Genomic DNA, 46,497 nt, shown 5'->3' with positions numbered 1-46,497 from the left:
GGAGCGCGCGGTGGCGACCGCCGCACGGGCGGCCTGCAACCCGGAACGCGGCCCGTCGAGCGCGGCCTTGGCCTCCTCGGCCGCCGCCCTGGCCGCGTCGGCGACCGCTCGGGCCTCCTCGACCAGGGCCTGCGCCGTGGCCAGCTCCTCGGCCAGCGCGGGATCGACCGCGGGCTCCTCCAGCCGCTGGGTCTCCAGGTCCTCGCCGGCCTGCCTGGCGCGCTCGGCGGCCTCGGCCACGGCCTGCTGGAGCCGGCCGATCTCCTCCTCGGCGGCGCGGGCCCTGCTGCGTACGGAGTCGACCTGACCGCGCAGCTTGGCCAGGCCCTCGCGGCGGTCGGCGGCGGCCCTGGCGGCCAGCGCGAGCCGCCGCTCCTCGGCGCTCAGCTCGGCCTCGTGCCCGGCCCGCGCCTCGACGGCCTCCTCCAGCAGCTCGCGTGCCTGCTCCAGCTCGGCCCGCAGCACGAGCTCGCGCTCGCGCGCCTCGGCCGCCTCGCGTTCGAGGTCTTCCGGGTCGCGGCCGCGCCGCTCGATGGAGGCGGCGTCGAGCGCGTGGCGGTGCCGTTCGGCGGCGAGCTGCTCCAGGCCGGTGGTGCGCTCGCGGAGCGAGGACAGCCGGAAGTAGGTCTCCTGGGCGGCGGCCAGCCGGGGCTGGGCCTCGGCCTCGGCGGCCTCCAGCGCGGCCTCGCGCTGCTGGGCCTCGGACAGCTCGGCCTCGACCTGGGCCCGCCTGGCCATGATCGCGGCCTCGTCGGCGGCCTCGCGCTCCAGGGTGGCGCGCAGCGTGCCGACGTCGTCGGCGAGCAGCCGCAGCCGGGCGTCGCGCAGGTCGGCCTGGATGACGGCGGCCTTGCGGGCGATCTCGGCCTGCCTGCCGAGCGGCTTGAGCTGGCGGCGCAGCTCGGTCGCGAGGTCCTGGACGCGGGTCAGGTTGGCCTGCATGGCGTCCAGCTTGCGCAGCGCCTTCTCCTTGCGCTTGCGGTGCTTGAGCACGCCGGCGGCCTCTTCGATGAAGGCCCTGCGGTCCTCGGGACCCGCGTGCAGCACGGCGTCGAGCTGGCCCTGGCCGACGATGACGTGCATCTCGCGGCCGATGCCCGAGTCGGACAGCAGCTCCTGGATGTCGAGCAGGCGGCAGGTGTCGCCGTTGATCGCGTATTCGCTCTGCCCGGACCGGAACATCAGCCGGCTGATGGTGACCTCGGTGTAGTCGATCGGCAGCGCGCCGTCGGTGTTGTCGATGGTCAGCGTGACCTCGGCGCGGCCGAGCGGCGGCCGGGAGGAGGTGCCGGCGAAGATGACGTCCTCCATCTTGCCGCCGCGCAGCGACTTGGCGCTGTGCTCGCCCATGACCCAGGCGAGGGCGTCCACCACGTTGGACTTGCCCGAGCCGTTGGGGCCGACCACGCAGGTGATGCCCGGCTCGAAGCGCAGGGCGGTGGCGGAGGCGAAGGACTTGAATCCGCGCAGGGTGAGGGTCTTCAGGTACAAAAGCACGACCCCCTTCTCCCTGACCCGGACCTTCGGAAAAGCCTACTGGTCCTGGCCACCCGGCGCAGGCTGCACCGGGTGGGACAAGGGCAAATAGCAAGGGACGCCTCGTCGAGACGTCCCTGGGTCTTGCGCTCCGATCACTCTCAGGTGAGTGCCGGCTCGCGCTCTTGCATGCGGCTGAGCGCCTCGTCGCGGGTTTGCGCCGCAAGAGCGTCGTTCGTGGCCTGAAGTCGGATGAGTTCTGCCTCCAGGTCACGGATGCGCTGCTGCAGGCGGCGCATCTCCGAGACCATACGAGGGTCAGGACCGCCGACGTGGCCGAGTAGAGCCTTCGCCATGGTAAAGGGTCCTCCACGCTGAGTGACCAGACTGGTTCGCGCACTTCTTATTCCGCGGGAGGGGTGCGCGTGGTACCTAACAAGAGTCGCACCGGCAGTGTGGGCGGTCAAGTCGAACAAACCGCTGCGCCCTACTGATGGGCACTCCCGACATACAACTATACCCTATTTGGGCGGTTAGACAAAAGCGGCTACCTCTCTACAAAACCGCCCAAACTACCTCGGGGTTCGCTCCAACGTTCCACTACTCCATCGACCCTGCCCGGCGTGTCGCAACCTCTGAGCAGCTCCAGCAGCTTGACGCAGCTCGCGCGAGGGCCCTCCGCAACGACCTCGACCCGGCCGTCGTCGGTGTTGCGCGCCCATCCGATGAGGCCCAGCTCCAGTGCTCTGGCACGGGTCCACCAACGGAAGCCGACACCCTGCACCCTCCCCCGGACCCAAGCCGTCAACCTGGCGTTTTCCTGATTTTCCGTCATCTTTCCCCTCCCCCTCAGGCCGTTCTCAGGCGGTCCGAGCGCCCTTCCCCGAGGGACGCCCAATCGTCAGCCGCCGTCACGAACGCCCTGACCGCGGCGCTCTCCGCCGTCCTCACCCAGGCCAGTCCCAAGATCGACGGCATCAGCCCGCTGACCGGGACGAAGCTTACGTCGGCCCGCTCGGCGACCTCCGCGGTGGGGGCGCACAAAAGCATTCCTCCCCGCCCCAGGGCCACCTGTGTCAAGCCCTCCTGAAGGGTGGCTACCGCGCCGGCCCGGGGTATCGGACGACCGGAAGGCGTCACGGAGGGTGCCGTCCGCTCGCTCCACCAGCGCGGCGCCGGCCCCGCCAGGCCGAGCAGCGGCACCCCGGCCAGCTCCTCCGCCGTGACGGCCGCCCGCGCCGCCAGCGGGTGGCCAGCGGGGAGCCCGAGCCGATAGGGGACCCTGTTGAGCGCCGGCCCCGTGGCGAGGTCGGGCTCGTCCACCGGCAGCAGGGTGAAGACGACGTCCACCTCGCCGGAGCGCAGCCGGGTGAAGGGGTCGGCGAGCGGGATCTCCACCAGCTCGGCCGCGCTGCCGGGATTGCGGCGCTCGAAAGCCCGTACGCTGCCCGTCACGACCTCCGTGGGCGTCGCGAGGAAGCCGACCCGCAGCACTTCCGTCACCGCCCGCGCGGCGGCCCTGGCGCGGCCCACGGCGCCCGTCACGCCCTCGTAGGCGGGCCTCAGGTCGGCCAGGAAGCGCTCGCCGAGCGGCGTCAGGCGCACCCGCCGGCTCGTCCGCTCGACCAGCCGGCCGCCGATCCTGGTCTCCAGCGCGCGCAGGAGCTGGCTGACCCGGGCGGGTGACAGGTAGAGGCGTTCGGCCGTACGGGCGAAGTGCAACTCCTCGCTGAGCGCCAGGAAGCACTCCAGCTCCCTGAAATCCATGTCCGCCTCCCGTGGATCACCGAGCCTGACTGAACCAAGCCTCCGGACTTCGCCGTTGTTCCCGATCCGCCGGCCGGCTCGCTGATCAGGCCATCTCGTACGACCATCCGAAGGCGAGGTCCGAGGACACGGAGACCTCGTCGCCGGAGCGGGTGACCGTGAAGCGGGCCGGCAGGCCGGTCGCCTGGTCGGTGACGGTGATCGTCTTCTCGCCGTCCGGTCCCGGGTAGACGCGCAGCGTGAGCCCGTCCAGGTAGTCGTAGTCCGGCCGGTCGTCGCGCGCGCCGACCGGCAGCACGGCGCCCTCGCGCACGTAGATCGGCATCGAGGTGAAGCCGTGCCGCTCGGTGCGCCAGCGCCCGCCCTCGGCCCGCTCGCCCGTCAGGTAGTTCGTCCACGTGCCTTCTGGCAGGTAGAACTCCACCGTGCCGTCCGCCGTGAAGACCGGCGCGACCAGCAGGTCGGGGCCCAGCATGTACTGGGTGTCGAGGTGGGCGGCGTTGCGGTCGCCGGGGAACTCCATCGCCATCGGCCGCATCACCGGCGTCCCGCTCTCGTGCGCCCGCAGGCCCGCCTGGTACAGGTACGGCATCAGGCGCAGCTTGAGCTTGGTGAACAACCGCGTGACCGTCACGGCCTCCTCGTCGAACGCCCACGGCACCCGGTACGACGACGAGCCGTGCAGCCGCGAGTGCGACGACAACAGCCCGAAGGCCACCCACCGCTTGAACACGCCCGGGTCCGGGGTGCCCTCGAAGCCGCCGATGTCGTGGCTCCAGAAGGAGAACCCGGAGAACGCGAGCGACAGGCCGCCGCGCAGGGTCTCCGCCATCGACTCGTACGTCGAGCCCGTGTCGCCGCCCCAGTGCACCGGCATCCGCTGCCCGCCGGCGGTCGCCGACCGGGCGAACACCACGGCCTCGCCCCGCCCGCGCCGCTCCTCCAGCACCTCGAACACGGCCTGGTTGTACAGGTGCGTGTAGAGGTTGTGCAGGCGCTCGGGGTCGCCGCCGTCGAAGTAGGCGACGTCGAGCGGCACGCGCTCGCCGAAGTCGGTCTTGAACGCGTCCACGCCCTGGTCCAGCAGCGCGCGCAGCTTCGACTGGAACCACGCGGTGGCATCGGGGTTGGTGAAGTCGACCAGCCCCATGCCGGCCTGCCAGAGGTCCCACTGCCAGACCGTGCCGTCCGGCCGCCTGAGCAGGAAGCCGCGCGCGGCCGCCTCGGCGAACAGCGGCGAGCGCTGCGCGATGTAGGGGTTGATCCACACGCAGACGCGCAGGCCCTTCGCGCGCAGCCGGGCCAGCATGCCCTCGGGGTCGGGGAAGACGCGCGGGTCCCACTCGAAGTCGCACCAGTTGAACTCGCGCATCCAGAAGCAGTCGAAGTGGAACACCGACAGCGGCAGGTCGCGTTCGGCCATGCCGTCGATGAACGACGTCACGGTCCGCTCGTCGTAGTCGGTGGTGAACGAGGTGGACAGCCACAGGCCGTAGGACCAGGCGGGCAGCCGCGCGGGGCGGCCGGTCAGCGCCGTGTACCGTTCCAGGATCTGCTTCGGCTCGGGCCCGTAGATCACCAGGTACTCCAGGCTCTCGTCCTCGACCGAGAACTGCACCCGCTGCACGGCCTCCGACCCCACCTCGAACGAGACGTGCCCGGGATGGTTGACGAGCACCCCGTAGCCCCGGTTGGTCAGGTAGAACGGCACGTTCTTGTACGCCTGCTCGGAGGACGTGCCGCCGTCGGCGTTCCAGATCTCGACCGTCTGGCCGTTCTTGGCCAGCGGGCCGAAGCGCTCGCCCAGCCCGTAGACCACCTCGCCCACGCCGAGCGAGAGCTGCTGCGCGAGGTACGCGGCCGGGCCCGTCCTGGGCTTGCCGACCGGTCCGGGGTCGGTCTGCGCGTCGGCGGCGAGCCGGAAGTAGCCGACCGACTTGTGGCCGCTGGAGGTCAGCGTCCGGCCGCCGGCGTGGAAGCTCAGCTCCCACGGCGCTCCCGGCGCCATGGTCGCGGCGAGCGCGCCGCTGGTCAGCGTCGCGCCGCCGCCGGCCGCGGTCTTGACCACGCCGTGCCCGTCCTCGGCGCCGGGCAGGTCGAAGCCGCGACCGACGCGCGCGTGGTGCTCCACGCGGACGCGGATCACGTTCTCCAGGGGCGACGACAGCCGCAGCGTGAGGACCGGCCGGTTGAGCGTGTCGCCGCGGCGGCCGATCACGGTGGTGGGCGCGGTGACGGTCAGCTCGCCCTCGGCGGCGTCGAGGTCGTACGCCTCGGCCGCGTACAGCGCGGTCACGCCGGGCCGGAGCTGCCAGAGCCCGTCGGTGAACTTCACTGCGGAGTCATCCCTTCAGTCCGCCGGCCAGCAGGTCGGCACGCCAGAAACGCTGCAGCACCAGGACGAGCGCGATGAGCGGGATCACCGACACGGCCGAGCCCATGATGACCAGCGGGTAGAGGTCGCTGTCGCCCGCGCCCTTCGACAGGAACGTGTACAGGCCCAGGGTGATCGGATACTTCTCCTGGTCGGAGAGCATGATGAAGGGCAGCAGGAAGTTGTTCCAGATGCCGACGAACTGCAGCAGGAACACCGTGACCAGCCCCTGCACCATCATCGGCAGCACGATCGTGACGAAGATGCGCAGCTCGCCCGCGCCGTCCAGGCGGGCCGCCTCCAGCGTGCTCTCCGGGATCGCGGCGGTGGCGAAGACCCGGCACAGGAAGATGCCGAACGGGTTGATGATCACCGGCAGCAGCACCGACCAGTGCGTCCCGGCCAGGCCGACGCTCGCCAGCAGCAGGTACTGCGGGACGGCCAGCACGATGCCGGGCACCAGCACGCCGGCCAGGATCACCGAGAACAGCACCTCGCGCCCGCGGAAGCGGAACTTGGCCAGCGCGTACCCGGCCATGGCCGACACCAGCGTGGACAGCACCGCGCCGAGCCCGGCGTACAGCAGCGAGTTGAGCCCCCACCGCCAGAACTGGCCGTCGCCGTACGCGCTGAGGCTCGCCAGGTTGTCCAGCAGGCCGCTGCCCGGCGCGAAGGAGAAGGTGGTGAACAGCTCGCGCGGCGTCTTCGACGCGGCCAGCACCACCCACGCCACCGGCGTCAGGCAGTACAGCGCGCCGAGCAGCAGCACGACCAGCGGCAGCCGCGGCCGCCGCCCGGCGCGCGGCCGGCGGCGCACCTGGCGGAACTGGCGGTCGCCGGTGCGCGTGACGGCGGTCATGCGTTGTCCCCGAACGTGCGGCGCTGGAAGAAACGCAGCAGGAGCAGCGACAGGGCGAGGATGCCGACCGCCAGCACGACGGAGGCGGCGGCCGCCCCGCCCAGGTTGTCGTTCACGAATGCCTCTTGGTAGATCTTCATCAGCGGCACCCAGGTGAAGCTGATGGTGGTGGTCATCGGCCGCAGCGTGGCCGGCTCGCTGTAGAGCTGCAGGGTGCCGATCACGGAGAACAGCCCGGTCAGCACCAGCGCGGGCGCGACCAGCGGGATCTTGATGCGCCAGGCGATCTGCAGCTCGCTCGCGCCGTCGATGCGGGCGGCCTCGTACACGCTGGTCGGGATCGCGCGCAGCGACGTGAAGATGATGATCATGTTGAAGCCGACGCCCGACCACAGCGCGATGTTGGCCAGCGAGAAGTACAGCGCGGGGAAGGAGAAGAAGTCCAGCGGCCCCGCGTTCAGCTCGCGGGCCACGTAGCTGATCGGGCTGGTGCTCGGCAGGTACAGAAAGCCCCACAGCAGGCTGGCGATCACGCCGGGCACCGCGTACGGCAGGAAGATCGCGGTGCGGGAGAAGCCGCGCGCCCGCACCCGCGGGGTGTCGAGCAGCAGCGCGAACAGCAGCGCCAGGCCGAGCACGCTGGGGATGGCGATGACGCCGTAGAGCAGCACCCGGCCGAGCCCGGCGACGTACTCCGGGTCGGTCAGCGCGGCCGTGTAGTTGTCGAGGCCGACGAAGGTCTGCGTCCGCCGCCCGAACGCGCCGCCGCCCTCGATGCGGAAGCCGCGGAAGCTCAGGTAGACGGCGTAGCCGATCGGGATGATCAGGAACAGGGCGAAGAACACGATCGCGGGCGTGGCGAACAGCCACGGGGTGGCGGCGGCGCGCAGGCGCGGCCGCCGTCCTGCGGATGCAGCGGGCATGAGGACGTCCAGGGTGGGTCGGAGCCGGGGGCCCGCGCGGGGCCCCCGGCGGCTACTTGGTGACGGTGTAGCCGGTCTTCTGCAGGTCGGCGACGACGGCCTGCTGCGTGGCCTGGTACACGGCGCGGAAGGAGGTCTTGTCGAGGGCGGCCTTGTTGAGCGCGTCACCGAAGGCGGTCTGCGCGACGTTCACGTTGGGCCCCCAGGTGACCGGGATCGTGGTGTTCCTGATCACCTGGTCGGTGACCTGGTAGAAGTCCTTCTGCTGCGGCATCAACTTCGGCGGCTCGTGGCTCAGCGTCGCCTGGCGGCCGGCGTTCGCGCCGGGGAAGAGGTCGAGGCCGAGCAGCAGCTTCGAGCCCTCCTCCGACGCGCCCAGCCACGCGGCGAAGGCCGCCGCCTCCTTCGCGTGCTTCGACTTCTCCGGCACGAGGTACGCCGACCCGCCCAGGAACGGCACGGCCGCCTGGCCCGCCGTCCACTGCGGCAGCGGCGCCGACTCCCACTTGCCGGCCGTGTCCGGCGCCACCGAGTAGATCACGCTGGGCGCCCAGGCCGCGGCGGCCCAGCTCAGGATCTTGCCGTCGTTGACCTTCGCGTTCCACTCCGGGGTGAGCAGCGGCTCGACCTTGACCAGGTCGCGCTCCACGAGGTCCTGCCAGAAGTCGGCGGTCTTGAGCGAGGGCTCGCTGTCGATGCCGACCTTCCACGCGTTGCCGTCGGTGCTCCACCACTGCGCGCCGGCCTGTGCGGCCTGCGCGGCGAAGAACTCGAGCTGGTTGGCGGCGAAGCTGGCGATGTAGGCGTCCTTGTCCTTCTTGCGGATCTGCTCGGCGGCCTTCGCGTACTCGTCCCAGGTGGTCGGCACCTTGATGCCGAACTTGTCGAACAGGTCCTTGCGGTAGGTGAGCACCATCGGGCCGATGTCCTGCGGGACGCCGTACACCTGGTTGTTGAAGGTGGTCTGGGCCCAGATGTTGGGGTCGACGTTCGCCTTCACGCCGGCCAGGTCGGCGGTGATGTCCTTGACCGCGCCGGCCACCACCAGGGCGGGCAGGCCGCGGTACTCGATCTGCACCACGTCGGGGGTGCCGCCGGCCTGGTCGGCGGCCAGCAGCTTGGAGGCGGTCTCGGTGGTGCCGCCGACCTCCGACAGCTTGACGGTGACGTTCGGGTGCTCCTGGTGGTACTTGTCGACGATCGCCTTGGCCGCCGGGTCGCTGCCCTTGAGGCTCCAGGTCCAGAACTCCAGCGTGACGGGCCCGCTCTCGCTCGCGCTCTGCGAGGGGGAGGGCGCGTCGGCGGACGAGCAGGCGGCCAGCGAGCCCGTCAGGGCGAGCGCGAGCGCGGCGCCCAGCAGGACGCGGCGGCGTCCCCCTCGTTGGGGCTGGGGGAGGGTGGGTGAGGTCATGACGAGCTCCTCGGCAAGGTGATGCGTCCCGCGGCGGATACCGGGTCGTGCGTTGGGATCTAACCTGATGTTAACGTTGTCATGCTGTCAAGCCCCCCGCTCGTAACAGAGCCGCAAAACGTTTCGGAGCCCGTCCCCGTGCCCACCTTCCGCAACCCCGTCCTGCCCGGCTGCCATCCCGACCCATCCGTCTGCCGGGTCGGCGCGGACTTCTACCTGGTGACCTCCTCCTTCGCGTACTATCCGGGGCTTCCCCTCTTCCACAGCCGTGACCTGGTGCGATGGCGGCAGCTCACGCACGTGCTGAACCGGCCGGGACAGCTCCCGCTACACGGGCTCGACGTCTCCGACGGGGTGTGGGCGCCGACCATCCGCCACCACGAGGGCACCTTCTACGTCGTCTCCACACTGGCGGTGAACAGGCGGGGCAGCCGCACGTTCGTCGTCACCGCCACCGACCCGGCCGGGCCGTGGTCCGACCCCGTGCCGCTGGAGGCCGAGGGCATCGACCCGTCGCTGTTCTTCGACGACGACGGCCGCTGCTGGTTCACCGCCTGCCGCGACGCGCCGGGCGAGGGCGGCCCCGGCGAGCTGTGGATGCGCGAGCTGGACCTCGAACGGCTCAAGCTCGTCGGGCCCACCCACGTGCTCTGGAACGGCGCGGTACGCGGCGCCTGGGTGGAGGCGCCGCACCTGTACAAGCGCGACGGCGTCTACCACCTGATCGCCGCCGAGGGCGGCACCGAGCGCAACCACAGCGTCACCGCCGCCCGCGCCGCCCACGTCACCGGCCCGTACGTCACCGACCCGCGCAGTCCCCTGCTGACCCACCGGCACCGCGGCCCGGACGAGCCCGTCCACAACGTCGGCCACGTCGACCTGGTCGACACGCCGGGCGGCGAGACGTGGGCCGTGGCGCTCGGCGTGCGTCCCGTCGACGGCACCCACACGCTGGGCCGCGAGGTCTTCCTCGTGCCCGTCGCCTGGACCCCCGCCGGGCCCGTGTTCGCGCCCGAGACGGGCGGCGTCCGGCTGAGCGAGCGGCTGCCCGCGCTCCCCGCCGCGCCGCACGACCCGCCGGCGCCCGCCCTGACGTCCTTCGAGGGCGCCGGGCCCGGCCTGGAGTGGAGCAGCCTGCGCGGGCCCGTCGACCACCTCGTCCGCCCGGGCGCCGACGGCCTGGAGATCGAGGCGGCCCCCGAGCCGCTGAGCGGCACCGGCGTGCCGGCCTTCGTCGGGCGGCGGCAGCAGCACGTCCGCTTCCACGCCGCCGCGCGCGTCCGATTCGCGGCGTCCGGCCCGGACGAGGAGGCCGGGCTCGCCGTCTTCCAGAGCCAGGACCAGCACGCCGGCCTCGCCCTCACCGCGGACGCCGCCGGTGCGCCGCACGCCGTGCTGACCGTCCGCGAGGCCGGGGCCGGCACCCGCCTGGCGGCCGTCCCGCTGCCTCCAGGGGAGGAGGTGGTGCTCGCCGTCGAGGGCGACGAGCGCGCGTACGCCTTCCGCGTCCGGATCGGCGATCAGTGGACCCGGCTCGGCGACGTCGAACGGGCCCTGCTCAGCACCGAGCGGGCGGGCGGGTTCGTCGGCGTCCACCTCGGCCTCTACGCGCAAGGGCGGGGCGACGGCCGCCGCGCCCTGGTGCGCTGGTTCGACTACCGGCCGCTCCAGCACTAGGAGGTCGGTCTCGGCGGGGCGGTGCTGCGGCGGACGACCAGCTCCGGCGGGATCCGCTCCGAGGAGGCCGGCTCGCCGCGCATCATCCGCAGCACCTGCTCGATCGAGCGCTCCCCCAGCGTGAAGAAGTCCTGCCGGACGGTCGTCAGCGCGGGCACCAGGTAGGCCGCCCCCGCGATGTCGTCGAACCCGACCAGCGACACGTCACCAGGCACCTTGACGCCCAGCTCGGCGAAGGCCGCGAGCACGCCCATCGCCATCTGGTCGTTGCCCGCGAAGATCGCGGTCGGCCGCTCGCCGCCGGGCCTGGTGACCAGGTAGTGGGCCAGCCGGTAGCCGCTGTTGCCGGTGAAGTCGCCCTCCAGCAGCTCCCCCTGAGCCTCGGGCGCGTCCTTCAGCGCGGCCCGCCAGCCCTCCACGCGGGCCCGGGCGTCGAACGTCCGCAGCGACCCCGTCAGGTGCACGATGCGGCGGTGCCCCAGCTCCAGCAGGTGCCGGACGGCCAGCCGCGCGCCCAGCTCCTGGTCCAGCTCGACGAAGCCGATGTCCGGGTTGGGCACGTTGCCGGACATGATCACCGAGATCGGGACGCCCGTGACGACGCCGGTCAGCGCGTCCATCACCATCGGCCGGTCGGCGATGACGGCGATCGCCTCGACCGCCTGGTCGGTGAGCCGCTGCAGCGTCTCGGCCAGGTCTGTGGTGGTGCCGCCCTGCCAGCTCGCCAGGTTGACCCAGTAGCCGGCGCGCTGCGCCGCCGTCTGCACGCCGCGCAGGATGCGGGGCAGCTCGTACAGCTCGGTGCCGGCCAGCACCACGCCGACCGTCGAGGAGCGGCGGCTCTTCAGCGCGCGGGCGACGCTGTTGCGGCGGTAGCCGAGCTTCTCGATCGCGGCCTCGACCCTGGCGCGCGTCTCGGGGCGCACGGACGGGTGGTTGTTGAGCACGCGGGACACGGTGACGTGCGACACGCCCGCCTCGCGTGCCACGTCGACCATGCCTGGCGCCCGGTTCATGTCCTCCGCTTCCCCCGCTGCGTCGCGATCATATCCGCCTGGTGGTGACGGCCTCGTCCACGATATTCGTCCGCGTACGGCAGGTTGGTCCGCCTCCTGTGGATCATTAAGCCTGGCTGAACGAAGCCTTCGGACTTCGCCGTTGTTCCCGACGCGGGGCCGGAAGAAGGCTGAGGGGCATGACGACAACCCTTGACGCGGGCCCCGTACGGGCGCGCCCGCTCGCCGTGGCCTCGGTCGCCCTCGGCACCTTCACCATCGTGACCAGCGAGATGCTTCCCGTCGGCCTGCTCACCTCGATCGCCGCGGACCTCGGGATCTCGCCGGGGACGGCGGGCCTCACCATGTCCGCGCCGGGGCTGGTGGCCGCCGTGGTCGCGCCGGCGCTGGCCTTGGCCGCCCGCCGGGCCGACCGCAGGACCCTGCTGATGGGGCTGATGGCGCTGCTGGCGGTGGCCAATCTCGCGGCGGCGCTCGCGCCCGGCTACGCGGTCATGCTGGCGGCCCGGGTGGCGACCGGGGTGAGCATCGGCGGGTTCTGGGCGTTCGCGGCCGGGCTCGGGGCGCGGCTGGTGCCCGAGCGGCAGGTCGGGCGGGCCACGTCGGTCATTCTGGGCGGGGTGTCCGTGGCGTCGGTGCTGGGGGTGCCCGCGGCGGCGCTGGTGTCCTCCTCGGCCGGGTGGCGGGCGGCCTTCGCGGCCCTGGGCGTCGTGGCCCTGGCCCTGCTCGCGCTGCTCGCCGCCACCCTCCCGGCCCTGCCCGGCGCCGCGCCGGAGGCCGGCGCGAAGGCGGGGTTCCGGATGTCGCGGGCGCTCGTCCTCGTGGTCGTGCTGACCGTGCTGATCATCAGCGGCCACTTCGCCGCCTACACCTACCTGCGGCCGTTCATGGAGCAGGTCGGGCAGGCCGGTCCCGGCCTGGTCAGCGCCGCCCTCCTGCTGTACGGCGCCGCCGGCGTGGCCGGCCACTTCGCGGCGGGGGCCCGCGCGGCCAGGAGCCCCAGGGCCGTCCTCGTCGTGCTGGCCGTCCTCATCGCCCTGGCCACGGCCGCCCTGGCGCTTGCCGCCCCTCCCCTGGCCGCGGTCGTCGTGTGGGGGCTCGGCTACGGCGGCGTCGGCGTGACGCTGCAACTGTGGATCATGCGCTCCGGCGGCGGCGAGCTGGGGACGGCGCTGTTCGTGAGCGCGTTCAACCTGTCGATCGCGCTCGGCGCCCTGGCCGGCGGCCGGGTGGTGGACGGGGTGTCGATCACCGCGGCGATGTGGCCGGCCGCCGCACTCAGCCTGCTGGCCGCTGCCGCCGCTGGCATCTGGGGCAGGAGTAGGACGAGCGGTTCATGAACGCCTCCCGCCGGATCGCCGCGCCGCACCGGGAGCAGGGCAGGTCGCGCCGCCCGTAGACCTCCAGTGAGCGCTCGAAGTAGCCGCTCTCGCCGTTGACGTTGACGTACAGGCTGTCGAACGACGTGCCGCCCTGCCGCAGCGCGGCGGCCATGACCGTGCGGACCGCCGCCAGCAGCTCGGCGATCTTCGGCTTGCTCAGCGTCTGCGTCGGGCGGGCCCAGTGCAGCCGGGAGATCCAGAGGGCCTCGTCGGCGTAGATGTTGCCGACGCCGCTGATCAGCGACTGGTCCAGCAGGGCCCGCTTGACCTCGGTGCGCCTGGCCCGCAGCCGCCTGGCGAACTCCTCGTCGTCGAAGGCCGGCTCGAACGGGTCGGGCGCGATGTGCGCGATCGGCTCGGGCACCCCGTCCACCAGGGCGGTGAGCATGACGTGCCCGAACGTGCGCTGGTCGACGAAGCGCAGGTCGGGACCGCCGTCCTCGAAGCGGAGGCGGACCCGCAGGTGCTTCTCCGGCGGCGCCTGCGGATCGACGACCAGAAGCTGGCCGCTCATCCCCAGATGCGCCAGCAGCGCCTCCTGGGCGCCCGACAGCGGCAGCCACAGGTATTTGCCGCGGCGCTCGGCCGACAGGACCGTGCGGCCCTTCAGCCGGGCCGCGAACTCGTCGGCGCCGGGCGCGTGCCGCCGGACGGCGCGCGGGTGCAGCACCTCGGCGTCGGCGATCTCACGGCCGACGACCCACTGGGCGAGGCCGCGCCTGACGACCTCGACCTCCGGCAACTCCGGCACAGGGGACTCCGCTCCTCGCGCGGGTCAGCCCGCGGCGGGCTGGCTCTCGCGCTGCTTCTCGCGCTCGTCGCGGCGGGCCCTGATGCGGGTCCACGCCGCCTCGGCGGCCTGCTGCTCGGCCTCCTTCTTGCTGCGGCCGGTGCCCGATCCGTAGGACTCGCCGCCGACCCGCACCATGGCGGTGAACGACTTGGCGTGATCGGGCCCGCTCTCCTCGACGTGGTATTCGGGCACGCCGAGCGCCTCGGAGGCGGTGAGCTCCTGCAGCGAGGTCTTCCAGTCGAGCCCGGCGCCCAGCGACGCCGAGCGCACGATCAGCGGGTCGAACAGCAGGTGGACCACGCGGAACGCCTCGCCGAGCCCTTTGTCGACGTAGATCGCGCCGATCAGGGCCTCCAGCGTGTCGGCCAGGATCGAGGACTTGTCGCGCCCGCCGGTGCCCTCCTCGCCCCTGCCGAGCCGCAGGAAGCGGCCGAGGCCGAGGTTGCGGGCCACGTCGGCCAGCGCACGCATGTTGACCACGGCCGCGCGCAGTTTGGCGAGCTGCCCTTCGGGCAGGTCAGGGTGGTTGCGGTAGAGGGTGTCGGTGACCACCAGGCCGAGCACCGAGTCGCCGAGGAACTCCAGGCGCTCGTTGGTCGGCAGGCCGCCGTTCTCGTACGCGTAGGAGCGGTGCGTCAGCGCCCGCTCAAGAATGTCGTGGTCGAGCCCGACCGACAGAACCCGCTCCAGCTCGTCCCTGGCTACTTCGACGGCCACGGGCTTAGGACCTGCGCCCACGTGCTTCCTCCTCGGACATCTTCCTATGGCGATGGCGCGCCGACTGGCGGGAAGATGCCCGAAAACGTGGTGGGCGTCGGGGTGATCGCGTTGGCCCCGGCGTCCACCACGGCCGCGGGCGAACCGCCGCCGCACGCATCTGAGACGGTAACGCCGACCGAGGCACAATGGCACTCGGTCGGCATCACGTCAACTGCTGACGAGAAACCTGCCGTGTGACTGCCGCCACGCTTTCAACCAAGCACGAAAGGCGGCGGCGGTCCATCCGGCAGAGGTCCGGTCGTGCCGGCGGATCAGGCGGACGGCTCGATGACCTGACGGCGGTTGTAGGTGCCGCAGGTGGGGCACGCGATGTGCGGCTGCTTCGGCGAACGGCACTGCGGGCAGCTCACCAGGGCGACGGCAGTCGTCTTCCACTGGGAGCGACGGGCGCGGGTGTTGCTCCGCGACATCTTTCGCTTCGGGACGGCCACGTCACTTCTCCTGATCGTTATCTTTGTCGGAAATCAGACCTTGCAACGACGCCCAGCGGGCATCGATCACCTCGTGCCGGTGGTCGTCGCCGGCCTCGGCCAGCTTGACCCCGCACTCCGCGCAGAGCCCTTCGCAGTCCTCGCGGCACACGGGGCTCAGCGGCAGTGCGAGCACCACCGCGTCGCGGAACGTCGGCTCGAGGTCGAGCAGCTCGCCGTCGAGCAGCGAGTCGTCCTCCGAGGCGTCCTCGTCGGAGTAGAAGAACAGCTCCTGCAGATCGACCTCGATGTCCGAGGACATCGGGTCGAGGCAGCGGGCGCACTCCCCGGCGAGCGGGGCGCGCGCCGTGCCGGACACGAGCACGCCTTCCATCACTGCTTCGAACCGGAGATCCAGCTCGACTTCGGCGTCCTTGGGGACACCGATCATGTCGACGCCGAGGTCTGCCGGTGCCGGGAGCGTCAGGGTCATCTGCCGCATCGTGCCCGGCCGCTTGCCCAGGTCATGAGTGGAGATCACCCACGGGGAGCGGGGGTCGAGGTGCTGAGTCATCCTGATCTCGCTAGGCATGGCGAAGATGCTCGCCGTCGTACAAGGCCGAAATGAAAGGATAGCAGGTCGCGTTCAGCCCCTGAGCCGCTCGACGAGGAGCTTGTGCACGAGGTCGGGCACCAGGCCCGACACGTCTCCACCATAGCGGGCGATCTCCTTGACCCTGCTGGAGGACAGGAACGAGTATTCGGGGTTGGTCGGCATGAACAGCGTCTCCACCCCCGACAGGCGGTAGTTGAGCTGGGCCATCTGCAGTTCGTAGTCGAAGTCGCTGACCACCCTGATGCCCTTGACGATGGCGGGGATGTCGTTCTGCTTGCAGAAGTCCACGAGCAGGCCGTGGAACTTCCTGACGGTGACGTTCGCGAAATCCTTCGTGACCGTCTGCAGGATCTCGATGCGTTCGTCGACGGTGAACAGGCTGCTCTTCTCGACGTTGATGAGGACCGCCACGGTCACCTCGTCGTACAGGCGGGCCGCACGTCCGATGATGTCGAGATGGCCATTGGTGATGGGGTCGAACGACCCCGGGCAGACTACGCGGCGCAAGACGCCTCCCAGGTCTACGGGTTCCCGGCGGCGCGACCGTACCAAACGGACGCTTCGCCATAACGACGGACCCTCTCCTCAACGTACCCGTCAGGCCACACAAGGGCTTTTCCCCTGCTTTCCCGCTCGAAAGCCACCAGCCCGTCGTCAACCAGCCAGCCGTGGTCCCGCAGCAGCTCAAGCACGGTCGTCACTTCCGCGTCCGGCACCGCGTAAGGGGGATCGGCGAAGACGACGTCGAACGGGCCGCCCTCGGGCGGCTTGGCGAGCAGCCGGGTGACCTTGTCCGCGACCACCCGCGCGCCCTCCAGGCCCAGCGTGCGGACGTTGTCCTTGATCGTCCGCACCGCCTTCGGGTCGGACTCGACCAGCACCGCCTCGGCGGCCCCGCGCGACAGCGCCTCCAGGCCGATCGCGCCGGAGCCCGCATAGAGGTCGAGGAAACGGACCTCGTCGAGGCCGTACAGGGAGCCGAGCGTCAAGAAGATGCCTTCTCTGGCCCTGTCGCTGGTCGGCCTCGTGCCGCGCCCCGGCGGCACCGCCAGCCGCCTGCCACCTGCGCTCCCCGCGATGATCCGAGTCATGTGCCCCATTCTTTCGCATGTTCCCGCAGGTCAAGAGTGGACAAGTGTCGGCCTCGGCTGAGCAAGGGTCGTTGGCTTCGGCCGGGACGGCACGCATGATGAGTCTGCGGCCTTCAAGATGACCCACATGAAGGCCGACCGGCGTGATCGTGAGCCCTTCCGCACGCCGGTTCCCTCGGCACCTGACCCGAGGGTGGGCCCAGCCGGGGACGGCATTCGGGGGGAGGCCGTCCCCGCGGCTGGGTTTCTTCTTTCTCCCCCGCTGCTGCTCCCGCGCTGTCGCTTCTTCTGCTTCCGCGCTGTTGCTCCCGCGCTCTCTTCCAGCGCTGTTGCTCCCGTGCTCTCTCCCAGCGCTCTTGCTCCAGCTCTCCTGCGCCGCCCGCTCAGGTCTTCTCCAGGTATTCGGCCCGTTCGTCCTGCAGCAGCCGGTCGATCTCGGCCCGCAGGGCCGGGTGGCCGGCGAGGTCGGCGTCCTCGGCGAGCAGCGCGGCGGCCTCCTCACGGGCCGCGGCGATCACGTCCTCGTCGCGCAGGAGCTGCAGCAGCTTCAGCGAGCTGCGCTTGCCCGACTGGGCGGCCCCCAGGACGTCGCCCTCGCGGCGCTGCTCCAGGTCGACCCGGGACAGCTCGAAACCGTCGAGCGTGGCGGCCACCGCGTCGAGCCTGGCGCGGGCGGGGGTGCCCGCGGGGAAGTCGGAGACCAGCAGGCACAGGCCGGGCAGGCCACCCCGGCCCACCCGGCCGCGCAGCTGGTGGAGCTGGGAGACGCCGAAGCGGTCGGCGTCCATGATGATCATCACGGAGGAGTTGGGGACGTCGACGCCGACCTCGATCACCGTGGTCGCGATCAGCACGTCGAGCTCGCCGCGCGAGAACGAGCGCATGATCGCATCCTTCTCCTCCGGCGGCAGCTTGCCGTGCAGGACGCCCACCCGCAGGTCGTGGAAGGGCCCCTGGGTCAGCAGCTCGGCCACGTCGAGCACGGCCAGCGGCGGGCGCCGCTCGTCGTCGCCCGAGGCCGCCGCCACCTGCAGGTCGCCCTCGTCGCCCTCCAGGTCGCCGATGCGCGGGCACACGATGTAGGCCTGCCGGCCCAGCGCCACCTCCTCCCGCACCCGCTCCCAGGTGCGCTCCAGGTAGTGGGGCTTCTCGGCGGCCGGGACGACGTGCGTGGTGATCGGCGCCCGCCCGGACGGGAGCTGCGACAGCGTGGAGACCTCCAGGTCGCCGAAGACCGTCATCGCGACCGTGCGCGGGATCGGCGTGGCCGTCATGACCAGCACGTGCGGCCGGGCGTCACCGGCCTTCTCGCGCAGCGCGTCACGCTGCTCCACCCCGAACCGGTGCTGCTCGTCCACCACCACCAGCCCGAGATCGGCGAACTGCACGTGCTCCTGGAGCAGCGCGTGCGTGCCGACCACGATCCCGGCGTTGCCCGAGGCGGCGTCGAGCAGCGCCGCGCGGCGGGCGGGCGCGCCCATCGAGCCGGTCAGCAGCGTGACCGCCGTGCCGCCGAACATGCCGCCCTGCGCGAGGTCGCCCAGCATGGCCGTGATCGAGCGGTGGTGCTGCTGGGCCAGCACCTCGGTGGGCGCCAGCAGCGCGGCCTGGCCGCCCGCGTCGACGACCTGGAGCATCGCGCGCAGCGCCACCACGGTCTTGCCCGCGCCCACCTCGCCCTGGAGCAGGCGGTGCATCGGGTGCTCCAGGGCGAGGTCGTCGGCGATCTCCTCGCCGACCGCGGCCTGCCCCTCCGTCAGCGCGAACGGCAGCCGCTCGTCGAACGAGGCCAGCAGGCCGTCCGGGCGCCTCGGCCGGGGCCGCGCGGGCCAGGCGGTGGCCGCCTGGCGGCGCTGGAGCAGCACCGACTGGAGCACGAACGCCTCGTCGAACTTCAGCCGCTGCCGTGCCCGCCCCATCTCGGCGAAGTCCTTCGGCCGGTGGATGCCCGCCAGTGCCTCGGCCAGCGGCTGCAGCTTGTGACGGGCCCGCAGCTCGGCGGGCAGCGGATCGTCGAGCGGACCGAGGGTGTCGAGCACGACGCCGATCGCCCGCCGGATGGCCCACGGCGTGAGGTCCTTGCCCGCCGGGTAGATCGGCACCGGCGCGGCCGCGAACTCCGCCGCGCCGCCCTCGTCCTCCTCCTCGAACAGCTCGAACTCCGGATGCGCGAGCTGCCAGCGCGGCCGGCCGCGCGCCCCGAACAGCCCCACCTTGCCGGCGAACATGCCGCGCCGCCCCGGCTTGAGCCGCGACTCGGCCGCGTGGGAGCCCTTGCCGAAGAACGACAGGTAGATCTTGTCGCCGCTGCCGTCGGCGACCTCGACCTCCAGCCAGGTGCCGCCCCGGTTGCGCATCGGCTTGCGCATCAGCCGGGTGACCTCGCCCACCACCGTGACGTGCTCGTCCACCTCCAGGTCGGCGAGCGAGGTCAGCTCGCCGCGCTCGGCGTAGCGGCGTGGATAGTGGCGCAGCAGGTCGCCGACCGTCTCCAGGCCGAGCACGCTGTGCAGCAGCTTGGCGGTCTTCGGGTCGAGCGCCTTCGTCAGAGGCTCGTCGAAACGGCTCACGGCATTAAGTTCTACCGCCTGCGGCCGACAGGAATCCCGCCATCGCCCGGCGCGTCACTCGACGCCGATCAGCAGGGGGTAGCCGCCCTGGCCGCCCGCGTACACGGCGAGGTCGACGTCCGGGCGGGTGAGCCGCAGGTGCTCCTCCACGCCCTCGGCGAGGCCCGGCGGGGCGCCGGCGCCCGTGATCAGGGTGACCAGCTCGCCGCCGGCCGCCACCAGGCGGTCCACGACCAGCGCCGCCACCTGATCGAGCCCGCCGCCGATCACCGCCACGTCGCCCTCGATGAGGCCGAGCACGTCGCCGGGGCGGCACACCCCGGCGCTGGTGAACGCCTCCTCGCCGGCCACCGTCACGTGGCCGCAGCGGGTCTGGCCGGCCGCGTCCGCCATCGCCACCACGTCGTCGGCGAAGCGGCGCAGCGGATCGTGCACGGCCAGCGCGGCGAGGCCCTGCACGGTCGCCCGCGTGGGCAGCACGCTGACCGCCTGCCCGTCCTGACGGGCGATCTCGGCCGCCGCGGCGGCCACGTCGCCGACGCCCTCGTCGTTGGGCAGGACCACGACCTCGCTGCCCGCCTGGCGGATCGCCGCCAGCAGGGCGGGCAGCGGCGGCCGCGAGCCGGGCTCGCGGCGCACCACGACGGCTCCGCACTCCTCGAACAGCGCGGCGATGCCGTCGCCCGCGGCCACGGCCACCACGCCCCGGCCCGCCTCGGCGTGGCGGGCACGCTCGGCCAGATAGGTGATCCGGATCCGGTGCGGCCGCCCCGCCCGCACCCCCGCCTCCACGGCGGGGCCGGCCTCCGGCACGTGGACGTGCACGTTCCAGAGGCCGTCGCCGCCGACCACGACCAGCGAGTCGCCCATCGCGTCCAGCTCCGCGCGCAGCGCCGCCACGGCGTCGTCGTCGGCGTCCAGCAGGTACATCACCTCGTAGCCTCCCCCGGCCTCGGTCATCGGCTTGAGCCGGGCTGCGGGGGCGGGCACGTCGTAGTGGCCGTCGTAGGAGCCGGTGACGACCGCGGCCAGGGTCTCCAGGACGATCGCCGCACCGGCGCCGCCCGCGTCCACGACGCCGCTGCGGGCCAGCACGTCGAGCTGGCGCGTGGTGCGCCCGAGCGCCGCCCTGGCCTCGCCCGCCGCGCGCCGCGCCACCTCGGCCAGGTCGCCGTCCAGCTCCTGTACGGCCAGCGCGGCCGACTCCAGCACGCTCAGCACCGTGCCCTCCACGGGCCTGGCCACGGCCTCCCTGGCCAGCGCGGCGGCCCGGTGCAGCGCGGCCCGCAGGTCGTGGCCGTCCTTCAGCACCTCGGCCAGGCCGCGCAGGGCCTGGCTGACGATCACGCCGGAGTTGCCCCGCGCGCCCACCAGGGCGCCGTACGACAGCGTCTGCCACACCACGGCCACGTCCACGTCGTCGGGCAGGGACTCGACGGCCTCGGCCGCGGACAGCAGGGTCAGGTGCAGGTTGGTGCCGGTGTCGCCGTCGGCCACCGGGAACACGTTGAGCGCGTCGATGTCCGTCCTGGCCCGGCCGAGCGCGTCGGCCGCCAGCCGCGCCCAGCGGCGCACCGCGGGCGGGTCGAGGATCTCCATCCGGCGCCTCCGTGCTCCCGCGTGCGCTACCGTTGTCGATGGAGAATATCTCCGTGCCGGGTTGATCGAGTCTCCCGGCCAGTGCTCCAGTTCGCGCCCAGCGGTATGGATCGGATATTCTCGTCTGGCTGGCCGGTTGTCCCGGCATGCCCTCCGCCCGGAAAGCATCAGCGGACAGGGCTACATCGACTGTTTTAAGGAGCGATACCGTGGCTTCCGTCTGCGATGTCTGCCGCAAGGGGCCGACCTTCGGTAACAACGTGTCCCACTCCCACCGCCGCACCCGCCGTCGTTGGAACCCCAACATCCAGACGGTGCGCGCGGTCGTCGGCGGCACGCCGAAGAAGCTGAACGTGTGCACCTCGTGCATCAAGGCGGGCAAGGTCACCCGCTAAGTTCTTTCACCGCGCGAAGGCCCGCCGCCCTTTCGGGAGCAGCGGGCCTTTGTCATGCCCACGGGCCCTTGGCCGGACCCTTGGCCGGGCCCGACGTCCGGGCCCACGCCGCCGGACCCGCCGTCAGGCGCGCGCAGGCGTCCCCGTCGTTGTGCCCGTCGTTAGGCCCGTCGTCCGGGCCCGCGCGGCCAGACCCGCCGTCAGGCGCGCGCAGGCGTCCCCGTCGTTGTGCCCGTCGTTAGGCCCGTCGTCCGGGCCCGCGCGGCCAGACCCGCCGTCAGGCGCGCGCAGGCGTCCCCGTCGTTGGGTTCGTCGTTGGCCCTTCAATGGATCCGTCATTGGGCCCGTCGTTGGGCCTTCGCCCGCGTTGCGGCGGCGGGTCAGCGCCAGCGCCAGGCGTGGTCCACGGGGCCGATGCCCTTGCCCAGGGGGAAGCCGTGGGCGATGGCGCCGGTCACGTACTCCTTGGCCGCCCGCACCGCCTCCGGCACGTCGTCGCCCAGCGCGAGGCGGGAGGCGATGGCCGAGGCCAGCGTGCATCCGGTGCCGTGAGTGTGGCGGTTGTCGTGACGCTCGGCGGCGAAGCGGTGCTCCTCGGCGCCGTCGGTCAGCAGGTCCACCGGCGCGCCCGGCAGGTGGCCGCCCTTGATCAGTGCCCATTTGGGGCCCAGCGCGAGGACGGCGTCGGCCGCGCGGCGCAGGCCGTTCTCGTCCTCGACCTTGACCGAGGTGAGCTGCTCGACCTCCCACAGGTTCGGCGTCGCCACCGTGGCCACCGGGAGCAGCCGGGTGCGCATCGTCTCCACGGCCTCCTCCGCGAGCAGTGAATCGCCGTGCTTGGACACCCCGACGGGGTCGACGACGACCGGCGCGCCGTACCGGCCGAGGACTTCGGCGACCACCTCGACCAGGACGGGCGAGGCCAGCATGCCGGTCTTGACCGCCTGCGTGCCGATGTCGCCGAGCACGGAGTCGAGCTGCGCCCGTACGGCCTCGGGCGGCAGCTCCCAGTAGCCCTGGACGCCGAGCGAGTTCTGCGCGGTCACCGCCGCGATGACGCTCATGCCATGGACGCCCATGGCCATCATGGTCTTCAGGTCGGCCTGGATGCCCGCGCCTCCCCCGGAGTCGGAGCCGGCGACGGTGAGCACGCGTGGAGGGGTCGAAACCGTCATGTCCCCCATCCAACCATTTGACCCGGTCAGGTGACGGCGCACTCCCCGCTGACCATGCCGCAGGTCTCCGCCTGCTCGCCCTTGCCCGTCGCGGTGAACGTGACCTCCGCCGAGTCACCGGCCGCCAGGGTGCTCGGCACGTCCAGGATCAGCAGGTCTCCGTCCTGCGTCCAGGTCGCGCCGCGCACGCTCAGCACCTTGCCCTCGACCGGCACCGAGACCGTGGGGGCGGCCAGCGCCCGTGTCGAGGTGTTCGCGACCTTGAGGCTCGCCGAGTAGGAGCCGACACGCTGCTTGATCGTCTGCTGGACGTTGATCGAGCCGCCGGCGGCGCCGCCCTGCCCGAACGGGCCGGGGCGGTCGGTGTCGACCGGAGTCGGCTGCGAGGGGGCCTCGGTCGCGCCGCCGTCGGAGGAGGGCTCGGGGTTCGGGTTGGGGGTGAGCGTGTCGCTCTCCTCCGCGCCCGTCGGCTCCTCCGTCACCCGCTTGGTCGGCTGCGCGGACGCCTTCACCCTGGTCCTGGTGGGCTTCGGCGTGGGCGAGGTGGTGCGGCGGGGGGCGCGGGCGACGTACGAGGCGGTGGGCGTCGGGCGGCCGGACGGCGTGGTCTTCTCCTCGTCCGCCGTCGGCTCCTCCTCGGGCTCGCTCTCCTCTTCCTCCGCCGCCGGGTCGGCGACGGAGGGGCCGGGGGCGGCCGGGGTCTTCTGTACGGCCGCGCAGGTCGCGCCCTCGCACTTGGCCGGGTCGCCGGAGCTCATCAGCTTCACGCCCGCCACCGTGCCGCCGAGCACCACGGCCACGGCGGCGACGGACAGCAACGCCATGCGGCCCTTGCCGCCGCCGGACGACGACGGGGCGGCCAGGTCGTCGCCCCTGCCCCGGCCGCTGTCGCTGCCCTTGTCACGGTCCTTGTCGCCGTCGCGGTCCTTGCGGCGGCCGCGGCGGCCCTTGGGCTCGTCCTGGTCGTCGAGGTCGTCGAGGCCCGAGTCGGCGGACCAGCCGGAGGTGAGGAAGCCGGTCTCGGCCTCCGCCCACGCCGGGGTCCTGACCGCCGCCGTGGGCTCGCCGGCCACCTTGATGTCGCCAGGCATGGGCGGGCCCGCAGGGGGCGCGTCGAACCTGGCGGTACGGTCGGCCGGGCCGTCGAACGCGCCTCCGGCCTGCCCTTCCTGGTCGTCGAAGAACCCTTCACCGCGCATCGGCCGCGCGAAGGGGTCACTCCCCGGCCCGGTCGCGCCGGGCTGGTCAAAGGGGCCGGTCCCACTCGGCTGGCCGAAAGGACCAGTCCCGGTGGGCTGGTCGAACGGGCCGGTGCCACCGGGCCGGTCGAAGGGGCCGGTGCCGCCGGATCGGTCGGCAGAGCCAGGACCGCCGACCTGGTCGAAGGGGCCGGTTCCGCCAGGCCGACCGGAGCCGGGGCCGCCGACCTGGTCGAAGGGGCCAGTGCCGCCGGGCCGGTCGAAGGGGCCGGTGCCGCCGGGGCCGGCACCGCCGGGGCCGGTGCCGCCGGGGCCGGTGGGGGCGCCGAACGGGCCGGGGCCGAAGGGGCCGCCGCTCTGGGCGTCCTGCGGGCCGGACGGGCCGGGGAATGCGGCGGTGCGCTCGGCGGGGGCGTCGAAGAAGCCGCCACCGGGCCGGGGGCCTTCGCCACGTCCCGGAGCCCTGTCGACCGGCCCAGGCACGTCGAAGTCACCCGTGGCGGGCCCGCCGAACGAGGCGGCTCCGCCCGGAGTCCGCGGACCGCCGGCGGGATCGCCAGGCAGGCCGGCCCCAGGGCCACGGGAGCCGGCGGGATCGCCGGGGAAGCCGGAGCCGGCGGGGCGAGGGCCGGAGGCGGGATCGCCGGGGAAGCCGGAGCCGCCGGGCCGAGGGCCGGAAGCGGGGTCGCCGGGGAAGGCGGAACCAGGGGCTCCAGGCCCGAAGGCGGGGTCGCCGGGGCGGCCGGAACCGGGGGTTCCAGGGCCGGAGGTCGGGTTGCCGGGGAAGCCGGAGCCGGAGGCAGGGTCGCCAGGGAAAGCGGGGGTGCCGGGGCCGCTGGAGGTGCCGGGGCCCGTGGAGGTGCCGGGGCCCGTGGGGGTGCCGGGAGAGGGGGCGTCCCAATCTGCGGGGCGGGCGAAGGCGCCCGTCACCTCGAAGGGGCCGGCCTGGTCGCCAGGGGGCGGCGGGAAGGCACTCGCGGGTCCGCCGGCGGAGTCGGTGGGCAGCGCGAAAGCTCCGGTGACCTCGAACGGCTCGGCCCCCGGCCCGCGCGGCGGCTCGCCCTCGCGGCGCCGCATCGGGGCCCACTGCCCCGTGACCTCGGGCCGGTCCGGCAGGGACGGCCAGCCTGGCGGCTCGGCCTCCTCGTCAGGACCCCAGAATGCGCTACTGCTCCCCCGTTCATCCCCGTCGTCGGATCCACCTGTGCCGTGGCGGCCCATGGCTGCCCTTTCTGCCGGTTACAGTTGGCCGCCAATCTTCATAACACCTTTGCTACGCCGTTGTCACAGCAATCCCACTAGTCGTACCTCAAACCGGGAAAATATCCCAAAAATCGGGACAGATCATCACCGAAAGTGATCCCAGCCGCCACGTCCCATTTCTCGCCCGTACACGAGAATCCCTTCACCTTCGACCACCCGCCCCACGACCTGCCACTCCGCGGGCAACCGCACCCCGGCGGGAAAGACCGCCGCGAGCGCGTGATCCTCGCCACCCGTGAGCACCCATTCCAAGGGATCGGCTCCCAGCTCCTTGGCCGCCGCCAGCACCGGCTCGCCCACCGTGAACGCCTGCGGATCCAGCTCGATCCGCACCCCGCTCGCCGTGGCCACGTGCCCGAGGTCCTGCAGCAGCCCGTCGCTGACGTCCAGCATCGCGCTCGCGCCCAGCTCGGCGGCGCGCGGCCCCTCCTCGTACGGCGGGCAGGGCCGTCGGTGCGCCGCCACCGCCCGTTCCAGCGCCTCGGTACGGGCCGGCACCCCGGCGTCGAGCAGCGCGAGCCCGGCCGCCGCGTGCCCGAGCCGCCCCGCCACCGCCACGACCTGCCCCGGCCGTGCGCCGTCCCGCCGGACGGGGGCCCGCCCGCCCAGGTCGCCCAGCGCGGTGACCCCGAGGACCACCAGGTCGCACCGGGTCACGTCGCCCCCGGCCACGCTCGCGCCGACGACCGCGCACTCGTCGCGAAAGCCGTCGGTCAGCCCGTCCAGCCAGGTCACGGGCAGGTCGGCGGGGATGCCGAGGCCGATCACCAGCGCGGTCGGGGCAGCGCCCATGGCGGCGACGTCGGCGAGGTTCTGGGCGGCGGCCTTGCGGCCCACGTCGTACGGGCTGGACCAGTCGCGCCGGAAGTGCCGGCCCTCCAGCAGCAGATCGGTGGAGACCACGACCCGCCCGTCGGGGGCGGCGACGAGCGCCGCGTCGTCCCCCGGACCCAGCATTACTGCCGCTCCCTGGGGAAGACGGCCGGTAATACGATTTACCACGCCGAATTCGCCGAGATCCCCGACTGTGATGACGCACCTCCTGACGCACACAGGGTACGGTGGCCCTTCGGCGTGATCCAATCGCCCGGGAGGACGTGATGGTGCAGGCCTACATCCTTATTCAGACCGAGGTCGGCAAGGCCGCCGCAGTGGCCGGGGAGATCTCCGGGATCCCCGGTGTGACGCAGGCGGAGGACGTGACCGGTCCCTACGACGTGATCGTCCGCGCGGAGGCCCGTAACGTGGACGAGCTGGGCAAGCTGGTGGTGGCCCAGATTCAGGCGGTGGAAGGGATCACGCGTACGCTGACGTGTCCGATCGTCCACATCTGAGCCGTCCCGTTCCGAAGGTAGTCGTCGCATGCGTGCCGCCGCCGTCCTGCTCGTTCTCCTAGCGCTCGCCGGTTGCGGCGGCACCGTCCAGGTGGAGCCGCCGGTGCCCGCGGGCCCGGCGGTCGCCGCCTGCGACAAGCTGGCCACGCTGCTGCCCGCTTCCCTCGACGGGGCCGAGCGCGGCACGTCGGAGCCGCCTTCGCCGTACGTCGCCGTCTGGGGGGACGGCGCGATCGCGCTGCGCTGCGGCGTGCCCCGCCCGGTGCGGATGGCGCCGACGGACCAGCTCCAGGAGATCAACGGCGTCGGCTGGTTCGCCGACCCCGAGCGGCCCGCGTTGTACACCGCCGTGACGGACACCGCGTACGTGGAGGTCACGATCGGCGGCGGCCACACGCCCGGCGACGTGCTCGCCGAGCTGTCCGGCCCGGTGGGCCGGATGGCGGGATAGCGCTCATCGCAGCCCGGCCGGCCGGTTGAGCGCGAGCTGGATGAGCCGGTCCACGAGCTCCGCGTACGGCACCCCGGTGGCGGCCCAGAGCTGCGGCGCCACCGACAGCGAGGTGAAGCCCGGCATGGTGTTGATCTCGTTGAGTATCAGCCGCCCGTCGGGCGTGTAGAAGAAGTCGACCCGCGAGAGCCCTTCGCAGTCGAGCGCCTCGAACGCCCGCACCGCGAGGGCCCGCAGCTCCTCGGCCGTCTCGGCGGGGATGTCGGCGGGGACGGTGAGCGACATCTGGTCGGGGTAGTACTTGGCCTCGAAGTCGAAGAACTCCTGCCCGCCCTCGACCTTGACCTCGCCGGGCACGGACGCCGCGGCCGGCTCGTCGCCGGGCGACTCCAGCACCGCGCACTCGATCTCGCGGCCCTCGATGGCGGCCTCGATGAGCACCTTGGGGTCGTGCTGCCGGGCGAACTCCACGGCCTGTTCGAGCTGGGCCCGGTCGGCGGCCTTGGAGATGCCCTGGGAGGAGCCGGCCCGTGCGGGCTTGACGAAGACCGGGTAGCCGAGCCGCTCCTCGGCCTCCTTGAGCACCAGCTCGCGGTTGAGCCGCCAGTCGCGGTCGCGTACGGCGACGAACTCGCCGGTCGGCAGCCCGACCGCGGCGAGGACGGTCTTCATGTACGCCTTGTCCATGCCGACGGCGCTGGCCAGCACGCCGGAGCCGACATAGCGGACGCCGGCCATCTCCAGGAGGCCCTGGATGGTGCCGTCCTCGGCGAACGGGCCGTGCATCACGGGGAACACCACGTCGACCGTCCCGAGCTCGACGGGGATGGCGCCGGGGTCGTAGGCCACGAGGGAGCTGCCGCCGGAGGGCAGCGCGAGCGCCGCCCCCGAGGTGTCGACGACCGGCAGCTCGCCCTCCTCGATGGCGAACCGCTGGTCGGACGAGGCCAGCACCCACCTGCCGTCCTGGGCGATCCCGATCGGGATCACCTCGTACTTGCTCCTGTCGATCACATCCAGCACGCTGCCCGCGCCCATCAGGGACACGGCATGCTCGGAATTGCGACCTCCGAAAACGACGGCGACGCGTGGCTTGCTCATGGTGTCCGAATCTACCGGGGTGTCCCCTGTACAGCGAGTCAGCCCCGGCGCACGGCGCGCCCGGTCAGACGCCGTACCGCTCCGGTTTGGGCGAGCGCGACATGAGCAGCATGCCGGCCTCGGCCGGCGACATGCCGTCGTGCACCACCCCGACCACGACCTCGGTGATCGGCATCTCGACGTCGTGCTTGCGGGCGAGCGCCAGCACCGACTCGCAGGACTTGACGCCCTCGGCGGTCTGCCTGGTGGCGGCGACCACCTCGGCGAGGGTCATGCCACGCCCGAGGTTCTCGCCGAAGGTGCGGTTGCGCGACAGCGGCGAGTTGCAGGTGGCGACGAGGTCGCCCATGCCGGCGAGCCCGGCGAAGGTGTGCGGGTCGGCGCCCAGGGCCGCGCCGAGCCGCTGCATCTCGGCCAGCCCACGGGTGATGAGCATGGCGCTGACGTTGTCGCCCATGCCCATGCCGGCCGAGACGCCGACGGCGAGCGCGATGACGTTCTTGACCGCGCCGCCCAGCTCGACGCCGACGACGTCGGGGTTGGTGTACGGGCGGAACCACGGCGGCAGGTGGCAGATCGCCTGCAGTTTCTCGGCGACGGACTCGTCGGCGCAGGCCACGACGGTGGCGGCGGGCTGGCGCTGGGCGATCTCCTTGGCCAGGTTGGGGCCGGAGACGACGGCCACCCGCTCCTCCGGCACCTCGGCCACCTCGCGGATCACCTCGCTCATCCGCTTGGTGGTGCCGAGCTCGATGCCCTTCATGAGGCTGACCAGGACCGCTCCGCGCGGGATGTGCTCGCGCCAGGCGGCCAGGTTGGCCCGCAGGGTCTGCGAAGGCACGCACAGCACCACGAAGTCGGCGCCGTCGAGGGCCCGCTCGGGGTCGGTGGTGGCGCGCAGCGTGGGCGGCAGGGGGATGCCGGGGAGGTAGTCGGCGTTCTCGTGGGTGCGCTCGATGGCCTCCATCTGCTCGGGCCTGCGCCCCCACAGCGTGACCTCGTTGCCCGCCTCCGCGAGGATCATCGCGAACGTGGTGCCCCACGAGCCGGGGCCGAACACGGCGACTCTCGTCATGCGGTCACCGCCTCGCGGGGTCGTAGGGGGACTCGGGGGCCTTCTCGCCGCGCAGCTCGGCGAGCTGCGCGGTGATCGCCGCCATGATGTCGGCCGTGGCCTCGCGCAGGACGTCGCCCTGCGGCGGCCGACCGGCGTATGCGGACAGGTCGACCGGCGGGCCCACCGACACGCGGAAGGTCTTGCGGGGGAAGAGCCGCGGCTTCTTCTCGCCGTACGGCAGCAGCTCGTGCGCCCCCCAGTGGGCGATCGGGATGACCGGGACGCCGCTCTCCAGCGCCAGCCGGGCCGCGCCGGTCTTGCCCACCATCGGCCAGAGGGCGGGGTCACGGGTGCAGGTGCCCTCGGGATAGAACAGGATCGCGCAGCCGTCCTGGAGCCGTTCGGAGGAGATCCGCAGCGAGCGCGCGGCCTCGGCGCTGCCGCGTTCGACGGGGATGGCCAGCAGCCCGATCAGGGCCTGGCGAAGCAGAGGGACACGGAACAGCGCGGACTTGGCGAGGACGACCGGCCAGCGCCCGTTGTTGAAGAGGAAGTGCGCGAGCAGGACGGGGTCCGTCCAGGAGAGGTGGTTGGCCGCGATGATGATGCCGCCGGTGCGCGGGAGGCGCTCGCCGTGCCGCCAGTCCCGCTTGACCAGGAGCCGGGAGAGTGGTTTCACGACGACGACTGCCAGGGTCTCCCAGAAACGCGACGGTCGCGTGCGGCGGCTCATGGACTCCTCCTCGGGTATGCGCCCCAAGTCTCCCGGTTGCCCGCCGAGGATGTCGAGGCGCGATGCTTAAGGGTATGAGCTCTCGGTGGTCCCTGGTCATTCCGGTCAAGACGCTGGTCGCCGCGAAGACCCGGCTGGCCGACGCGACGGGACCGCACCGCACGAGGTTCGCCGTGGCGGTGGCGAGCGACACCGTGGCGGCCGCGTTGTCCTGCCCGGCGGTGGCGCGGGTGATCGTGGTGACCGCCGATCCCGCGGCGGCGGGCCCGCTCGCGGCGCTGGGCGCGGAGGTGGTGCACGACCCCGACCGCGGGCTGAACACCGCGCTCCGCACGGGCGCCGCGCACGCCGTGACCGTCGCGCCGGGCGAGGCGGTGGGGGCGCTGCAGGCCGACCTGCCGGCGCTGCGGCCGGCCGAGCTGGCGACGGCGCTGGAGGCGGCGGCCGAGTTCGACCAGGCGTTCGTGCCCGACGCGCTCGACGTCGGCACCACGTTCTACGGGGTACGGCCGGGGGTGCCGTTCACGCCGCGCTTCGGCGGGGAGTCGCGGGCCAGGCACCTGGCGGGCGGCGCGAAGGAGCTGTGCGTGCCGGGCATCGACTCGGTCCGGCGCGACGTGGACACCCCCGCCGACCTGGCGGCGGCGATCGCGCTGGGGCTGGGGCCGCACACGGCGGCGCTGGTCGCCGCGCTGTGGCCGGGCTCCGGGGCCTGACCGCTCGCCGCGCCCCCGGCGCACGGATTACGCTGGTGGCGTGCAGGGCACGGTACGCAGCTTCGACGAGGCCACCAGGTCGGGCACGGTCTTCCTTGACGACGGGACCGTGCTGGAGTTCGACGCCCCCGCCTTCGACGCGGGCCCGCTGCGGCTGCTGCGCACCGGGCAGCGGGTCAACCTGGCGCTGACCGGGGAGCGGGTCACGTACATCACGCTGTCCACGTTCCCGCTGCCCTAGAAGGCCGCACAACGCGCGACGCCCGGGCGAGGAGCCCGGGCGTGACGGTCCGCTGACGATCTGCTGCGGCTACTTCTTCTTGCCGCTCTTCTTGCCGCCCTCGTTCACGAGGTCCTTGAACTCCGAACCGGGGCGGAACTTGGGAGCCCAGCTCTCCGCGACGTTGATCTCGGCACCCGTCGACGGGTTCCTGGCCGTGCGCGCCGGCTTGTTCACCATCTCGAACGCGCCGAAGCCCGTGATCGAGACCTTGTCGCCGCTCGCCACGGCCTTCTGGATGGTGTCGATGACCGCGTTCACGGCCTCGGTGGCCGTCCTCTTGTCGCCCACCCGGTCCGAAATGGCCTCGACGAGTTCTCGCTTGTTCATGAAAGTCCTGCTCCCCCAGTTATGGTCAGGGTTCCAGCACACGAGTTCGACGTAGAAACCCCTTACGCGAGTCGAAAGTAGGCGGGATCGCGGGGGAACTCAATCACCGACGGTGTTTTCGTCATTACGTGGCGTGTCGAGCGCGGACAGGAACGCCTCCAGCCGGGCCGCCGCCCGCTCGGGGTCACGCTTGGCGAGGTCGCAGATGGCGAGATAGCGGCGGGCCAGCCGCGCCTTGTCCACGGCGGGATCGGCGGCGGGCAGCAGGCGGACGCGGCGGTGCGCCTCGCGCAACCGCCGCGCCAGTTCGTCGTCCTCTAGACGGTCGTCGGCAGCCATGGCTGCCGACCATTCTCGTACGCCGTGATGTCCTCGGCGTGACGCAGGGTCAGTCCGATGTCGTCCAGGCCCTCCATCAGCCGCCAGCGGGTGTAGTCGTCGATCTCGAACGCGACGACCTCGTCCGCCCAGCGGACCTGGCGTTCGGCCAGGTCAACGGTGATCTCCAGCTTGGGGTCCGCCTCGACGGCGGCCTGCAGGGCCTCGACCTTGTCGCCGGGCAGGACGACCGGCAGCAGGCCCATCTTGGTGGAGTTGTTGCGGAAGATGTCGCCGAAGCGGGCGGCGATCACGGCGCGGAACCCGTACTGCTGCAGGGCCCACACCGCGTGCTCGCGGGAGGAGCCGGTGCCGAAGTCGGGGCCGGAGACGAGGATCGAGCCGCCCTCGTAGGCGGGGTCGTTCAGCACGAACGTGGGGTCCTCGCGCCAGGCGGCGAACAGGCCCTTCTCGAAGCCGGTGCGGCTGACCTGCTTGAGCCAGACGGCCGGGATGATCTGGTCGGTGTCGACGTTGCTGCGGCGCAGCGGCACCGCCGTACCGGTGTGGGTGGTGAAGGCTTCCATCGGTCGTGACTCCTTACAGGTCGGCGGGGGCGGTCAGGCGGCCGGTGACCGCGGTCGCGGCGGCGACCTGCGGCGACACCAGGTGGGTGCGGCCACCCTTGCCCTGGCGGCCCTCGAAGTTGCGGTTGGAGGTCGAGGCGCTGCGCTCGCCCGGCTGGAGCGTGTCGGGGTTCATGCCGAGGCACATCGAGCAGCCGGCCTCGCGCCACTCGGCGCCCGCGGCCTTGAACACCTCGTGCAGGCCCTCCTGCTCGGCCTGGAGCTTGACCAGCATCGAGCCGGGCACGATGAGCGTGCGGGTCTTGACCTGGCGGCCCTTCAGGATCTCGGCGGCCGAGCGCAGGTCCTCGATGCGGCCGTTGGTGCACGAGCCGACGAAGACGGTGTCGACCTCGATCTCACGCAGCGGCGTGCCGGCCGACAGGCCCATGTACTCCAGCGCCCGCTCGGCGGCGGCCCGCGCGACCGGGTCGGCGAAGGACTCGGGGCTCGGGACGGACTCGCCCAGCGGCAGGCCCTGGCCGGGGTTGGTGCCCCACGTGACGTACGGGGTCAGCGTCGTCGCGTCGATCTCCACGACCTGGTCGAAGACGGCGTCGTCGTCGGTGCGCAGCGACTTCCAGTACGCGACGGCCTGGTCCCACGCCTCGCCCTCGGGCGCGTGCGGGCGGCCCTTGAGATAGGCGAACGTGGTCTCGTCGGGGGCGATCATGCCCGCCCGCGCGCCGGCCTCGATCGACATGTTGCAGACGGTCATGCGGCCCTCCATGGAGAGCTTGCGCACGGCCTCGCCGCGGTACTCGATGATGTGGCCCTGGCCGCCGCCGGTGCCGATCTTGGCGATGATGGCCAGGATCAGGTCCTTGGCGGTGACGCCGGCGGGCAGCTCGCCGCTGACCTCGACGGCCATCGTCTTCGGCCGGTAGGCGGGCAGCGTCTGGGTGGCGAGCACGTGCTCGACCTCGGAGGTGCCGATGCCGAAGGCGATGCCGCCGAACGCGCCGTGCGTGGAGGTGTGCGAGTCGCCGCAGACGATCGTCATGCCCGGCTGGGTCAGGCCGAACTGCGGGCCGATGATGTGCACCACGCCCTGCCCGGCGTCGCCCATCGGGTGCAGCCGGATGCCGAACTCGGCGGCGTTCTTGCGCAGCGTCTCGACCTGCGTCTTGGACACGGGGTCGGAGATCGGGCCGAGCACGGTCGGCACGTTGTGGTCCTCGGTGGCGATGGTGAGGTCGGGGCGGCGCACCTTGCGGCCGGCGAGGCGGAGCCCGTCGAACGCCTGCGGACTGGTCACCTCGTGAATGAGGTGCAGGTCGATGTAGAGCAGGTCAGGTTCGCCCTCGGCACGCCTCACGACGTGCTGCTCCCAGACCTTCTCGGCCAGTGTGCGGCCCATGATCTCCTCCTGTGTCTTCGCGATGCGCCGTCGCATCGCCCGCTCAAGGCCCGCCCCCGTCTGCCGCTCCGGGTCCCGGTGCATATTTGCGGGAGTTTGCCTCCGACTTGCCTTCTCATATGTCGAGACTGCAGTATCGGTACATGGACAACTCTAGCGGAGTCGGAGTACTCGACAAGGCCGTTCTTGTACTCAATGCCCTAGAAGCGGGACCCGCTTCACTGGCGCAGCTCGTCCAGGCCACCGGTCTGGCCCGCCCCACGGCCCACCGTCTGGCCGTCGCACTGGAGCATCACCGCATCGTCAGCCGGGACACACAGGGCCGTTTCGTGCTGGGGCCGCGGCTGTCGGAGTTGTCCACCGCCGCCGGCGAGGACCGGCTGCTCGCCGTGGCCTCCCCCGTCCTCATGCAGCTCAGGGACCTGACCGGGGAGAGTGCGCAACTTTACCGCCGGCAGGGCGATGAGCGGGTCTGCGTGGCCGCGGCCGAGCGGGCCAGCGGCCTGCGCGACACCGTCCCGGTCGGCTCGGCGCTGCCCATGACGGCCGGCTCGGCGGCCCAGATCCTGCTCGCCTGGGAGGAGCCCGACCGGCTGCACCGCGGCCTGCGCGGCGCCAAGTTCACCGCCGCGACCCTGGCCTCCGTACGGCGGCGCGGCTGGGCCCACAGCGTCGGCGAGCGCGAGCAGGGTGTGGCGAGCGTCTCGGCGCCCATAAGGGGCAGCGGCGGCAAGGTGATCGCGGCCGTGTCGGTCTCCGGCCCCATCGAACGGCTGACCCGGGCCCCCGGCCGGCTGCACGCGGTGCCGGTCATGGCCGCCGCCGAGCGCATCACCGAGGCCATGCGGCGCACGTCATGATCAGCAAAAGGATGTATTTCGGGAGCCGTCAACGTCGGGAGCGCACTAGCCTGAGTGCGTGACAGATCGCATCGAGGTAGCCGCCACTGAGCTGCGACCCCTGCTCGAAGAGTTCATCATGTGGGCGCGCGTCAACGCGCCCGACAGCGACCCCGAGCTCGTGGGGCCCGCCGCCCTGTGGCACCGTCTCGCCTTCTCGCCGGACCCCGGCACCTGGAAGCGCGCCGACCTGCGCAACCTGCTGCTCGACCGCATGCCGGAGGTGGTGGAGGATCCCGACGCCGCCGCCGACGGGATGCTCCCGGCCGTGGACGCCTACCTCACGTTCCTCTCGCAGACCGGCAGGCTGACCAAGCGCTCCGACTCCCTCGCCGATCTGCAGGCCGAGCTCGACGACGTCGAGGACGAGTTCGTCGAGCTCATGGACGAGCTCGTCGAGGACGGCGACGACGCCGACGAGGCGGACGGCGAGGAGGAGACCGGCGACCTCGGCGACTTCGAGCCGTTCGCCGACGAGCTCGCCGACCTCGACACGATCCGGCTGCGGCCCGACTCCGAGCTGGCCGCGGCCGCCCGGCGGGCCCCGCTCATCGCCAAGGCCCGCGACCTGGCCCTCTGGGTCGGCTCCGGCCGCCGCGTGGGCGAGGACACCCTGCTCAGCGACGCCGAGGTGGAGGAGGCGCTGGCCGCCGTCGGGCTGCCCAGGCCCGAGGTCGAGGGCCCGATCGCCGAGGCCGTGCCCTACCTGTGGAACATCTGGAACCTCGCCGTGGACCTCGAGTTCCTGGAGCCGGGCGAGGGCAACACGGTCGCGGTCCAGGACGACACGGCCGAGTGGCCGTTCGACGACGACGAGGACGTCCTCGACGCCTGGATGCTCGGGCTCCACTCGGTCGACTACGGCGACCCCGAGCTGTCCGACGACGACCTGACCATGGCGCTGGCCGGTCTGACCCGCGGCGTGCTGGTCAGGCTGCTGCTGGCCGGCGGCTCGCGCGACCTCGACGAGCTGGCGCGCGAGCTGTCCGAGGCCGCCGCCGAGCTGGACGAGGAGCTCGGCGCCGACGCCTGGGAGGCCGCCGGCGACCCGCTCGCCCCCGCCGTCGACTGGCTGGTCGGCTACGGCATGGTGGAGGTCGAGGGCCGCACGCTCAAGCTCACGCCGCTCGGCACCGAGGGCGTCGTCCACCTGGTGGACGACGCCGACATCGAGGTGGACGCCCGGCCCGCCATCGAGTCGATGAGCGCCCACGAGCTGCTGGCGCTCAGCGCCGAGCTGCCCGAGGAGGAGGCCGACGCCGAGTTCGCCGCCTGGATGCGGCTGCGCGAGCCGGCCAAGGCCGCCGAGGAGCTGCTGGAGGCCGCGGCCGAGGACGAGAGCGACGCGCTCATCCGGGTGCAGGCGGCCAGCGTCGTCGGCACGCTGGGCGAGGCCGCGCTCCCCGCCTGGCAGGAGGCGCTCAAGCAGCCGTCGCTGCGGCCCTACGCGGCCACGCACCTCAGCCAGCTCAAGGTCGAGGGCGCTCCCGAGCCGACGCAGGACGACACCCACTGGCTCATTCTCGACATGTGGACGATCTCGGCCGGGCTCGGCCGGTCGGAGTTCGTGAGCAGCCTCCAGGACATCGGCCCCGAGATGGTCACCGAGCTGCTCGAGGTCATCTGGAAGATCCCGCACGCGCACGTCGAGGAGCTGCTGGACCTCATCTCCCAGGTCCACCCGGACAAGCAGATCGCGAAGGCGGCCCGGCGGGCGCTGTTCAAGGCCCGCTCGGTGTGACGCCACGGAAAGCCCCCGCCGTTCGCGGTGGGGGCTTTCCTCTCGCGGTACGGCCTCGTGAAACGCGAAACGCTCCGGGCCAGAGGCGCCGGAGCGTTGATGGAGCAGACGTAGTCCCGACCGGATTCGAACCGGCGCTACCGCCTTGAGAGGGCGGCGTCCTGGGCCACTAGACGACGGGACCTTCGCGAGCTTGTGACCAGTGGTAGTCCCGACCGGATTCGAACCGGCGCTACCGCCTTGAGAGGGCGGCGTCCTGGGCCACTAGACGACGGGACCCTGTCCACAAGCTTTCGTCGCCGGATCTCCCCGGCGACGCAGGTAACTCTACCGCACCCCGCAGACCACAACCAAACCGCTTAACAGCGCTCCGTACGCCCTTACCGGCGGTCAGGCGGTGAGCAGGCCGCGCCGGTAGCCCTCGCTCACGGCGGCGGCCCGGTCGCGGACGTCGAGCTTGGCGTACACGTGCAGCAGGTGCGTCTTGACGCTGGCCTCGCTGATGAACAGTGCGGCCGCCGCCTCCTTGTTGGTCGCTCCCCCGGCCACCAGCCGCAGCACCTCCAGCTCGCGCCTGCTCAGGGCGCCTCTGGACGGTCTGCGTACCTGCTCGGCCAGCCGGCCGGCGACGGCGGGCGCGATCACGGTCTCGCCCCGGTGGACGGCCAGCACCGCGCGGACCAGCTCGCCGGACGGGGCGTCCTTGAGCAGGTAGCCGTGGGCGCCCGCCTCCAGCGCGGGCAGCACGTCGGTGTCGAACGTGGTCAGCACCAGCACCCGGGGGCCGGTGCCGGCGATGCGCCTGATGGCGGCGACGCCGCCCAGGCCGGGCATGCGCAGGTCCATCAGCACGACGTCGGGACGCAGCTCGGCGGCCAGGCGCACGGCCTGCTCCCCGTCGGCGGCCTCGCCCGCGAGCTCCACGCCGGAGCCGGGGCCGAGGGCGGCGCGCAGGCCGTCGCGCACGATGGGGTGGTCGTCGGCGACCAGCACCCGCACGGGTGGCGTCATGAGTCCTCCCCTCCGCCCGCCATCGTCTCATCGGCCGGGCCGGGGGAACGGTGGCGGGCGACGGACAGAGCTGGGACGGCGGCCGCGATCGCGGTGCCCGCGCCCGGCCGTGACTCGATCTCCAGGGTGCCGCCGGCGGCCCGGACCCGCTGCCGCATGCCGTCGAGCCCGAAGCCGTCAGTGGCCGCCTGCGGATCGAACCCGGCTCCGTCATCCCGGATGTCCAGGAGCACGAGATCGTCCGTGTACGACAGGGTCAGAGCCGCCCTGGTGGCTTCCGCATGCTTGGCGACGTTCGCCAGAGCCTCCTGGGCGACGCGGAACAGGGTGGCCTCCAGGTCGGCGGACAGCGCGACCGGCCATCCGGTGACCTCGCAGGCCAGCGGCACCCCCGACATCCGCGACCAGGACGCGGCCATGCGTTCCAGCGCCTCCGGCAGGCTCGACCGTTCCAGCGGGCCGGGACGCAGCGCGTTCACCGACCGGCGGGCCTCGGCCAGCCCGCGCCGGGCCAGCGTGGCGGCCTGGCCGAGGTGGCGGCCGGCCTCCTCGCCGGTGGCGCCGGCGGCGGCGTCGAGCTGGCGGATCAGCGCGACGAGGTCCTGGGTCAGGGTGTCGTGCAGCTCGCCGGCCACCCGGTGCCGCTCGTCGCGTACGCCCGCGTGCCTGGCCTGGTCGAGCAGCCTGGCGTGCAGGGAGGCGTTCTCGTCCATGGCGGCGCGCAGGCGTACGACGAGGCGGCGGCGCTGGTCGTGCTCGGCGGCGACGTACCAGCCGGCGACGGCCAGGGGCAGGGCGACGCCGGCGATCACGGTGAGCAGCGCGGCGCGGTCGCCGGGGGCCGCCTGGGCGGCCACGACGACGACGGCGGTGACCGTCACCCCGGCCATCACCAGCCGGGACGGGAGCAGCGCGAGGGCGAGCGGATAGCCGATCGCGGCGAACACCGCGAAGGCGGCGTGCGCGGCCGTCAGCGCTCCGGCGAGGGCCACGAGGACGAGGTAGTGGCCCACGACGAGCACGCGACGCCGGTCGCGGCGCGGGTGCAGCCAGGCGAGCGGCGCGACCCACACGGCGGCGGCCACGGCGAGCACGGGCCACCCCGCGTCGCCGCCGTTCGTGCCCGTGAGGGCGGCGGCGGTCGCGGAGGTCGCGAGCAACGCGTACGCGAGCCCCAGGAAGACCCACCGTTCGCGCCCGTCGAGCCGGCTCATGCCCTCCAGCCTGGCACGGCATCCACCGATCGGTGGATACGCGGCCTCCACCGATCGCGGAGCCGGCCGGGCGAAGCGGCGCCGGGTCCGCGCGGGCGACGATCGGGGGCATGAGCGATCCCACACGAAGGAAGACGATCCAGCTGGCCACGGCCGCGGGCGCGCTCGGCGTCCAGGCGGCCGCCATGACGGGCGGGCCGCCCCGGCGGGGCAGGGAGGTGACCACGTTCGTCTTCGTGACCGGCTCGAACGGCGTGGCCTCCGCCGACGCCGAGCTGACCCTGCGCGGGCACCGCTCGGTGGGCGTGAGCCTGCCGGGGCACGGCCCCGCCGAGCAGTTCCACGTCGCCTACCAGGCACCCCAGGATCTTGCGGTGCTGGCGGCGCTGCCCTCGCCGGTGGCGCGGGTGACGCTCGACGACTACGTGGCGGCCACGGTGGACACCGTACGCCGGGCCGCCCGGCACGGCCGGGTGGTGCTGGTGGGCGGCAGCCTCGGCGGCTCCACCGTGACGAAGGCCGCCGACGCCGTGCCCGACCTGGTCGACCTGCTGGTCTACGACGCCTCCTTCTGCTGCACGGAGCTGCGTTCCCCGGCGGAGTACATGGAGACGCCGGAGAACGCCGGCAGCCTGGCGGGCAGCGTGCTCGGCGCGATCGTCGGCGACCCCCGCGAGCTGGGCGCGATCCGGGTGAACTGGCGGACGAACGACCCGGCGTTCCTGGCGGCCGCCAAGGCCGCGTACATGGCCGGCGGGACCGACGGCGAGCTGCTGGCCATGCTGAACACACTGCTGCCTGACGAGAGCCTGCAGGTGTCCGGCGCGGACTCCCGTGGCCGCCCGGACGCCTGGGGGCGGGTGCCGCGCGTCTACATCCGGCACTCCCGTGACCGGGTCATCCCGCTCGCGCTCCAGGACCGCATGATCAGGGAGGCGGACGCGGCCACGCCGGGCAACCGGTTCGAGGTCTTCACCGTGGACACCTCCCACGCCCCGACCCCGGAGGACTACCGCCAGATCACCGACATCCTGGACAAGCTGGCGCGCTGACCCGCGGTCGGAAAACAAAAAAGCGGGGGTCTCGATGAGACTCCCGCCGCAGGTGGCGCCTTGCTGGGGTACCAGGACTCGAACCTAGACTAACTGAACCAGAATCAGTCGTGCTGCCAATTACACCATACCCCACCGCTGTCACGAGCTCCGTGGAGCGCGCTTGGCGACGTCCGAAAGAATAGCCCAGCTCCGGGGGTAAGACCAAAACGATTGCCGGACGGGGTGACCGCCGGGCGCGGCGGGAGCGTGGCCGTGCCAAGCTGTGGGGGACAAAACACCACGTGGAGGAGCCCGAGCTTTGGCAGAGAACCCCTTCTTCGCCCCCAGTGACCTGCCGTACGAGCTGCCGCCCTTCGCCGAGATCCGCGAGGAGCACTACCTGCCCGCCTTCCGGCGCGGCATGGCGGAGCAGCTGGCGGAGGTCGAGGCGATCGCCGGCAGCACCGAGCCGCCGACGTTCGACGACACGATCGCCGCGCTCGAACGGTCGGGGCGCGTCCTCGACCGCACGGCCACGGCCTTCTTCAGCATCGCCTCCTCCAACTCCAGCGACGGCATCATGGAGATCGAGAAGGAGATCTCTCCCGAGCTGACCCGGCACAGCGACAGCATCCGGTTGAACCGGGCGCTGTGGGCGCGCATCAAGCAGGTCACCACCTCCGACCCGGAGGAGGCGTGGCTGCTGCAGAAATACCGCGAGGACTTCATCAGGGCCGGCGCCGACCTGTCGGAGACCGAGCAGGCCCGGCTGCGCGAGCTCAACGAGGAGCTGTCGCGGCTGTCCACCGAGTTCGCGCAGGCGCTGCTCAAGGCGGCCACCGAGGCCGCGCTGGTGGTCAAGGACCCGGCCGAGCTGGACGGCTTCGACCAGGCCAGGATCGACTCGCTGCGCCAGGACGACGGCACGTACGCGCTGCCGCTGCTCAACTTCACCGCCCAGCCCGCGCTCTCCCAGCTCACGAACCGCGACGTGCGCCGCCGCCTGTTCGAGCTGAGCGTCGGCCGCGCGCCGGGCAACTTCGCGATCGCGGCCAGGATGGCGGCGCTGCGCGCCGAGCGGGCGGCGCTGCTCGGCTTCCCCGACCACGCCTCCTACGTGGTGGCCGACCAGACGGCCAAGACCGTCGAGGCGGTCGAGGAGATGCTCGGCCAGCTCGTCGGCCCGGCCGTGCGCAACGCCGGGCGGGAGGCCGAGGAGCTGGCCCAGCAGGCCGGGTTCCCGATCGAGCCGTGGGACTGGCCCTACTACTCCGAGCAGGTGCGCAAGGCCCGCTACGACTTCGACGACAGCGCGGTGCGGCCGTACTTCGAGCTGGAGCGGGTCTACCGCGACGGCATCTTCTTCGCGGCCGGCAAGCTGTACGGCGTCACCTTCTCCGAGCGGCCCGACCTGGCCGGCTACCACCCGGACGTGAAGGTGTTCGAGGTGTTCGAGGAGGACGGCTCCGCGCTCGGGCTGTTCCTGCTGGACCCGTACGCGCGGGCGAACAAGCGCGGCGGGGCGTGGATGAACAACCTGGTGGACCAGTCGCTGCTGTTCGGGCTGCGGCCGGTGGTGCTGAACAACCTCAACGTCACCAAGCCCGCATCGGGGCCGACGCTGCTCACCTACGACGAGGTCACGACCGCCTTCCACGAGTTCGGGCACGCCCTGCACGGCCTGTTCTCGAAGGTGCGCTTCCCGCGCGTGTCCGGCACCTCGGTGCCGCGCGACTTCGTCGAGTACCCCTCGCAGGTCAACGAGATGTGGGTGACCTGGCCCGAGGTGCTGGCCAACTACGCCAGGCACCACGAGACGGGCGAGCCGATGCCGGCCGAGCTGGTGGAGAAGCTGACCGCGGCCGAGACGTTCAACCAGGGCTTCAAGACCGTCGAATATCTCGCCGCCACGCTGCTCGACTGGGCCTGGCACCGGCTCGCGCCGGGCGAGGAGGTGGCGGACGCCGAGGCGTTCGAGGCGGCGGCGCTGGAGCGGGCCGGGATCGCCGTGCCGCAGGTGCGGCCGCGCTACCGCACCAACTACTTCGCGCACATCTTCGCCGGCGGCTACAGCGCCGGCTACTACTCCTACATCTGGAGCGAGGTGCTGGACGCCGAGAGCGTCGAGTGGTTCAAGGAGAACGGCGGGCTGCGCAGGGAGAACGGCGAGCACTTCCGCCGCGAGCTGCTGTCGCGGGGCGGCAGCCTCGACCCGCTGAGCGCCTTCCGCAACTTCCGGGGGCGCGAGCCGCGCATCGAGCCGCTGCTGAAGCGGCGCGGCCTGGACTGACGAACGGCCCGGCCGGGGCGGCCCGCCACGAGAGCGGGCCGCCCCGGCGGGCACGTCAGACGCCGACGGCGCCGAGGCGGGCCAGGGCGACGCGCAGGCGGTCCTGGGTGCGCTCGCGGCCCAGCACCTCGATCGACTCGAACAGCGGCAGGCCCACCGTGCGGCCGGTGACGGCCACCCGCACCGGCGCCTGGGCCTTGCCCAGCTTGAGCCCGTGGGCCGCGCCGACCTCCTCCAGAGCCTCCTTCAGCGACTCGGGGTCCCAGCTCACCAGCTCCAGCCGCGCCAGGTAGCCGGAGATGATCTCCACCGGGGAGTTCTTCATCGCCTTGTCCCAGGACGCCTGGTCGAACACCGGCTCGTCGAGGAAGAGGAAGTCGACGTTCTGCCGGATCTCCGACAGCACCCCGATGCGCGTCTGGGCGAGCGGCGCGACCTTGCTGAACAGCTCGCGGTCCCAGCCGTCCTCCAGGTAGGGGGCGCAGCGCTCCTCGAACGTCTCCAGCGGCAGCGCCCGGATGTACTCGCCGTTGAAGGCCCGCAGCTTCTTCTCGTCGAAGAACGCGCTGGAGGAGTTGACGTCCTCGAGCCGGAACAGCGGCACCATCTCCGACCACGGCATGATCTCGCGGTCCTCGCCGGGGCCCCAGCCGAGCAGCATGAGGTAGTTGACCATGGCCTCGGCTAGGTAGCCCTCGGCGCGGTAGTCCTCCAGTGCCACCTTGTCGCGGCGCTTGGACAGCTTCTTGCGCTGCTCGTTGACGATCACCGGCAGGTGCGCCCACACCGGCGGGTTGGCGCCGAGGGCCGGCCAGAGCAGCATCTGCTTGGCCGCGTTGCCCAGGTGCTCCTCGCCGCGTACGACGTGGGTGATGTTCTGGGTGATGTCGTCGACCGCGTTGGCCAGCACGTAGAGCGGCGAGCCGTCGGTGCGGGCGATGACGAAGTCCTCCTGGGCCTCGTTGGGGAACTCGACGTCGCCGCGGATGAGGTCGGACACGATGGTCACGCCCTCGTCGGGGGTGCGGAAGCGGACCGCGCCCTCGGTCAGGCCGCGCTCGCGGCAGTGGCCGTCGTAGCCGCGGTGCTCGGAGCCGGTGCGGGCGACCAGCGCCTCGCGGGTGCAGTCGCAGTAGTAGGCGCGGCCGTCGGCGAGCAGCTTGGCCACGGCCTCGCGGTGCTGCGGCTCGTACGCCGACTGGAAGTAGGGGCCCTCGAAGGCCGGGTTGGTGCCGTTGACACCGATCCAGTCGAGCGCGGAGATGATGCCCTCGGTCCACTCCGGGCGGTTGCGCGTGGCGTCGGTGTCCTCGACGCGCAGCACGAACCGGCCGCCGGACTGCTCGGCCAGCGCCCAGTTGAACAGCGCCGTGCGGGCGCCGCCGACGTGGAACATGCCGGTGGGGGACGGGGCGAACCTGACCCGTACGTCAGTCACGGGAGACCACCTTGTTCGTGAGTGTGCCGATGCCTTCGATGCCGACGCTGACCTCGTCGCCGACCTGGAGCGGGCCGACGCCGGCCGGCGTGCCGGTCAGGATGACGTCGCCGGGGATGAGCGTCATGACCGCGCTGACGTAGGCGACCAGCGCGGGGATGTCGTGGATGAGCTGGGTGGTGCGGCCGCTCTGGCGCACCTCGCCGTTGACCGTGGTCGTGAGGGCCAGGTCGCTCGGGTCGAGGTCGGTCTGGATCCACGGCCCGAGCGGGCAGAAGGTGTCGAAGCTCTTGGCCCGGGTGAACTGCACGTCCTTCTTCTGCAGGTCGCGCGCGGTCACATCGTTGGCGCAGGTGTAGCCGAAGATGACGTCCTTGACCCGCTCGACCGGGACCTCGCGGCACAGCCGGCCGATGACCACGGCCAGCTCGCCCTCGTAGTCGACGCGGTCGGACAGGTGGACCGGGTAGGCGATCTGCTCGCCGTGGCCGATCACCGAGGTGGACGGCTTCATGAAGATGAGCGGCTCCTCCGGCACCTCGTTGCCCATCTCCTGGGCGTGCTCGGCGTAGTTCCTGCCGATGGCGACGACCTTGCTCGGCAGCATCGGAGCCAGCAGCTTGACCTGGCTGAGCGGCTGGCGCTCGCCGGTGAACTGCACCTGGCTGAACGGGTGACCGGCGACGGTGGAGATGAACTCCTCGCCGGGACCGCCTTCGACCACGCCGAACGACACGCCTTCGCCTGTGGAGAACCTCGCTATACGCACCTGTCCAGGCTATCGCCGCCGCCGTGGGAGTCCGTTCACCTGGCCCGCGCGGCTCACGTACGACGGGTTAGCCTGGACCCCTGACCTGCGCAGGTGCGCTGACGAGAGGGGTTTCCCATGTCCGTCGTGAAGATCAACGTGCTGACCGTGCCGGCCGCCATGCGGGAGGAGCTCGAACGGCGGTTCGCCGGGCGGGCGGGGATGGTGGAGTCCGCGGACGGGTTCGAGTGGTTCGAGCTGCTGCGGCCGGTGGACGGGACCGAGCGCTACCTCGTCTACACGCGCTGGCGGAGCGAGGCGGACTTCGAGGCGTGGCAGCAGAGCCAGGAGTTCGCCCGCGGTCACGCGCGGGCCGCCGGCGAGGCCCAGGGCTCTCAGGGGCATGGGCACGGTCACGGCCAGGGTCCGGCCGCGAGCGGGTCCGAGTTGTGGACGTTCGAGGTGGTCGAGAGCGCCACCCCCAAGGCGTAGCGGGCGGTTAACGAATCGGGCACTCGGCTTGACCGGATGATCGCGCACGCGAAAGCATGTCCCGCCTCAAGCTTGTGTGTCCTGGTTCGTGCTGAAAGGAACTGGCGTGCGCCGCCTCGCGATCCCTCTTGCCCTCACGCTCGCGCTCGGCGGCCTGGCCGGGGCACCGGCGCACGCGGCTCAGGACGGCAAGGTGGCGCGCACCGCGGCGTGCCAGGGCGACTGGCTGCCCGGCACGCCGACCGCCGCGGACGTCATGGGCGGCGAGATCTCGCTGGTGGGGCTGCCGGCGTACAAGCTGGGTGAGAAGGTCGACTGGGGCGCGAGCCCGTACAAGAACCGCTCCTGGGAGTTCGTCTTCCAGTCGCTGCGCTGGCTCGGCACGCTCGTCGTCGAGTACGAGAACACCGGCGAGCGGCGCTACCTCGACCGCGCGACCGAGCTCGCCAAGGACTGGGTGGCGAACAACAAGTACGGCGCCCGCGGCACGAAGCCCTACGTCTGGAAGGACCACCCGGTCTCGCTGCGCACCCAGCCGCTGCTGTGCCTGAGCGAGCACGTCAAGGACTCCTGGCTGAAGGACAGCCTGGCCGTGCACGCCAAGCTCCTCGCGAACCCGGCCCTGTACAAGAAGGGCCACAACCACGGCATCGACCAGGACATCGCGCTCATGGGCATCGGCTGCCGCTACGGCCGCAAGGACTGGGCCGACCTGGCGTCCAGGCGCCTGACCGGCACCGTCAAGCTGGACGTGGACGCCCAGGGCGCGCTGATGGAGCAGGCGCCCCGCTACGCCGTCTACGTCTACGGCCGCCTCCAGGTCGCGATGACGAACATGAAGTCCTGCGGCCGCAAGGTCCCCGGCGAGATCGCCAAGCGCGCCGAGGCGCTGAAGGACTTCATCGCGCACGCCACCATGCCGAACGGCTACATGGCGCCGCTCGGCGACGGCAGCGCCGAGACCGAGCCGAAGATGGAGACCGGCACGCCGAAGCAGAAGGTCAAGGTCTACCGGGCCGGCTACGTGTTCGGCCGGACGGCCTTCGACAAGCAGGACTCGGCGTACTACTCGATCAGGTTCGGGCCGGGGATGAAGTTCCACGGCCACGAGGACCACCTGGGCGTCACCTACTACGCGCAGGGCCGCGACATCCTCGTGGACGCCGGCTTCCACTCCTACGAGAAGAGCGCCTACCGCTACTGGACGCTCTCCCCCGAGGCGCACAACGTGCCGACGGTGGTCGGGGCGAAGTTCCGGCCGCGCACCTCCTCGCGGCTGACGAAGTCCTCGCTCGGCGACGACCGGCAGGCGTTCCGGGTGACGGACGACGCCTACGGCGTGAGCCGTACGCGGTCGGTGCTGGTCGACCACGGCGAGGACCTGATGGCGGTGCTCGACACCGCCGGGGGCGGCAAGCAGGTGCGGAACCTGTGGCGGTTCGCCCCGTCGCTCAAGGTCGTCTCGAACGGCGGCGGCAAGGTCGTGCTGGCCGACGGCAAGTTCAAGGTCACGCTGCTGCAGCTGTCGCCGTCGTGCGCGAAGGTGGGCGGGCAGCGGGTGGAGCGCGGCGGGAAGCTCGGCTGGGTGTCGCCGACCTACCTGTCGAGGCAGGCGGCCACGGTGGTGGTCTCGCCTGCGGCGAAGTCCCTGCTGACGGTGGTCGTGCCTGGGACGGACGCGCCGAAGGTGTCGTGCTCCGGCGGCAAGGTGACGGTCGAAGGGGTCTCCTTCTCCGCCCGCCTGCTCTGACCTCGGACTCCCCTGGCTCAGCAGTCGCGGCCGGCGCGCAGCAGGCCGTACGTGACCGCCTGCTCCAGGGCCTGCCAGGAGGCGTCGATGATGTTCTCGGCGACGCCGACCGTGGCCCACTCGCCGGTGTCGTCGCTGCTGGTGATGAGCACGCGGGTGACCGCGTCGGTGCCGTGGGTGTCCTCCAGGATGCGGACCTTGAAGTCGACCAGCTGCACCTTGGCCAGCTCGGGGTAGAGCTGCTCCAGCGCCAGCCGGACGGCCTTGTCGAGGGCGTTGACGGGGCCGTTGCCCTCGCCGGTCGCCACGATGCGCTCGCCCTTGGCGTGCACCTTCACGGTGGCCTCGCTGACCAGCTCGCCGCCCTTGGTGCGCTCGACGATGACCCGCCAGGACTCCACCTCGAAGTGGCGCTTGCGCTCGCCGTGGACGGTGTCGCGCAGCAGCAGCTCGAAGGAGGCGTCGGCGGCCTCGAAGGTGAAGCCCCGCGACTCCAGCTCCTTCACCCGCTCGACCAGCGCCTTGGTGTGCTCGCCCGTCAGCTCGTAGCCCAGCTCGCGGCCCTTGAGCTCGACGGAGGCGCGACCGGCCATGTCGGAGACCAGCATGCGCATGTCGTTGCCGACGGCGGCCGGGTCGATGTGCTGGTAGAGGTTGGGGTCGACCTTGATGGCGCTCGCGTGCAGGCCGGCCTTGTGCGCGAAGGCGGACATGCCGACGTAGGGGGCGTGCGAGTTGGGGGTGACGTTGGTCACCTCGGTGATGGCGTGCGCGATGCGCGTCATGTCCGCGAGCGCG

The 46,497-nt window shown here is 72.2% G+C and carries 45 protein-coding genes and 3 tRNA genes (1 of these 48 running past the window's edge); 13 read left to right on the top strand and 35 right to left on the bottom strand.

Features of this window, described 5'->3' with window-relative positions; all coding sequences use genetic code 11:
* The 8 genes from AC27IY_RS47195 to AC27IY_RS47160 form a co-directional block, all read right to left on the bottom strand.
* A partial coding sequence (locus AC27IY_RS47195; RefSeq protein ID WP_487181915.1) for a chromosome segregation SMC family protein occupies positions 1 to 1,491 on the bottom strand: 1,491 nt, incomplete at its 3' end.
* Between the two features lie 146 nt (positions 1,492 to 1,637).
* A complete protein-coding gene (locus AC27IY_RS47190) occupies positions 1,638 to 1,832 on the bottom strand; it encodes a hypothetical protein (RefSeq protein ID WP_090938435.1) in 195 nt (64 codons plus the stop codon).
* A 191-nt stretch (positions 1,833 to 2,023) separates the two neighbouring features.
* A complete protein-coding gene (locus AC27IY_RS47185; RefSeq protein ID WP_487181909.1) occupies positions 2,024 to 2,311 on the bottom strand; it encodes an acylphosphatase in 288 nt (95 codons plus the stop codon).
* A 14-nt stretch (positions 2,312 to 2,325) separates the two neighbouring features.
* Complete coding sequence (locus tag AC27IY_RS47180; protein WP_371251565.1) at positions 2,326 to 3,243, bottom strand: LysR family transcriptional regulator; 918 nt, start codon at positions 3,241 to 3,243, stop codon at positions 2,326 to 2,328.
* A gap of 85 nt (positions 3,244 to 3,328) precedes the next feature.
* Entirely contained in the window at positions 3,329 to 5,578 is a 2,250-nt protein-coding gene (gene yicI / locus AC27IY_RS47175; protein ID WP_487181908.1) for an alpha-xylosidase, read from the bottom strand.
* A 7-nt stretch (positions 5,579 to 5,585) separates the two neighbouring features.
* Positions 5,586 to 6,476: a carbohydrate ABC transporter permease gene (locus AC27IY_RS47170; protein WP_487181907.1), complete on the bottom strand. Its 891-nt coding sequence runs from the start codon at positions 6,474 to 6,476 to the stop codon at positions 5,586 to 5,588.
* The gene (locus AC27IY_RS47165) at positions 6,473 to 7,399 is read right to left on the bottom strand and encodes a carbohydrate ABC transporter permease (RefSeq protein ID WP_344206500.1); all 927 of its coding nucleotides are present in this window, start codon (positions 7,397 to 7,399) and stop codon (positions 6,473 to 6,475) included. Before AC27IY_RS47165 ends, AC27IY_RS47170 begins: the two co-directional genes overlap by 4 nt.
* A gap of 52 nt (positions 7,400 to 7,451) precedes the next feature.
* Entirely contained in the window at positions 7,452 to 8,810 is a 1,359-nt protein-coding gene (locus AC27IY_RS47160) for an ABC transporter substrate-binding protein (protein ID WP_487181906.1), read from the bottom strand.
* A 138-nt stretch (positions 8,811 to 8,948) separates the two neighbouring features.
* On the opposite strand from AC27IY_RS47160, the gene AC27IY_RS47155 reads away from it, so the two are divergent.
* Positions 8,949 to 10,487 (top strand): glycoside hydrolase family 43 protein, encoded by a 1,539-nt coding sequence (locus AC27IY_RS47155; protein ID WP_344206498.1) that lies wholly within the window; start codon positions 8,949 to 8,951, stop codon positions 10,485 to 10,487.
* Here the strand turns inward: AC27IY_RS47155 and AC27IY_RS47150 are convergent.
* Positions 10,484 to 11,503 carry a LacI family DNA-binding transcriptional regulator gene (locus AC27IY_RS47150; RefSeq protein WP_344206497.1) on the bottom strand — a complete coding sequence of 340 codons (1,020 nt, stop codon included), beginning with the start codon at positions 11,501 to 11,503 and terminating at the stop codon, positions 10,484 to 10,486. The two genes, AC27IY_RS47155 and AC27IY_RS47150, sit on opposite strands and share 4 nt — an antisense overlap.
* 179 nt (positions 11,504 to 11,682) lie before the next feature.
* On the opposite strand from AC27IY_RS47150, the gene AC27IY_RS47145 reads away from it, so the two are divergent.
* Positions 11,683 to 12,843: an MFS transporter gene (locus tag AC27IY_RS47145; protein ID WP_487181905.1), complete on the top strand. Its 1,161-nt coding sequence runs from the start codon at positions 11,683 to 11,685 to the stop codon at positions 12,841 to 12,843.
* Here the strand turns inward: AC27IY_RS47145 and mutM are convergent.
* The 8 genes from mutM to AC27IY_RS47105 all read right to left on the bottom strand — a co-directional run bounded on the left by mutM (position 12,782) and on the right by AC27IY_RS47105 (position 20,744).
* Complete coding sequence (mutM, locus tag AC27IY_RS47140; RefSeq protein WP_344206495.1) at positions 12,782 to 13,636, bottom strand: bifunctional DNA-formamidopyrimidine glycosylase/DNA-(apurinic or apyrimidinic site) lyase; 855 nt, start codon at positions 13,634 to 13,636, stop codon at positions 12,782 to 12,784. The genes AC27IY_RS47145 and mutM overlap by 62 nt on opposite strands.
* 24 nt (positions 13,637 to 13,660) lie before the next feature.
* Positions 13,661 to 14,395 carry a ribonuclease III gene (rnc, locus tag AC27IY_RS47135; RefSeq protein ID WP_020543958.1) on the bottom strand — a complete coding sequence of 245 codons (735 nt, stop codon included), beginning with the start codon at positions 14,393 to 14,395 and terminating at the stop codon, positions 13,661 to 13,663.
* Between the two features lie 314 nt (positions 14,396 to 14,709).
* Positions 14,710 to 14,889, bottom strand: a complete 180-nt coding sequence (gene rpmF, locus AC27IY_RS47130; protein WP_033409409.1) for a 50S ribosomal protein L32 — start codon at positions 14,887 to 14,889, stop codon at positions 14,710 to 14,712.
* A gap of 1 nt (position 14,890) precedes the next feature.
* Complete coding sequence (locus AC27IY_RS47125) at positions 14,891 to 15,460, bottom strand: YceD family protein (protein ID WP_371251570.1); 570 nt, start codon at positions 15,458 to 15,460, stop codon at positions 14,891 to 14,893.
* A gap of 54 nt (positions 15,461 to 15,514) precedes the next feature.
* Entirely contained in the window at positions 15,515 to 15,991 is a 477-nt protein-coding gene (gene coaD, locus AC27IY_RS47120) for a pantetheine-phosphate adenylyltransferase (RefSeq protein WP_344206494.1), read from the bottom strand.
* 14 nt (positions 15,992 to 16,005) lie between these two features.
* Positions 16,006 to 16,575 (bottom strand): 16S rRNA (guanine(966)-N(2))-methyltransferase RsmD, encoded by a 570-nt coding sequence (gene rsmD, locus AC27IY_RS47115; RefSeq protein WP_344206493.1) that lies wholly within the window; start codon positions 16,573 to 16,575, stop codon positions 16,006 to 16,008.
* A gap of 383 nt (positions 16,576 to 16,958) precedes the next feature.
* Positions 16,959 to 19,145: an ATP-dependent DNA helicase RecG gene (gene recG, locus AC27IY_RS47110; protein WP_487181904.1), complete on the bottom strand. Its 2,187-nt coding sequence runs from the start codon at positions 19,143 to 19,145 to the stop codon at positions 16,959 to 16,961.
* 54 nt (positions 19,146 to 19,199) lie between these two features.
* On the bottom strand, positions 19,200 to 20,744 hold the full coding sequence (locus AC27IY_RS47105) for a DAK2 domain-containing protein (protein WP_487181903.1): 1,545 nt from the start codon (positions 20,742 to 20,744) through the stop codon (positions 19,200 to 19,202).
* Between the two features lie 209 nt (positions 20,745 to 20,953).
* On the opposite strand from AC27IY_RS47105, the gene rpmB reads away from it, so the two are divergent.
* Positions 20,954 to 21,139, top strand: coding sequence for a 50S ribosomal protein L28 (gene rpmB / locus AC27IY_RS47100; protein ID WP_043618345.1), 186 nt, complete (start codon positions 20,954 to 20,956; stop codon positions 21,137 to 21,139).
* Between the two features lie 380 nt (positions 21,140 to 21,519).
* Here the strand turns inward: rpmB and thiD are convergent, their stop codons facing one another.
* The 3 genes from thiD to AC27IY_RS47085 all read right to left on the bottom strand — a co-directional run bounded on the left by thiD (position 21,520) and on the right by AC27IY_RS47085 (position 25,829).
* A complete protein-coding gene (gene thiD / locus AC27IY_RS47095) occupies positions 21,520 to 22,323 on the bottom strand; it encodes a bifunctional hydroxymethylpyrimidine kinase/phosphomethylpyrimidine kinase (RefSeq protein ID WP_449953504.1) in 804 nt (267 codons plus the stop codon).
* 17 nt (positions 22,324 to 22,340) lie between these two features.
* Positions 22,341 to 24,590 carry a flagellar basal body-associated FliL family protein gene (locus tag AC27IY_RS47090; RefSeq protein WP_487181902.1) on the bottom strand — a complete coding sequence of 750 codons (2,250 nt, stop codon included), beginning with the start codon at positions 24,588 to 24,590 and terminating at the stop codon, positions 22,341 to 22,343.
* A 270-nt stretch (positions 24,591 to 24,860) separates the two neighbouring features.
* Positions 24,861 to 25,829 (bottom strand): thiamine-phosphate kinase, encoded by a 969-nt coding sequence (locus AC27IY_RS47085; protein WP_423475401.1) that lies wholly within the window; start codon positions 25,827 to 25,829, stop codon positions 24,861 to 24,863.
* 47 nt (positions 25,830 to 25,876) lie between these two features.
* Between AC27IY_RS47085 and AC27IY_RS47080 the strand changes: the two genes are divergently transcribed.
* Complete coding sequence (locus AC27IY_RS47080; RefSeq protein ID WP_242379215.1) at positions 25,877 to 26,110, top strand: Lrp/AsnC family transcriptional regulator; 234 nt, start codon at positions 25,877 to 25,879, stop codon at positions 26,108 to 26,110.
* A 28-nt stretch (positions 26,111 to 26,138) separates the two neighbouring features.
* Entirely contained in the window at positions 26,139 to 26,561 is a 423-nt protein-coding gene (locus tag AC27IY_RS47075) for a DUF3515 domain-containing protein (RefSeq protein WP_344206486.1), read from the top strand.
* Between the two features lie 3 nt (positions 26,562 to 26,564).
* Here the strand turns inward: AC27IY_RS47075 and AC27IY_RS47070 are convergent, their stop codons facing one another.
* From AC27IY_RS47070 to AC27IY_RS47060, 3 genes are all read right to left on the bottom strand, one after another.
* Positions 26,565 to 27,662, bottom strand: a complete 1,098-nt coding sequence (locus AC27IY_RS47070; protein WP_487181901.1) for a D-alanine--D-alanine ligase family protein — start codon at positions 27,660 to 27,662, stop codon at positions 26,565 to 26,567.
* 64 nt (positions 27,663 to 27,726) lie between these two features.
* Positions 27,727 to 28,737 carry an NAD(P)H-dependent glycerol-3-phosphate dehydrogenase gene (locus AC27IY_RS47065; RefSeq protein ID WP_344206484.1) on the bottom strand — a complete coding sequence of 337 codons (1,011 nt, stop codon included), beginning with the start codon at positions 28,735 to 28,737 and terminating at the stop codon, positions 27,727 to 27,729.
* A gap of 4 nt (positions 28,738 to 28,741) precedes the next feature.
* Positions 28,742 to 29,452, bottom strand: coding sequence for a lysophospholipid acyltransferase family protein (locus AC27IY_RS47060; protein ID WP_423475402.1), 711 nt, complete (start codon positions 29,450 to 29,452; stop codon positions 28,742 to 28,744).
* Positions 29,453 to 29,526: 74 nt separating this feature from the next.
* On the opposite strand from AC27IY_RS47060, the gene cofC reads away from it, so the two are divergent.
* A complete protein-coding gene (cofC, locus tag AC27IY_RS47055) occupies positions 29,527 to 30,168 on the top strand; it encodes a 2-phospho-L-lactate guanylyltransferase (RefSeq protein WP_423475404.1) in 642 nt (213 codons plus the stop codon).
* A gap of 40 nt (positions 30,169 to 30,208) precedes the next feature.
* The gene (locus AC27IY_RS47050; RefSeq protein ID WP_344206481.1) at positions 30,209 to 30,409 is read left to right on the top strand and encodes a hypothetical protein; all 201 of its coding nucleotides are present in this window, start codon (positions 30,209 to 30,211) and stop codon (positions 30,407 to 30,409) included.
* A 69-nt stretch (positions 30,410 to 30,478) separates the two neighbouring features.
* Here AC27IY_RS47050 and AC27IY_RS47045 read toward each other — a convergent pair whose 3' ends face one another.
* The 4 genes from AC27IY_RS47045 to leuC all read right to left on the bottom strand — a co-directional run bounded on the left by AC27IY_RS47045 (position 30,479) and on the right by leuC (position 33,082).
* A complete protein-coding gene (locus AC27IY_RS47045) occupies positions 30,479 to 30,778 on the bottom strand; it encodes an HU family DNA-binding protein (protein WP_020543974.1) in 300 nt (99 codons plus the stop codon).
* Between the two features lie 99 nt (positions 30,779 to 30,877).
* Positions 30,878 to 31,117 (bottom strand): SCO5555 family protein, encoded by a 240-nt coding sequence (locus tag AC27IY_RS47040; protein ID WP_329590566.1) that lies wholly within the window; start codon positions 31,115 to 31,117, stop codon positions 30,878 to 30,880.
* Positions 31,096 to 31,683, bottom strand: a complete 588-nt coding sequence (leuD, locus tag AC27IY_RS47035) for a 3-isopropylmalate dehydratase small subunit (RefSeq protein WP_344206480.1) — start codon at positions 31,681 to 31,683, stop codon at positions 31,096 to 31,098. Before leuD ends, AC27IY_RS47040 begins: the two co-directional genes overlap by 22 nt.
* A 13-nt stretch (positions 31,684 to 31,696) precedes the next feature.
* Entirely contained in the window at positions 31,697 to 33,082 is a 1,386-nt protein-coding gene (leuC, locus tag AC27IY_RS47030; RefSeq protein WP_344206479.1) for a 3-isopropylmalate dehydratase large subunit, read from the bottom strand.
* Positions 33,083 to 33,225: 143 nt separating this feature from the next.
* Between leuC and AC27IY_RS47025 the strand changes: the two genes are divergently transcribed.
* Positions 33,226 to 33,942 (top strand): IclR family transcriptional regulator, encoded by a 717-nt coding sequence (locus AC27IY_RS47025; protein WP_020543978.1) that lies wholly within the window; start codon positions 33,226 to 33,228, stop codon positions 33,940 to 33,942.
* 58 nt (positions 33,943 to 34,000) lie between these two features.
* Positions 34,001 to 35,722, top strand: a complete 1,722-nt coding sequence (locus tag AC27IY_RS47020; protein WP_423475406.1) for a hypothetical protein — start codon at positions 34,001 to 34,003, stop codon at positions 35,720 to 35,722.
* Positions 35,723 to 35,833: 111 nt separating this feature from the next.
* On the opposite strand, the gene AC27IY_RS47015 is transcribed toward AC27IY_RS47020, so the two are convergent.
* The 4 genes from AC27IY_RS47015 to AC27IY_RS47000 form a co-directional block, all read right to left on the bottom strand.
* A tRNA-Glu gene (locus AC27IY_RS47015) sits at positions 35,834 to 35,906 on the bottom strand.
* Positions 35,907 to 35,925: 19 nt separating this feature from the next.
* Positions 35,926 to 36,001, bottom strand: a tRNA-Glu gene (locus AC27IY_RS47010).
* 111 nt (positions 36,002 to 36,112) lie between these two features.
* Positions 36,113 to 36,733, bottom strand: coding sequence for a response regulator (locus AC27IY_RS47005; RefSeq protein WP_423475407.1), 621 nt, complete (start codon positions 36,731 to 36,733; stop codon positions 36,113 to 36,115).
* Complete coding sequence (locus AC27IY_RS47000; RefSeq protein ID WP_423475409.1) at positions 36,730 to 37,947, bottom strand: sensor histidine kinase; 1,218 nt, start codon at positions 37,945 to 37,947, stop codon at positions 36,730 to 36,732. Before AC27IY_RS47000 ends, AC27IY_RS47005 begins: the two co-directional genes overlap by 4 nt.
* A gap of 110 nt (positions 37,948 to 38,057) precedes the next feature.
* Here AC27IY_RS47000 and AC27IY_RS46995 point away from each other — a divergent pair, with 110 nt between their 5' ends.
* Complete coding sequence (locus AC27IY_RS46995; RefSeq protein WP_487181900.1) at positions 38,058 to 38,999, top strand: alpha/beta fold hydrolase; 942 nt, start codon at positions 38,058 to 38,060, stop codon at positions 38,997 to 38,999.
* A gap of 63 nt (positions 39,000 to 39,062) precedes the next feature.
* Here the strand turns inward: AC27IY_RS46995 and AC27IY_RS46990 are convergent.
* Positions 39,063 to 39,134, bottom strand: a tRNA-Gln gene (locus tag AC27IY_RS46990).
* Positions 39,135 to 39,300: 166 nt separating this feature from the next.
* Between AC27IY_RS46990 and AC27IY_RS46985 the strand changes: the two genes are divergently transcribed.
* Positions 39,301 to 41,271, top strand: coding sequence for a M3 family metallopeptidase (locus AC27IY_RS46985; protein ID WP_487181899.1), 1,971 nt, complete (start codon positions 39,301 to 39,303; stop codon positions 41,269 to 41,271).
* Positions 41,272 to 41,326: 55 nt separating this feature from the next.
* Here AC27IY_RS46985 and gltX read toward each other — a convergent pair whose 3' ends face one another.
* On the bottom strand, positions 41,327 to 42,667 hold the full coding sequence (gltX, locus tag AC27IY_RS46980; protein WP_423446679.1) for a glutamate--tRNA ligase: 1,341 nt from the start codon (positions 42,665 to 42,667) through the stop codon (positions 41,327 to 41,329).
* Positions 42,668 to 42,701: 34 nt separating this feature from the next.
* On the bottom strand, positions 42,702 to 43,478 hold the full coding sequence (locus tag AC27IY_RS46975) for a fumarylacetoacetate hydrolase family protein (RefSeq protein WP_344206472.1): 777 nt from the start codon (positions 43,476 to 43,478) through the stop codon (positions 42,702 to 42,704).
* A 117-nt stretch (positions 43,479 to 43,595) separates the two neighbouring features.
* Here AC27IY_RS46975 and AC27IY_RS46970 point away from each other — a divergent pair, with 117 nt between their 5' ends.
* On the top strand, positions 43,596 to 43,949 hold the full coding sequence (locus tag AC27IY_RS46970; RefSeq protein WP_423475413.1) for an antibiotic biosynthesis monooxygenase family protein: 354 nt from the start codon (positions 43,596 to 43,598) through the stop codon (positions 43,947 to 43,949).
* 106 nt (positions 43,950 to 44,055) lie between these two features.
* Positions 44,056 to 45,699: a heparinase II/III domain-containing protein gene (locus AC27IY_RS46965; RefSeq protein WP_487181898.1), complete on the top strand. Its 1,644-nt coding sequence runs from the start codon at positions 44,056 to 44,058 to the stop codon at positions 45,697 to 45,699.
* 17 nt (positions 45,700 to 45,716) lie between these two features.
* On the opposite strand, the gene cimA is transcribed toward AC27IY_RS46965, so the two are convergent.
* Positions 45,717 to 46,497: the 3' portion of a citramalate synthase gene (gene cimA / locus AC27IY_RS46960; protein ID WP_344206469.1), read on the bottom strand. The gene runs 794 nt beyond the window's last position; the window shows 781 of its 1,575 coding nt (coding positions 795–1,575); its start codon lies beyond the right edge, outside the window — the gene reads right to left on this strand; it ends in the stop codon at positions 45,717 to 45,719.

The organism is Nonomuraea sp. B208, assembly GCF_057536035.1.
Note: the sequence above shows the minus strand (reverse complement) of the source record. Positions and strands in the feature narration are given on the sequence as shown.

Excerpts from the sequence above, each read along its gene's own strand:
- AC27IY_RS47190 (WP_090938435.1), bottom strand. The coding sequence starts at position 1,832 with ATGGCGAAGGCTCTACTCGGCCACGTCGGCGGTCCTGACCCTCGTATG.
- AC27IY_RS47185 (WP_487181909.1), bottom strand. The coding sequence starts at position 2,311 with ATGACGGAAAATCAGGAAAACGCCAGGTTGACGGCTTGGGTCCGGGGG.
- AC27IY_RS47180 (WP_371251565.1), bottom strand. The coding sequence starts at position 3,243 with ATGGATTTCAGGGAGCTGGAGTGCTTCCTGGCGCTCAGCGAGGAGTTG.
- AC27IY_RS47170 (WP_487181907.1), bottom strand. The coding sequence starts at position 6,476 with ATGACCGCCGTCACGCGCACCGGCGACCGCCAGTTCCGCCAGGTGCGC.
- AC27IY_RS47165 (WP_344206500.1), bottom strand. The coding sequence starts at position 7,399 with ATGCCCGCTGCATCCGCAGGACGGCGGCCGCGCCTGCGCGCCGCCGCC.
- AC27IY_RS47160 (WP_487181906.1), bottom strand. The coding sequence starts at position 8,810 with ATGACCTCACCCACCCTCCCCCAGCCCCAACGAGGGGGACGCCGCCGC.
- AC27IY_RS47150 (WP_344206497.1), bottom strand. The coding sequence starts at position 11,503 with ATGAACCGGGCGCCAGGCATGGTCGACGTGGCACGCGAGGCGGGCGTG.
- AC27IY_RS47145 (WP_487181905.1), top strand. The coding sequence starts at position 11,683 with ATGACGACAACCCTTGACGCGGGCCCCGTACGGGCGCGCCCGCTCGCC.
- AC27IY_RS47125 (WP_371251570.1), bottom strand. The coding sequence starts at position 15,460 with ATGCCTAGCGAGATCAGGATGACTCAGCACCTCGACCCCCGCTCCCCG.
- rsmD (WP_344206493.1), bottom strand. The coding sequence starts at position 16,575 with ATGACTCGGATCATCGCGGGGAGCGCAGGTGGCAGGCGGCTGGCGGTG.
- AC27IY_RS47105 (WP_487181903.1), bottom strand. The coding sequence starts at position 20,744 with ATGGAGATCCTCGACCCGCCCGCGGTGCGCCGCTGGGCGCGGCTGGCG.
- thiD (WP_449953504.1), bottom strand. The coding sequence starts at position 22,323 with ATGGGGGACATGACGGTTTCGACCCCTCCACGCGTGCTCACCGTCGCC.
- AC27IY_RS47090 (WP_487181902.1), bottom strand. The coding sequence starts at position 24,590 with ATGCGGCGCCGCGAGGGCGAGCCGCCGCGCGGGCCGGGGGCCGAGCCG.
- AC27IY_RS47080 (WP_242379215.1), top strand. The coding sequence starts at position 25,877 with ATGGTGCAGGCCTACATCCTTATTCAGACCGAGGTCGGCAAGGCCGCC.
- AC27IY_RS47075 (WP_344206486.1), top strand. The coding sequence starts at position 26,139 with ATGCGTGCCGCCGCCGTCCTGCTCGTTCTCCTAGCGCTCGCCGGTTGC.
- AC27IY_RS47070 (WP_487181901.1), bottom strand. The coding sequence starts at position 27,662 with ATGAGCAAGCCACGCGTCGCCGTCGTTTTCGGAGGTCGCAATTCCGAG.
- AC27IY_RS47065 (WP_344206484.1), bottom strand. The coding sequence starts at position 28,737 with ATGACGAGAGTCGCCGTGTTCGGCCCCGGCTCGTGGGGCACCACGTTC.
- AC27IY_RS47060 (WP_423475402.1), bottom strand. The coding sequence starts at position 29,452 with ATGAGCCGCCGCACGCGACCGTCGCGTTTCTGGGAGACCCTGGCAGTC.
- cofC (WP_423475404.1), top strand. The coding sequence starts at position 29,527 with ATGAGCTCTCGGTGGTCCCTGGTCATTCCGGTCAAGACGCTGGTCGCC.
- AC27IY_RS47045 (WP_020543974.1), bottom strand. The coding sequence starts at position 30,778 with ATGAACAAGCGAGAACTCGTCGAGGCCATTTCGGACCGGGTGGGCGAC.
- AC27IY_RS47040 (WP_329590566.1), bottom strand. The coding sequence starts at position 31,117 with ATGGCTGCCGACGACCGTCTAGAGGACGACGAACTGGCGCGGCGGTTG.
- leuD (WP_344206480.1), bottom strand. The coding sequence starts at position 31,683 with ATGGAAGCCTTCACCACCCACACCGGTACGGCGGTGCCGCTGCGCCGC.
- leuC (WP_344206479.1), bottom strand. The coding sequence starts at position 33,082 with ATGGGCCGCACACTGGCCGAGAAGGTCTGGGAGCAGCACGTCGTGAGG.
- AC27IY_RS47025 (WP_020543978.1), top strand. The coding sequence starts at position 33,226 with ATGGACAACTCTAGCGGAGTCGGAGTACTCGACAAGGCCGTTCTTGTA.
- AC27IY_RS47005 (WP_423475407.1), bottom strand. The coding sequence starts at position 36,733 with ATGACGCCACCCGTGCGGGTGCTGGTCGCCGACGACCACCCCATCGTG.
- AC27IY_RS47000 (WP_423475409.1), bottom strand. The coding sequence starts at position 37,947 with ATGAGCCGGCTCGACGGGCGCGAACGGTGGGTCTTCCTGGGGCTCGCG.
- AC27IY_RS46995 (WP_487181900.1), top strand. The coding sequence starts at position 38,058 with ATGAGCGATCCCACACGAAGGAAGACGATCCAGCTGGCCACGGCCGCG.
- gltX (WP_423446679.1), bottom strand. The coding sequence starts at position 42,667 with ATGTTCCACGTCGGCGGCGCCCGCACGGCGCTGTTCAACTGGGCGCTG.
- AC27IY_RS46970 (WP_423475413.1), top strand. The coding sequence starts at position 43,596 with ATGTCCGTCGTGAAGATCAACGTGCTGACCGTGCCGGCCGCCATGCGG.